At 68.2% G+C, this 57,671-nt stretch carries 45 protein-coding genes and 1 tRNA gene (1 of these 46 running past the window's edge); 29 read left to right on the forward strand and 17 right to left on the reverse strand.

Annotated elements, in window-relative coordinates:
* The 6 genes from BLV92_RS07145 to BLV92_RS07170 all read left to right on the forward strand — a co-directional run.
* Positions 1-1,258, forward strand: the 3' portion of a protein-coding gene (locus tag BLV92_RS07145) for a hydantoinase B/oxoprolinase family protein (RefSeq protein ID WP_244283756.1). Its footprint begins 470 nt before the window's first position; the window shows 1,258 of its 1,728 coding nt (coding positions 471-1,728); its start codon lies off the left edge, out of view; its stop codon occupies positions 1,256-1,258.
* Positions 1,255-3,336 (forward strand): hydantoinase/oxoprolinase family protein, encoded by a 2,082-nt coding sequence (locus BLV92_RS07150; RefSeq protein ID WP_090543535.1) that lies wholly within the window; start codon positions 1,255-1,257, stop codon positions 3,334-3,336. The genes BLV92_RS07145 and BLV92_RS07150 overlap by 4 nt, the downstream gene beginning before the upstream one ends.
* A complete protein-coding gene (locus tag BLV92_RS07155; protein ID WP_090543537.1) occupies positions 3,333-3,965 on the forward strand; it encodes a cysteine hydrolase family protein in 633 nt (210 codons plus the stop codon). The genes BLV92_RS07150 and BLV92_RS07155 overlap by 4 nt, the downstream gene beginning before the upstream one ends.
* A 34-nt stretch (positions 3,966-3,999) precedes the next feature.
* A complete protein-coding gene (locus BLV92_RS07160; protein ID WP_090543539.1) occupies positions 4,000-4,854 on the forward strand; it encodes an isocitrate lyase/PEP mutase family protein in 855 nt (284 codons plus the stop codon).
* Between the two features lie 70 nt (positions 4,855-4,924).
* Positions 4,925-5,260: a hypothetical protein gene (locus BLV92_RS07165; protein ID WP_243843840.1), complete on the forward strand. Its 336-nt coding sequence runs from the start codon at positions 4,925-4,927 to the stop codon at positions 5,258-5,260.
* A gap of 452 nt (positions 5,261-5,712) precedes the next feature.
* Positions 5,713-8,115, forward strand: a complete 2,403-nt coding sequence (locus tag BLV92_RS07170; protein WP_090543541.1) for a glucose/quinate/shikimate family membrane-bound PQQ-dependent dehydrogenase — start codon at positions 5,713-5,715, stop codon at positions 8,113-8,115.
* Positions 8,116-8,271: 156 nt separating this feature from the next.
* Here the strand turns inward: BLV92_RS07170 and cydB are convergent, their stop codons facing one another.
* Complete coding sequence (gene cydB / locus BLV92_RS07175; RefSeq protein WP_090543543.1) at positions 8,272-9,270, reverse strand: cytochrome d ubiquinol oxidase subunit II; 999 nt, start codon at positions 9,268-9,270, stop codon at positions 8,272-8,274.
* 61 nt (positions 9,271-9,331) lie between these two features.
* Complete coding sequence (locus BLV92_RS07180; protein WP_090543546.1) at positions 9,332-10,723, reverse strand: cytochrome ubiquinol oxidase subunit I; 1,392 nt, start codon at positions 10,721-10,723, stop codon at positions 9,332-9,334.
* Positions 10,724-10,998: 275 nt separating this feature from the next.
* Here BLV92_RS07180 and BLV92_RS07185 point away from each other — a divergent pair, with 275 nt between their 5' ends.
* Positions 10,999-12,258 carry a phosphatidylserine decarboxylase family protein gene (locus BLV92_RS07185; protein WP_090543548.1) on the forward strand — a complete coding sequence of 420 codons (1,260 nt, stop codon included), beginning with the start codon at positions 10,999-11,001 and terminating at the stop codon, positions 12,256-12,258.
* Between the two features lie 212 nt (positions 12,259-12,470).
* Here the strand turns inward: BLV92_RS07185 and BLV92_RS07190 are convergent, their stop codons facing one another.
* The 4 genes from BLV92_RS07190 to BLV92_RS07205 are packed head-to-tail and all read right to left on the reverse strand — an operon-like array spanning position 12,471 to position 17,112.
* Positions 12,471-13,112, reverse strand: a complete 642-nt coding sequence (locus BLV92_RS07190) for a DUF2894 domain-containing protein (protein ID WP_090543551.1) — start codon at positions 13,110-13,112, stop codon at positions 12,471-12,473.
* On the reverse strand, positions 13,105-13,752 hold the full coding sequence (locus BLV92_RS07195; RefSeq protein ID WP_090543553.1) for an OmpA family protein: 648 nt from the start codon (positions 13,750-13,752) through the stop codon (positions 13,105-13,107). Before BLV92_RS07195 ends, BLV92_RS07190 begins: the two co-directional genes overlap by 8 nt.
* A 5-nt stretch (positions 13,753-13,757) precedes the next feature.
* The gene (locus tag BLV92_RS07200) at positions 13,758-16,367 is read right to left on the reverse strand and encodes a DUF802 domain-containing protein (RefSeq protein ID WP_090543555.1); all 2,610 of its coding nucleotides are present in this window, start codon (positions 16,365-16,367) and stop codon (positions 13,758-13,760) included.
* Between the two features lie 10 nt (positions 16,368-16,377).
* On the reverse strand, positions 16,378-17,112 hold the full coding sequence (locus BLV92_RS07205; RefSeq protein WP_090543557.1) for a DUF3348 domain-containing protein: 735 nt from the start codon (positions 17,110-17,112) through the stop codon (positions 16,378-16,380).
* A 380-nt stretch (positions 17,113-17,492) separates the two neighbouring features.
* Between BLV92_RS07205 and BLV92_RS32875 the strand changes: the two genes are divergently transcribed.
* Positions 17,493-19,292: a methyl-accepting chemotaxis protein gene (locus tag BLV92_RS32875; RefSeq protein ID WP_280141393.1), complete on the forward strand. Its 1,800-nt coding sequence runs from the start codon at positions 17,493-17,495 to the stop codon at positions 19,290-19,292.
* Between the two features lie 279 nt (positions 19,293-19,571).
* Here the strand turns inward: BLV92_RS32875 and BLV92_RS07215 are convergent, their stop codons facing one another.
* Both BLV92_RS07215 and BLV92_RS07220 read right to left on the reverse strand, forming a co-directional pair.
* On the reverse strand, positions 19,572-21,029 hold the full coding sequence (locus BLV92_RS07215) for an ATP-binding protein (protein ID WP_090543561.1): 1,458 nt from the start codon (positions 21,027-21,029) through the stop codon (positions 19,572-19,574).
* The gene (locus BLV92_RS07220) at positions 21,026-21,739 is read right to left on the reverse strand and encodes a response regulator (protein ID WP_090543563.1); all 714 of its coding nucleotides are present in this window, start codon (positions 21,737-21,739) and stop codon (positions 21,026-21,028) included. Before BLV92_RS07220 ends, BLV92_RS07215 begins: the two co-directional genes overlap by 4 nt.
* Positions 21,740-21,876: 137 nt before the next feature.
* On the opposite strand from BLV92_RS07220, the gene BLV92_RS07225 reads away from it, so the two are divergent.
* The 4 genes from BLV92_RS07225 (at position 21,877) to BLV92_RS07240 (ending at position 26,308) form a co-directional block, all read left to right on the forward strand.
* Positions 21,877-23,091 carry an ABC transporter substrate-binding protein gene (locus tag BLV92_RS07225; RefSeq protein ID WP_090546905.1) on the forward strand — a complete coding sequence of 405 codons (1,215 nt, stop codon included), beginning with the start codon at positions 21,877-21,879 and terminating at the stop codon, positions 23,089-23,091.
* The gene (locus BLV92_RS07230) at positions 23,088-24,212 is read left to right on the forward strand and encodes a FecCD family ABC transporter permease (RefSeq protein ID WP_090543566.1); all 1,125 of its coding nucleotides are present in this window, start codon (positions 23,088-23,090) and stop codon (positions 24,210-24,212) included. The genes BLV92_RS07225 and BLV92_RS07230 overlap by 4 nt, the downstream gene beginning before the upstream one ends.
* On the forward strand, positions 24,209-25,036 hold the full coding sequence (locus BLV92_RS07235) for an ABC transporter ATP-binding protein (RefSeq protein ID WP_090543568.1): 828 nt from the start codon (positions 24,209-24,211) through the stop codon (positions 25,034-25,036). The genes BLV92_RS07230 and BLV92_RS07235 overlap by 4 nt, the downstream gene beginning before the upstream one ends.
* A 132-nt stretch (positions 25,037-25,168) precedes the next feature.
* Positions 25,169-26,308, forward strand: coding sequence for a porin (locus tag BLV92_RS07240; protein ID WP_090543570.1), 1,140 nt, complete (start codon positions 25,169-25,171; stop codon positions 26,306-26,308).
* A 607-nt stretch (positions 26,309-26,915) separates the two neighbouring features.
* Here BLV92_RS07240 and BLV92_RS07245 read toward each other — a convergent pair.
* The 3 genes from BLV92_RS07245 to BLV92_RS07255 form a co-directional block, all read right to left on the reverse strand.
* Positions 26,916-27,152 (reverse strand): hypothetical protein, encoded by a 237-nt coding sequence (locus tag BLV92_RS07245; RefSeq protein ID WP_243842528.1) that lies wholly within the window; start codon positions 27,150-27,152, stop codon positions 26,916-26,918.
* Positions 27,153-27,300: 148 nt separating this feature from the next.
* The gene (locus BLV92_RS07250) at positions 27,301-28,092 is read right to left on the reverse strand and encodes a class I SAM-dependent methyltransferase (RefSeq protein WP_090543573.1); all 792 of its coding nucleotides are present in this window, start codon (positions 28,090-28,092) and stop codon (positions 27,301-27,303) included.
* Between the two features lie 96 nt (positions 28,093-28,188).
* The gene (locus tag BLV92_RS07255) at positions 28,189-28,437 is read right to left on the reverse strand and encodes a hypothetical protein (RefSeq protein ID WP_090543575.1); all 249 of its coding nucleotides are present in this window, start codon (positions 28,435-28,437) and stop codon (positions 28,189-28,191) included.
* 629 nt (positions 28,438-29,066) lie between these two features.
* Between BLV92_RS07255 and BLV92_RS07260 the strand changes: the two genes are divergently transcribed.
* From BLV92_RS07260 to BLV92_RS07280, 5 genes are all read left to right on the forward strand, one after another.
* Complete coding sequence (locus BLV92_RS07260) at positions 29,067-29,684, forward strand: glutathione S-transferase family protein (protein WP_090543577.1); 618 nt, start codon at positions 29,067-29,069, stop codon at positions 29,682-29,684.
* Between the two features lie 200 nt (positions 29,685-29,884).
* Positions 29,885-30,079, forward strand: a complete 195-nt coding sequence (locus BLV92_RS07265) for a hypothetical protein (RefSeq protein WP_090543579.1) — start codon at positions 29,885-29,887, stop codon at positions 30,077-30,079.
* 251 nt (positions 30,080-30,330) lie between these two features.
* Positions 30,331-31,722: an FAD-containing oxidoreductase gene (locus BLV92_RS07270; RefSeq protein WP_090543580.1), complete on the forward strand. Its 1,392-nt coding sequence runs from the start codon at positions 30,331-30,333 to the stop codon at positions 31,720-31,722.
* Positions 31,719-32,063 (forward strand): cupin domain-containing protein, encoded by a 345-nt coding sequence (locus BLV92_RS07275; protein ID WP_090543582.1) that lies wholly within the window; start codon positions 31,719-31,721, stop codon positions 32,061-32,063. Before BLV92_RS07270 ends, BLV92_RS07275 begins: the two co-directional genes overlap by 4 nt.
* A 141-nt stretch (positions 32,064-32,204) precedes the next feature.
* On the forward strand, positions 32,205-32,693 hold the full coding sequence (locus tag BLV92_RS07280; RefSeq protein WP_090543584.1) for a metallophosphoesterase family protein: 489 nt from the start codon (positions 32,205-32,207) through the stop codon (positions 32,691-32,693).
* Between the two features lie 53 nt (positions 32,694-32,746).
* Here the strand turns inward: BLV92_RS07280 and proP are convergent, their stop codons facing one another.
* The 3 genes from proP to argA all read right to left on the reverse strand — a co-directional run bounded on the left by proP (position 32,747) and on the right by argA (position 36,507).
* Positions 32,747-34,198, reverse strand: a complete 1,452-nt coding sequence (gene proP, locus BLV92_RS07285) for a glycine betaine/L-proline transporter ProP (protein WP_244283757.1) — start codon at positions 34,196-34,198, stop codon at positions 32,747-32,749.
* Positions 34,199-34,783: 585 nt separating this feature from the next.
* On the reverse strand, positions 34,784-35,059 hold the full coding sequence (locus BLV92_RS07290; protein ID WP_090543587.1) for an oxidative damage protection protein: 276 nt from the start codon (positions 35,057-35,059) through the stop codon (positions 34,784-34,786).
* Positions 35,060-35,127: 68 nt separating this feature from the next.
* Positions 35,128-36,507 (reverse strand): amino-acid N-acetyltransferase, encoded by a 1,380-nt coding sequence (gene argA, locus BLV92_RS07295; protein WP_090543589.1) that lies wholly within the window; start codon positions 36,505-36,507, stop codon positions 35,128-35,130.
* A 23-nt stretch (positions 36,508-36,530) separates the two neighbouring features.
* Between argA and hrpA the strand changes: the two genes are divergently transcribed.
* From hrpA to BLV92_RS07320, 5 genes are all read left to right on the forward strand, one after another.
* On the forward strand, positions 36,531-40,913 hold the full coding sequence (gene hrpA, locus BLV92_RS07300) for an ATP-dependent RNA helicase HrpA (RefSeq protein ID WP_090543591.1): 4,383 nt from the start codon (positions 36,531-36,533) through the stop codon (positions 40,911-40,913).
* A gap of 130 nt (positions 40,914-41,043) precedes the next feature.
* Positions 41,044-42,069 carry a YVTN family beta-propeller repeat protein gene (locus BLV92_RS07305; protein WP_090543593.1) on the forward strand — a complete coding sequence of 342 codons (1,026 nt, stop codon included), beginning with the start codon at positions 41,044-41,046 and terminating at the stop codon, positions 42,067-42,069.
* Positions 42,070-42,088: 19 nt separating this feature from the next.
* On the forward strand, positions 42,089-43,132 hold the full coding sequence (locus BLV92_RS07310; RefSeq protein ID WP_373681832.1) for a sterol desaturase family protein: 1,044 nt from the start codon (positions 42,089-42,091) through the stop codon (positions 43,130-43,132).
* A 165-nt stretch (positions 43,133-43,297) separates the two neighbouring features.
* Positions 43,298-44,119 (forward strand): EI24 domain-containing protein, encoded by an 822-nt coding sequence (locus BLV92_RS07315; protein WP_090543595.1) that lies wholly within the window; start codon positions 43,298-43,300, stop codon positions 44,117-44,119.
* 34 nt (positions 44,120-44,153) lie between these two features.
* Complete coding sequence (locus BLV92_RS07320) at positions 44,154-45,011, forward strand: competence/damage-inducible protein A (protein WP_090543597.1); 858 nt, start codon at positions 44,154-44,156, stop codon at positions 45,009-45,011.
* A 114-nt stretch (positions 45,012-45,125) separates the two neighbouring features.
* Here the strand turns inward: BLV92_RS07320 and BLV92_RS07325 are convergent, their stop codons facing one another.
* Positions 45,126-45,590 carry a rhodanese-like domain-containing protein gene (locus tag BLV92_RS07325; protein WP_090543599.1) on the reverse strand — a complete coding sequence of 155 codons (465 nt, stop codon included), beginning with the start codon at positions 45,588-45,590 and terminating at the stop codon, positions 45,126-45,128.
* 470 nt (positions 45,591-46,060) lie between these two features.
* On the opposite strand from BLV92_RS07325, the gene glnA reads away from it, so the two are divergent.
* The 4 genes from glnA (at position 46,061) to BLV92_RS07345 (ending at position 52,608) form a co-directional block, all read left to right on the forward strand.
* A complete protein-coding gene (glnA, locus tag BLV92_RS07330; RefSeq protein ID WP_090543601.1) occupies positions 46,061-47,476 on the forward strand; it encodes a type I glutamate--ammonia ligase in 1,416 nt (471 codons plus the stop codon).
* Positions 47,477-47,675: 199 nt separating this feature from the next.
* Positions 47,676-48,818 carry a nitrogen regulation protein NR(II) gene (gene glnL / locus BLV92_RS07335; protein WP_090543603.1) on the forward strand — a complete coding sequence of 381 codons (1,143 nt, stop codon included), beginning with the start codon at positions 47,676-47,678 and terminating at the stop codon, positions 48,816-48,818.
* 33 nt (positions 48,819-48,851) lie between these two features.
* Complete coding sequence (gene ntrC, locus BLV92_RS07340) at positions 48,852-50,396, forward strand: nitrogen regulation protein NR(I) (protein WP_090543605.1); 1,545 nt, start codon at positions 48,852-48,854, stop codon at positions 50,394-50,396.
* 121 nt (positions 50,397-50,517) lie between these two features.
* A complete protein-coding gene (locus BLV92_RS07345; RefSeq protein ID WP_090543607.1) occupies positions 50,518-52,608 on the forward strand; it encodes a prolyl oligopeptidase family serine peptidase in 2,091 nt (696 codons plus the stop codon).
* A 34-nt stretch (positions 52,609-52,642) separates the two neighbouring features.
* Here the strand turns inward: BLV92_RS07345 and xth are convergent, their stop codons facing one another.
* On the reverse strand, positions 52,643-53,428 hold the full coding sequence (xth, locus tag BLV92_RS07350) for an exodeoxyribonuclease III (protein WP_090543609.1): 786 nt from the start codon (positions 53,426-53,428) through the stop codon (positions 52,643-52,645).
* A gap of 295 nt (positions 53,429-53,723) precedes the next feature.
* Positions 53,724-54,737 (reverse strand): NAD(P)H-dependent flavin oxidoreductase, encoded by a 1,014-nt coding sequence (locus BLV92_RS07355; RefSeq protein WP_090543611.1) that lies wholly within the window; start codon positions 54,735-54,737, stop codon positions 53,724-53,726.
* Between the two features lie 181 nt (positions 54,738-54,918).
* On the opposite strand from BLV92_RS07355, the gene BLV92_RS07360 reads away from it, so the two are divergent.
* The 3 genes from BLV92_RS07360 (at position 54,919) to BLV92_RS07370 (ending at position 57,363) form a co-directional block, all read left to right on the forward strand.
* Positions 54,919-55,503: a PadR family transcriptional regulator gene (locus tag BLV92_RS07360; RefSeq protein WP_090543613.1), complete on the forward strand. Its 585-nt coding sequence runs from the start codon at positions 54,919-54,921 to the stop codon at positions 55,501-55,503.
* Positions 55,504-55,631: 128 nt separating this feature from the next.
* Positions 55,632-55,708: transfer RNA gene (locus BLV92_RS07365), tRNA-Met, on the forward strand.
* A gap of 80 nt (positions 55,709-55,788) precedes the next feature.
* Complete coding sequence (locus BLV92_RS07370) at positions 55,789-57,363, forward strand: tyrosine-type recombinase/integrase (protein WP_143040656.1); 1,575 nt, start codon at positions 55,789-55,791, stop codon at positions 57,361-57,363.
* Positions 57,364-57,671: the final 308 nt, after the last annotated feature.

A 57,671-nucleotide genomic window follows, 5' to 3' on the forward strand; every position in this document is an offset into this window, starting at 1 on the left:
CGTGCGGCGCGGCGAACTCGACGCCGACGTGCTCGCGATCCTGAAGGCGAACACGCGGCTGCCGGACAGCCTGTGGGGCGACCTGAACGGCCAGCTCGCGGCGCTCGAACTCGGCGTGCGCCGGCTCGACGACCTGCTCGATTCGTACGGCGACGCGACGGTGCTCGACGCGCTGTCGCTGCTGCGCGAGCGCGCGGTGAAGCTGATGCGCGCGCACGTCGCCGCGCTGCCGGACGGCGACTATCCGTTCTCGGACATCCTCGACAATGACGGCGTGCGCGACGAGCCGCTGACCATCGCGCTGACGATGCGGGTGGCGGGCGACGCGCTGACGCTCGACTTCACCGGCACGTCGCCGGCGTGCGCGGGGCCGGTCAACATCTCGCGCGCGACCGCGATCGCCGCGTGTTACGTCGCGCTGAAGCACCTGTTCCCGGACGTCCCCGCGAACGCGGGCGTGCTCGATGCGGTGTCGTTCGTGCTGCCGGACGGCCTCGTGATCTCGGCGGACCGGCCGCGTCCGGTCGGCGGCTACACCGAGACGATCCTGCGGATGATCGACGTGATCTTCTGCGCGATGGCGCAGGCGGTGCCGGAGCGCGCGATGGCGCAGTCGTACGGCACGATCAACGCGCTGTCGATCGCCGGCCATCGCAGCAGCGGCGCGCGTCAGGGCCAGCGCTGGGTGATGTTCAGCTTCTTCGGTGGCGGCCACGGCGGCCACTCGGACGGCGACGGCCTGAGCCACGGCAACGCGCCGATCTCGACCGCGACGATCCCGCCGCTCGAAATCCTCGAAGCCGCGTATCCGGTGCGCTTCACGCAATGGGCGCTGCGCCCGGACTCGGGCGGCGACGGCGAACATCGCGGCGGCCTCGGCGCGATCTACGAGATCGAGTTGCTGGAGAACGAGGCCGAGGCGTTCATCTTCGGCGAGCGCGGCCGTTCCGCGCCGAAGGGGATCGCGGGCGGCAGCGAGTCGGTGCCGAACGTGTTCCGTTATCAGAACGGCGGCGAATGGCGCACGCCGCCGATGGCGTCGAAGATGCGCGGCATCCAGTTGAAACGCGGCGAACGCGTGCGGCTCGAAACGCCGGGCGGCGGCGGTTACGGCGCGCCGTCCGCGCGCGCCGCGGCCGCGCGCGAGCGCGATCTCGCGATGGGCTACGTGACGGACGATAAAACGAAGGACAAGGACAACGCCGCGAACGACCAGGCGCGGGCGGCGCACGCAGAACAAAAGGAGCAGCACGCATGAAGGCCGTACAAGGTTCGCTCGTCGTCGGCGTCGATGTCGGCGGCACGTTCACCGATCTGTTCGTGCTCGACGAGGCGTCCGGCAGCGCGCGCGTCGTCAAGGTGCCGTCCACGCGCGGCGAGGAGGCGAAAGGGTTCATGAACGGGATCGCGCGCATCGGCGACCCGGACGCTCGACAGCAAACGAGCGGCGGCGCGGGCGCGATCGCGACGATCGTGCACGGCACGACGGTCGGCACGAACGCGCTGCTCGAACGCAAGATGGCGCGCACCGGCATCATCACGACCGAGGGTTTCCGCGACGTGCTCGAAATGCGCCGCCGCGACCGGCCGCGCACGTGGGGGCTGCGCGGCAGCTTCGAGCCGGTCGTGCCGCGCGATCTGCGTGTCGAGGTCAGCGAGCGGGTGCTCGCGGACGGCACGCTGCACACGCCGGTCGATCTCGCGCAGGTCGAGGCGGCCGCGCGCGCGCTGCTCGAACGCGGCTGCGACGCGGTGTGCGTGTTCTTCGTGAACGCGTATGCGAATCCGTCGAACGAGGCGCAGGCGGTCGCCGCGGTGCGCGCGCTGTGGCCGAACGCGAACGTCACCGCCGCGACCGAGGTGCTGCCGGAGATCCGCGAGTTCGAACGCTGCTCGACCGCGACGCTGAACGCATCGTTGCAGCCGGTCGTCGGCAGTTATCTGACGCGGCTCGAAAACGATCTGAAGGCGCACGGCTTCGGCGGCGAACTGCTGGTCGTGCAAAGCAACGGCGGGATCATGTCGAGGCAGACCGCGTGCGACGTGCCGGTGCGGACCGCGCTGTCCGGCCCGGCCGCCGGCGTGATCGCGTGCGCCGCAATCGGGCGCGCGGCGGGTTTCCCGAACCTCGTGACCGGCGACATGGGCGGCACGTCGTTCGACGTGTCGCTGGTCGCGGACGGCGCGGCGTCGCTGTCCGCGCAGACGTCGCTCGACTTCGGGATGGTGGTGCGCGCGCCGATGATCCAGATCGAGACGATCGGCGCGGGCGGCGGCTCGATCGCGTCGGTGGACGCGGGCGGCCTGCTGCAGGTCGGCCCGGAATCGGCAGGCAGCGTGCCGGGGCCGGCCTGTTACGGACGCGGCAACCTGCGGCCGACCGTGACCGACGCGAACGTGCTGCTCGGCCGCATCAGCGCGGACCGGCCGCTCGGCGGCGGCCTGCTCGCGCGGCTCGACATCGACAAGTCGCGCGAGGCGATCGACACGCACGTCGCGCAACCGCTCGGCCTCGACGTGCACGCGGCGGCAGAGGCGATCCTGACCGTCGCGAACGCAAAGATGGCGGGCGCGATCCGGCTCGTGTCGATCGAGCGCGGCCACGATCCGCGCGAGTTCGCGTACATGCCGTTCGGCGGCGGCGGCGCGCTGCACGTGTGCGCGATGATGCGCGAGGTCGGCAGCACGACCGGCATCGTGCCGCGCTTTCCGGGCGTCACGTCGGCGATCGGCTGCGTGATCGCGGACATGCGGCACGACGCGGTGCAGACGATCAACCGCGCGCTCGACGACCTCGACCTCGACGAACTGCGCGAGCGCGTCGCGACGATGGCCGATGCGTGCCAGCAGCGGCTCGACTCGGCGGGCGTCGGGTTCGACGCGGTGCGCGAGCACGTCGAGCTGGACATGCTGTACGTCGGCCAGAGCCATACGGTCAGCGTCGAGGTGCAGCGCGACGGACTCGACCGCGACGCGATCCGCGCCGCCTTCGAGCACGCCTATCGCGCCGCGTTCGGCCGCACGCTCGACGGCATCGCGGTGCGCATCCTGAACCTGCGTTATGCGCGCATCGGCGTGCGGCCGAAGTTCGACCTGTCGGTGCTCGCGCCGACGGCGACGACGATGCCCGAACCGCTCGGCACGCAGCCGGTGTTCCATGCGGGCCGCTGGTGGGACGCGACGCGCTGGGCGCGTCTCGAACTGCCGGTCGATGCGACGGTGGACGGCCCGGCGATCCTCGAACAGGGCGATACGACGATCTGGCTGGAGCCGGGTTTCAGCGGCCGCGTCGATGCGCTCGGCAATCTGCTGATCGCGGCGCGGGAGGGCGCATGAGCGCGGCGACGCCGACCCCGGCGGCCCCGCTCGACGCGCGGCGCACCGCGCTCGTGATCGTCGATCTGCAGCACGACTTCATCGGCGACGGCGGCGCGTACGCGCGCGGCGGCGCGGCGTCCGACGCGGCGCGCCGGTTGCCCGCGCGCGTCGCGCCGGTTGCGCGCGCGTTGCGCGAGCGCGGCGGCTACGTGGTCGCGAGCCAGTTCACGCTATGGCCCGACGCGGAGGGTGAACCGATGATCTCGCCGCATCTGAAGCAGTTGCGGCCGTTCCTCGCGCGCGGCGATTTCGAAGCGGGTTCGGCGGGCCATGCGGTCGTCGCGGAACTGGATGGGCTCGTGAACGTGTCGGTGCTGAAGGTCGCGTACTCGGCGTTCTTCAACACGCAGCTCGACTGGCTGCTGCGGCGCGTCGGCATCGATACGGTCGCGATCTGCGGGATCGTGACGAACGGCGGCGTCGCGAGCACCGCGCGCGACGCGCACATGCGCGACTACCGCGTGCTGGTGCTCGGCGACGGCTGCGCGGCATCCACCGGCGCGGCGCACGACACCGCGCTCGCGGACCTGCGCACGGTCGGCGAAGTGACGACGTGCGACGCGTTCGTCGCGCGGCTGTCGGCGTGACCCTCAACGGACGGATAGCGGCAGGACCTGACGAATGAACAAACTGAAGACGAAACTCGCGGACGGCACGGTGCTCGCGCCGGGCGTATTCGATGCGTTGAGCGCGGTGATCGCGGAACAGGCGGGTTTCGACGCGCTGTATCTGTCCGGCGCGTCGATCGCGTACACGAAGCTCGGCCGCTCGGACGTGGGTCTCACGACGTACACCGAAGTCGAGGACACGCTCGCGCGGATCACCGAACGCGTCGCGCTGCCGGTGATCGTCGATGCCGATACCGGCTTCGGCAATGCGCTGAACGTGAAGCGCACGGTGCGCGGCTTCGAGCGCGCGGGCGCGGCGATGATCCAGCTGGAGGACCAGACGTTTCCGAAGCGGTGCGGCCATCTCGACGGCAAGTCGGTGATCCCGGTCGCGGAGATGTGCGGCAAGCTGCGCGCGGCCGTCGATGCGCGCGCGAATGCCGGCACGCTGATCCTCGCGCGCACCGACGCGGTCGCGGTCGAAGGGCTCGACGCGGCGCTGGAGCGCGCGGAACGGTATCTCGAAGCGGGCGTCGATGCGCTGTTCATCGAGGCGCTGCGCTCGGTCGAGCAGATGGAGGCCGCGTGTGCGCGTTTCGCCTCGCGCGTGCCGCTGCTCGCGAACATGGTCGAAGGCGGCAAGACGCCGGTGCAGCGCGCGGCGCTGCTCGCGCAGATCGGCTTCCGGATCGTGATCTTCCCGGGCGCGGCCGCGCGCGCGGTCTCGCATACGCTGAAGGGTTTTTACGGGAGCCTGCACGAGCACGGCACGACCGCGCCGTGGAGCGACCGGATGCTCGACTTCGACGGACTGAACCAGGTGATTGGCACACCGGATCTTATCGCCGAGTCGAAGCTGTACGAGTAGGCGGTTGCGCCCAGGTTGCCGCGCCGCTGTCACGATAAATTCATGTGGCCGGGGCCGCTGGCTTCACGTCATGCGCCAGTGTCTTGCGGTATCGTGGGGCTTCTTTCCCGCGATCGCCGCGACGCGAGCCACCACGATGCAGCGCACCTACGAATACAAGGGTTTCACCCTCGAAGTGTTCGTCGAGGCCGATTTCAAGGTGCCGAAGTCGGCGCATGCGCCCGCGTCGGTCGGTCATGTCGCGCTCGTGCGGATCTTTCGCGACGGCGTGCAGATTTCGACGTTCTCGCCGCTGCGCTTCGGCGACCTCGCGGGCCGCGCATTCGGATCGGACGTCGAAGCGTTGATGGGCGGCTACTCGGCCGCGCGCAAGGTCATCGACGACCTGTTCACGCGCGACGATTGACCCACGCGGGTCGTGCGCGAGCCCTCCCGGCTCAACGCCCTCCCACTTTGCCCGGCGCATCGCATGCGCCGGGCATGCTCATTCGATCATCCGCGCATCAACGGCCTGCCTGCGGGCATCGGCGCATCGTTGCAGAATGGCGAGGCGGTGTTTGCCGTCCGGCCACGCCGGCTTCGCGTCGCGCGGATTCGTAGTACGGTGACTGCGGCTGCGGAAATAAAAGCCAGCCGGGCGTGAAACGTGCTCCATTTGTGCGGCGGCCGTCTGCGGAAATTGAAAGGATGTGCCATGCGACTGCGGATCGTGCGCGAAAGATTCAGCGCCGCCTGAAGGTCTTGCGCAGGTCTTTCGCGGGTCTTTCGCGGGTCTTTCAAGCGGGGTTCCGCGTCGCGCGGCATGCCGGCCGCCTTGTCCTGTCTGTCAACCGAAACCTGAAACCAGAGGTCATAACCATGGCGACGGATTCTTCGTCAAACAGCGTCGTAAGGTGGATCACCCTTGTCTTCGCGGCGCTTTCGGGCCTGTATCTGCTGCTCGGCGGCATCTGGCTGTCCGCCATCGGCGGCTCCGTGTATTACGTGATCGCGGGCCTCGCGCTGCTCGTCACCGCATTCCTGATTCATCGCCGCAAGGGCGCCGCGCTCGTGCTGTACGCGGTGCTGCTGGTCGGCACCGTCGCCTGGGCGGTGTGGGAAGCGGGATTCGATTTCTGGGCGCTGACGCCGCGCACCGACGTGCTGGTGATCTTCGGCATCTGGCTCGTGCTGCCGTTCGTGTCGCGCACGTTCAACACGTCCGGCCGGGGCAGCGTGCTCGTGCTCGCGGCGGGGATCATCATCAGCGCGCTCGTGCTCGTGTACGCGGCGTTCAACGACCCGCAGCAGATCAACGGCACCGTGACGTCGAGCGCCGCCACGCCGGGCGCTTCGACGCCTGACATCGCGGCCGGCGACTGGCCCGCGTACGGCCGCACCCAGGCCGGCACGCGTTATTCGCCGCTCGCGCAGATCAACGGGCAGAACGTGAAAAATCTGCAGGTCGCGTGGACGTTCCGCACCGGCGACCTGAAAGGGCCGAACGATCCGGTCGAGATCACGAACGAGGTCACGCCGATCAAGGCCGGCGACATGCTGTACCTGTGCTCGCCGCACCAGATCCTGTTCGCGCTCGACGCGGCGAGCGGCGCGCTGAAGTGGAAGTTCGATCCGGGCCTGAAGGCCGACCCGAGCTTCCAGCACGTCACGTGTCGCGGCGTGTCGTATCACGAGACGGCGGCGGCGAAGGCGGCCGGCGCGGGCGCGGCCGCATCGGCGCTGCCGCAGTGCGCGCGCCGCGTGCTGCTGCCGGTGAACGACGGCCACCTGTTCGCGCTCGACGCGCAGACCGGCCAGCGTTGCGCGGACTTCGGCACCCACGGCGACCTCGACTTGCAGCACCTGCAACCGGTGACGACCGCCGGGCAATACGAGCCGACCTCGCCGCCGATCGTGACCGACAGCGTGATCGTCGTCGCGGGTTCGGTGACGGACAACTATTCGACGCGCGAGCCGTCCGGCGTGATCCGCGGCTTCGACGTCGAGACCGGCAAGCTGCTGTGGGCGTTCGACCCGGGCGCGGACGACCCGAACGCGATCCCCTCCGACCAGCACAGCTTCACGCTGAATTCGCCGAACTCGTGGGCGCCGGCCGCATACGACGCGAAGCTCGACATCGTCTATCTGCCGATGGGCGTCAGCACGCCGGACATCTGGGGCGGCAATCGCACGCCGCAGCAGGAGCGTTATGCGAGCGGACTGCTCGCGCTGCACGCGTCGACCGGCAAGCTCGCATGGTTCTATCAGACCGTGCACCACGACCTGTGGGACATGGACCTGCCGTCCCAGCCGACGCTCGCGGACATCACCGACAGCAGCGGCAACGTCGTGCCGGTCGTCTACGCGCCCGCGAAAACCGGCAACATTTTCGTGCTCGACCGGCGCACCGGCCAGCTCGTCGTGCCCGCGCCGGAGACGCCGGTGCCGCAGGGCGCGGCGACGGGCGATCACGTGTCGCCGACGCAGCCGTATTCGCAGTTGACGTTCCGGCCGGCGAAGAACCTGACCGGCGCGGACATGTGGGGCGCGACGATGTACGACCAGCTGATGTGCCGCGTGATGTTCCACCGGCTGCGCTACGAAGGGCCGTTCACGCCGCCGTCTACGCAGGGGACGCTGGTGTTCCCGGGCAACCTCGGGATGTTCGAATGGGGCGGTCTCGCGGTCGATACCGACCGGCAACTTGCGATCGCGAACCCGATCGCGCTGCCGTTCGTGTCGAAGCTGATTCCGCGCGGGCCGGGCAATCCGATCGAGCCGCCGGAAGGCGCGAGCGGCACCGGCACCGAGGTCGGCATCCAGCCGCAGTACGGCGTGCCGTTCGGCGTGACGATCAACCCGTTCCTGTCGCCGCTCGGGCTGCCATGCAAGGAGCCGGCGTGGGGTTACGTCGCCGCGCTCGACCTGAAGACGAACCAGGTCGTGTGGAAGAAGCGGATCGGCACCGTGCGCGACAGCTCGCCGATCCCGCTGCCGTTCCGGATGGGGATGCCGATGTTGGGCGGCCCGATGACGACGGCCGGCCACGTGTTCTTCATCGGCGCGACCGCCGACAACTACCTGCGCGCGTTCAGCACCGACACCGGCGAGCAGTTGTGGCGCGCGCGGCTGCCGGCCGGCGGCCAGGCGACGCCGATGACCTACGAGGCGAACGGCCGGCAGTACGTGGTGATCGCCGCCGGCGGGCATGGGTCGTTCGGCACGAAGCTCGGCGACTACGTGATCGCGTATGCGTTGCCGAATGGGCAGAGCGGGCAATGAGCGGGCAATGAGCGGGCGCGGCGGGCGGTGGGCGGTTCGCTGCGCGCCGGCTGCCTGCGCGGCGGCGACCGGCGCGGGCCGCGCGGCAGCGCGGCGGTCATCCCGCCGACGACGAGCGCCGCCCGCGGCGGCTATCGCAGCCGCCATCACCCCCGTTCAGTGATAGTTCGCGTCGGCCGGCGTCTTGTGGCGGAACACCCAGTAGCCGGCCGCCGTGTACACGAGAATGACCGGCACGATGATCGCCGCGCCGACCAGCGTGAACACCTGCGTGCTGAGCGGCGCGGCCGCGTCCCATAACGTGACCGCGTCCGGGATCGCATACGGCCATACGCTGACCAGCAGCCCGACGTAACCGAGCAGCACGAGCAGCAGCGCGAGCAGGAACGGCGTCGCGTCGTGACGCCGGCGCGTCGCGCGGAACATCAGCACGGCGACCGCCGCGACCGCGAACGGCACCGGCAGCAGCCGGTAGAACATCGGCGCGGAGAACCAGCGCCGCGCGATCTGCGCGTCGGACAGCGGCGTCCACACCGACACCGCGACCATGAACAGCAGCAGCACGATCGTCAGCGGTCCGATGAACTGGTGCAGCCGCAGTTGCAGGTCGCCGTCGGTTTTCATCGCGAGCCAGCACGCGCCGAGCAGCGCGTAGGTGGACATCAGCCCGAGGCCGGTCAACAGGCTGAACGGCGTGAGCCAGAAGAACGGCTCGCCGGCGAAGTTGCCGTTCGCGACCGGTATTCCTTGCAGATACGCGCCGAGCGCGATTCCCTGGAACAGCGCCGCGCCCGCCGAGCCGAGCGTGAACGCGAGGCTCCATGCGTTTTTCGTGCGGTTCGCCTTGCCGCGCACCTCGAACGACACGCCGCGCACGATCAGGCACACGAGCATCAGGATGATCGGCAGATACAGCGCCGGCAGCGCGATCGCATACGCGGCCGGGAACGTCGCGTACAGCGCCGCGCCGCCGAACACGAGCCACGTCTCGTTGCCGTCCCACACCGGCGCGAGCGTGTGCATCATGCGGTCGCGCTCGCGGTCGTCCGGAAAGAACGGGAAGACGATGCCGACGCCGAGGTCGAATCCGTCGAGCGCGACGTAGATGAACAACCCCAGCGCGATGATCGCTGCCCAGATGACCGTCAGATCCATGATGGCTTCTCCGCGAGTGCTGGCGAGTGCCTGCCAGCTGCTGGCAAATGGGGGGCGGCCGTCAATCGGCGGCCGACAGCGGACGGCGTCCCGCGCCGACCGCGTTTTGCGCGCGCGGCTCGGGTTCGTGCGGGGCGTCGTCGATCGGCGGCCCGCTGCGGATCAGCTTGAAGATGTACCACGCGCCGGTGCCGAACACGACGAAATAGACGATCACGAAGATCATCATCGACAGCCCGACGTTCTGCACGGTGACGGGCGACACCGCGTCGGCGGTGCGCATCAGCCCATAGACGACCCACGGCTGGCGGCCGACCTCGGTCGTCACCCAGCCCATCAGCAGCGCGACGTAGCCGGTCGGCCCCATCGCGAGCGCGAAAGACTGGAACAGGCGGTTCTCGAACAGCCGCCCGCCGCGCCGCAGCGCGACGCCGACGATCGCGAGCAGCAGCATCAGGAGGCCGAGCCCGACCATGATCCGGAAGCTCCAGAACACGATCGTCGAGTTCGGCCGGTCGTTCTTCGGGAACGTCTTCAGCCCGCGGATCTCGCCGTCCCACGTATGCGTGAGGATCAGGCTGCCCAGATGCGGGATCTGGATCGCGTCGCGCGTGACTTCCGCGTCCATGTCCGGAATCCCGAACAGGTTCAGCGCGGTGCCGCCGTGCTCGGTTTCCCACAGTCCCTCGATCGCGGCGATTTTCGCCGGCTGGTGTTCGAGCGTGTTCAGCCCGTGCTGGTCGCCCGCGAGAATCTGGACCGGCGCGAGCACCAGCAGCATCCACAGCGCCATCGAGAACATCGTGCGCACCGCCGGATCGCGCCGGCCGCGCAGCAGATGCCACGCGCCGGTCGCGGTGACGAGCAGCGCGACCACGAGGAACGCGGCGATCGTCATGTGCACGAGCCGGTACGGAAACGACGGGTTGAAGACGATCGCGAGCCAGTCCTGCGGCACGATGCGGCCGTTCTCGATCAGATAGCCGCGCGGCGTCTGCATCCAGCTGTTGGACGCGAGAATCCAGAACGTCGAGATCAGCGTGCCGAGCGCGACCAGCAGCGTCGCCGCGAAATGCGCGCGGCGGCCGACCTTGTCCCAGCCGAACAGCATGATGCCGAGGAAACCCGCTTCGAGGAAAAACGCGGTCATCACCTCGTAGGTGAGCAGCGGCCCGGTGATCGACCCGGCGAAGCGCGAGAAGCCCGCCCAGTTCGTGCCGAATTCGTAAGCCATCACGACGCCGGACACGACGCCCATCCCGAACGCCATCGCGAAGATTTTCGACCAGTACACGCACAGGCTGCGGTAATGCGGCTTGCCGGTTTTCAGCCACGCGCCTTCGAGCACGGCGATGAAGCTCGCGAGGCCGATGCTCGTCGCGGGAAAAACGATGTGAAACGCGATCGTGAATGCGAACTGGATTCTCGACAGATCGGCGGCGCTGGCACTCATGGTCTGACCTCCTGCTGTGGACGGCGATAAAAGCGGTTCGCGGCTGGACGGCAACAGCACTTTAACCGACATGGACGACGGATGCTTGAGCGATTGGGGCGCGCACGAAATTTGCCCAGTCATCCGGAATGATCGGCCGGCTGAAAGGCTGTGCGGCGGCGCAGCAAGCGCCAAACCCTGTCGGGCAGGGCGGCGATGGCTTGCGTCACAGACGCGGCATGCAAGCCGGGCGCATCCGATGAACGGCAATCCCATGAAGGGAATGGAGGCAGGCGATGAGCGATCGACAGCAGGCGCCGTTGAAAGAGAAGCGCCGTCTCGGCAACTGGATGCCGGCGCAGGAGCGGACGGCGGCCGCGTTTCGCCGCCGGATCGCGGCCGCGGCGGCGGCGGCCCACGATGCACGGCGCGCGCCGCTCGCGGGCGTCGTCCGGGATCTCGCGGACCTCGTGCACGGCGACGCGGTGTTGCGGATGAACCTGACGCGCGCGATCGACGAAGCCCGCGCGGCCGGTTACGACCTCGGTTATGCGTCGATCGACGAACTGATGCGGATCGTCGATTACCTGATGACGTACGCGCCGCCGTTCAGCGCGAGCGCGCCGGTCGCGACGCCGCTGAACGTCGTGCTCGACTGGCCGATGTGCATGCCGTCCGGCTACGCGGTGTTTCGCGACCCGGCGTTCAATGCGCAGTTGCGGCGCGTGCTCGATTACTGGTGCGGATTCCTGAGCGGCCCGCATTCGCGCGCGCATCTGAACGGACACGCGCCGGACGGCTGGTTCTGCGAAGAAGCGCGCGAGAAGATGGGGCTGGAGGAATTCGTCTGCGATCCGTCGCAGCCGCACTGGGGCTTCGAGTCGTGGAACGCGTTCTTCACGCGCCGGTTCCGGCCGGGCGCGCGGCCCGTTGCCGGGCCGGACGATCACCGGGTCATCGTCAGCGCGTGCGAGGCGTCGCCCTACGACGTGCGCGAGAACGTGAAGCTGCACGACCGCTTCTGGATCAAGTCGCAGCCTTATTCGCTGCGCGAGATCCTGACCGCGAGCCAGCAGGACCTGGCGGAGCGTTTCGTCGGCGGCTCGATCTTCCAGGGGTATCTGAGCGCGTTCAACTATCACCGCTGGCATGCGCCGGTCGCGGGGCGCATCCGCGCGGCCTATAACGTCGACGGCACCTGTTACTCGGACGTCGAGGCCGAAGGCGTCGATCCGCGCGGGCTGAACGATTCGCAGGGTTATATGACGGCCGTCGCCGCGCGGGCGGTCGTCGTGATCGACTGCGACGATCCGGGCATCGGCGAGGTCGCGTGCGTGTTCGTCGGGATGGCCGAGGTGTCGTCGTGCACGATCGTCGCGCTGCCGGGGCAGCGCGTCGCGAAGGGCGACGAACTCGGCTGTTTCCAGTACGGCGGCAGCACCTATTGCCTGATTTTCCGGCCGGGCGTGATCGAGCGGTTCGTGCCGCAGCCGCCGTATCGCGACGACGTGCCGCCGCTGCGGGTCAACTCGCATCTGGCTACGGCGCGGGGATAACCGCTGGAGGGGAGCGGGGCGTTCGCTGTTCGCCGTTCTTTTTCTCGCGCGGCTGGCGCGGACCCTGCGCCGCGCATGATGATGCGGGAACGCGTGCGCCGCTTGCGTGCGCGTCAGCGTGACCGACACAGGGCGACGCGGAGAGCTTCGCGCCGCAGCGTTGTTATCGCGAGCCGCCGATTCCGCGACGGGGTGTCAACGTCGTGCCCGCGTCAGCGCGACCTGCTTTTCGCGCTCTTTTTCGCGGCCACGGGCCTGCGCGTTTCCTTCTGCGCGACCGGCGCATCACCGCCGTTCAACTGCTCCATCCACGACAGCGCGTCGACGTACGACAGGAACTGCTCCAGATAACCGGGCGACAGCTCGCGCATCAGCGACAGCGACCGGTGCACGAGGCTGCTCGAATTCAGCGGCCCCGCGTTCGTCGGCACCTGGTCGCGCGACTGGCGCACCTGCCGTTCGGCGCTCACGCGCGACCAGGTTTTCCTGAAGTAATCGAGCATCTCCAGCTCGGGCCACGCGCCAGCGCGGGGCATCGCGCGAGCGGCGCGCGCCTGGTTCGCGATGTAGTCGTTCAGGTCTGCGAGACCGTTGGCCGTTTCGCGCTGCGTGTCCTTCTCGCCGGCCGCCGCCGTTGCGGACGATGCCCGCTCGACATCGTCCGCATACGCGGCGACCAGCGCATCGAGCCGTGCATCCAGCACGCGCCGCGCGTCGCCGCCGTGACGCGACGCACGCCGCTCCAGCGCGTCGATCAACCCGAAGCGCACCGGATCGAGACGATCCATGCCGCGCTCCCGCCACGCATCGAGCCGTGCGCGCGCGCGGGTCGTCGTCTGGGTTTCGTCAGTCATGGCGCGCGCCGTCGGCGACCGACGACTTCGGCACCGCCGCGATCTCGACGCGCCGGTTGCGCGCGCGGCCCGCGTCGTCCGCGTTCGAACTGACCGGCTGCTCGGACCCGAACGCGGCCGCGAACACCGACGACGCCGGCAGGCCTTCGTCGACGAACGCGCGCGTGACGGTCAGCGCGCGCTCGGCCGACAGTTCCCAGTTGTCCGCGAAGCGCCGGTTGCCCGAGCGGACCTGGCGGTCGTCCGCGAAGCCGCTGACCATCAGGATTTCGTCATGCGTCTTCAGATACGCGGCGAGCGGCCCCGCGAGGCTCTTCAGCAGCTCGCGGCCGGCCGGCTGCAACTGGTCCGAGTTCAGCGCGAACAGCACCGCGCCGTTGATGCCGATGCGTCCGTTCACGAGCGTCACGCGGCCGGCCGCGAGCGGGCCGGCCAGCGCCTGTTCGAGCGTCTTGCGGCGCTGCGTTTCGAGCTGCCGCTGCCGGACCTCGTGGTCGAGCCGCGACGACAGTTCGAGCTGCACGCCGATCACGCTGACGAGGATCAGCACGAACGCGCCGAGCAGCACCGACATCAGGTCGCCGAACGCGGCCCAGATCGGCGTCGTCGATTCGACGCCGCCGTCGATTTCGTCGTTCATGCCGGTCAGTCTCCGAGACTTGCGCGCGAATCGGCGAGCCGTTGCAGATCGTCGATGATCTGCTTCTGCGACAGCACGCTCAGATCGACGACCTCGCGCGCCTGCGCGACGTAATACGCGAGCTGTTCGTCGCTGCGCGCGAGCGATTTGTCGAGCGCGGCCTCGATGCGTTGCAGGTGCTCGACGAGCTTGTCGTTCGATGCGCCGAACCGTTGCACCGCCGCGCCAAACGTTTCGCCGAGGCTCGCGACTTCGACCGCGCTGCCGGTCATCTGCGCGGCGACCTCGTCCAGCCGGCGCGCGCCGTGGTCGACCTGCGCGCCGAAGCGGCCGCCGACGCGTTCGAGCAGATCGGCCGACGTCGACACGAGCGCGTCGATGGCCGTGCGCTGATCGGTGGACGCGTGGTTCACCGCGTCGAGCAGCGTGCCGAGCGTGTCGAGCAGGCGGTTGCGTTCGTCGAGCATCGCGGTGTCGCGCGCCATGCTGTCGGCCAGATTCGCGCGCAGTTCGGCGATCACGTCGGCGGCGGCCTTCGGCGCTTCGGAGGCGGCATCGACGAGGCGGGCGATTTCCGCGATCGTTTCGGCCGCGTGCTGGTGCGTCTGTTCGGTGATCTGCTGGGCGGTTTTTGCAAGCGTGTCGCAGATTTGCTGCTGCTGCGCTGCCGCCTGTTCGCCGGTCTGCTGCCAGTCGTTGCGCAACGTGGTGGCGGTCGCGGCGAGCGAGTCGGTCCACGCCGCAAGCCGTTGCTCGTCGCGCGAGGCCAGTTCCGTCATCAGATCGGCGGCGGCCTTCGGCGCTTCGGAGGCGGCATCGACGAGGCGGGATATCTCCGCGATCGTTTCGGCCGCGTGCTGGTGCGTTTGTTCGGTGATCTGCTGGGCGGTTTTGGCAAGCGTGTCGCAGATTTGCTGCTGTCGTGCTGCCGCCTGCTCGCCGGTCTGCTGCCAGTCGTTGCGCAACGTGGTGGCGATAGCGGCGAGCGAGTCGGTCCATGCGGCGAGCCGCTGCTCGTCGCGCGAGGCGAGTTCCGTCATCAGATCGGCGGCGGCCTTCGGCGCTTCGGATGCGGCATCGACGAGGCGGGCGATTTCCGCGATCGTTTCGGCCGCGTGCAGGTGCGTTTGTTCGGTGATCTGCTGGGCGGTTCTTGCAAGCGTGTCGCAGATTTGCTGCTGCTGCGCCGCCGCCTGCTCGCCGGTCTGCTGCCAGTCGTTGCGCAACATGGTGGCGGTCGCGGCGAGCGAGTCGGTCCATGCGGCGAGCCGCTGCTCGTCGCGCGAGGCGAGTTCGGCTTGCAGGTTCGCGTGCGACTGATCGATCGTCTGAAGCAGCGACGCCGCGTGCCGCTCGAACGTCGCGGCCGCCGCTTCGAGCGCGCGCCGATGGTCGTCCGCGAGTTTTTCACCGGACTGCTGCTGCTGCGACAGCGCCTCGCGCCACGCGGTCGATGCGCGATCGACGGCCGTTTCCGCGCGCGACGACACGCGGTCCACGAGGTCCGTCGAACGCTGGTCGAACGTCGCCGCGAACTGGTCGAGCGACGCGCGCAGTTGCTGAACCAGCGTCTCGCCCGACTGCCGTTGCTGCGCGAGCGCATCGGTCCACGTGCTCGCGACGGTCTTCGTCGTCGCTTCGAAGCCGCTCGACAATCCGTCCAGATGCCGCTCGACCGACTGCGAAACGGACGCGTGCAGCGCGGCCGTCTCGCGCGCGAGGCCAGCCATCGTCGCCTCGACGACCGGCGCGAGCGCGGCGCCCGCGATGCGCGCGCTGTCGGCGGCGCTGTCCTTCAGCGACTGCCCGACCGACGACGCAAGGCGCGCATACGCGGTCTGCGCATGATCGAGAAACGCCTGCTGGCTCGCGATCTGCCGTTCGTTCGACGCGGCGCCTTGCTGCTCCAGCGTCGCGATCATCGTTTGCAGGCGATCGACCAGCGCGGGCATCGCGTCGGCCTGCCGCTGCATCAGCCGGAACGTTTCGTCGCGCTGATGCGCGTGCGAGAAGACGCGCAGCGTGGTCGCGATCTTTGCGTCGAGCCGTTGCGTGACTTCGGCGCGCTCGCGCCGGTACAGCGCGGACAGCAGCCCGAGCATCGCGGACGTCGCGACGCCCGCGATCGACGTGCCGAACGCGAAGCCGAGCCCCTTGACCGGCGCGGCGAGCGACGCGCGGATCGCGTCGAGGTCGGCTGCGCTGTCGAGCGCGGTGCCGGTGCCGCGCAGCGTCGCGACCATGCCGAGCAGCGTGCCGAGCATCCCGAGCAGCACCAGCAGACCGACCAGATACGGCGTCAGCGCCGGCCCCGGCAGCGCGGCGCGCGCGCCTTCGATGCGCATCCGCACCGCGCCGCGCAGGCCCGGATGCAGCCGGTCGAGCCAGTCCGCGAGCCCGCCCGGCGGCGTATCGAGGCTCGCGAGCGCGTGGGCGAGCGTCGAGGTGGCCTGGCGGTAGCGATACAGTTCGACCGCGCCCGCGACGTAACACGCGCCGATCAGCAGCGTGACGGCGGATGCGAGCGGATTCGCGACGAGGTAGCCGCCGCCGATCCAGCACACGGCGGCCAATCCCGCGAGGAAAACAGGTATATCGATGCGAAATCTGGACATGTCGTCTGGGTTAGCGGGTGCGAAGGGCCGCGAGCAGCCCTTCGACCGGTTGAAACCGAACGTCGAGTTCGGCGAGCAATACGCTCTGCATATCGGTGCGAAACGCGCGCAGCCATGCGCCGGGCGCGGCGGCGCGCGTTTCGGTTGTGTCGGCATCGGCCGCCGGCGTCGGCTGTTGCGCGTCGCGCAGGCGTTCGAAGTGCGCGCCGAGCAGCGCCGGCACGGTCGCGAACAGGCCGCGCTCGCGCGCGCCGAGCGCGCGTTCCATCGCGGCGTCGACGGTCGCGAGCCGGGCCATCTCCGGTCCCATCGCGGCGACCATCACGCGCAGCCGCGCGCGCAGGTCGCCGAGGTCCGTCTCCATCGCCTGCTGGACCGCCAGGTAACGCTGCCGGAAGTCCGCGTAGTCGGCGGTCGTGTCCGCCGCGGCGGCGGCCTGCGCCGCCGATGCGCCGCGCATGGACGGCGCGCGCGTTGCCGCGGTGATTGCGCCCGTCAACGACCGGCGCGCGTGCGCGCACAGGCTCGATGCGTCGCCGCCGGCGGCCTGCGCGAAGCGCGCGGCCGCGGGCGGCGCGCCCGCGAGCGCCGTGGACAGCGTGATCGCGTCGGTCCAGCCGAGCCATTCGCTCAGCCGGTCCGACAGCGACTGCCGGGATTCGGAGACGTCGACGTCCGCGATGCGCGCAAGCAGGCGAACCAGCGTCGGGCCGCGGACCGCCGTGCGCTGAAGAGCTTGCACCATGCCAAAACAGCCAAAAAAGGCAGGAGTTTACACTCCCGCGGCCGATCGGCCGTCGTTCGGTGCGCCGATGCGGGTCGATACCGGCCGGACCCGGCCTTCGTCGGACGTCCTTCGATGATGCGTGCATACGCACTGCGAAAGCCGACGATCGGGGCTGCAGAAAGCCATGAGGCCTATCCGTCAACCTTCCGTTTAGCGCTTTTCCTCAGACCTGATGCGACTACGAATTTGCGCGACGACAGTTTTATGCATCGTCGCAAGGGTTCAGATTGGTCGACGGAGTCCGTTAAAGAGAGATGTCGGTTGCGGGTGCAACGCGGCCGACGACTCCGCCATCGATGGCCAACCTCTAATGTTCTGAATTCTGAAGAATGAAGCGAATGTCGTTGAACCGGAAAGCATGGAGCATCGTCGGTCTGCTATGGATCGCACTCATCGTGCTGGTGGTCATGAACGCAATCATGACGCGCTCGTCGATGCTCGACGAGCGCAGGAGCGAACTCGCGCAGCAGACGCAAATCGCGATGGGCGTGATCGGCTCGTATCAGAAGAAGGTCGGCACGAAGGAACTCACGGTGGACGACGCGAAGCGCGCGGCGATCGCGGCGCTGCGCGACGTGCGCTACGGTGCGGACCGCAGCGGCTATTTCGGCGTCTACGATTCGTCGCTGATCGCGCTGCTCGTGCCGCCGAAGCCCGAACTCGAATCGAAGGACCAGTCCGGCATGGTCGATGCGAACGGCACGCACATCGCGGTCGAGATCGTGAAGAGTTCGTCGCCGGGCGGCAATCATCTGAGCGCCTATGTGTGGCCGAAGCCGGGCCACGACGCGCCGGTCGCGAAGATCACCTATAGCGACGCGGTGCCCGAATGGGACTGGCACGTGTTCACCGGCGCGTACGTGGACGACATCGACGACATGTTCTACGGCGCGCTGGTGCGCAATCTCGTGCTGGTCGTGGTGATCGGCGCGTGCGTGACGCTCGGGATGCTGTGGCTGATCCGCAGCATCCGCACGAGCCTCGGCGGCGAGCCGGATCTCGCGGCGGACCTGTGCCGGCAGATCGCGGCGGGCGACCTGACGACGAAGGTCGAGCCGCGCAGCGGCGACAGCGGCAGCCTCCTGTACGCGATGGGCCAGATGCAGCGGCAACTGGTCGATACGGTGCGGCGCATCCAGGCGTCGGCCGAGTCGATCACGACCGGCACGAACGAGATCGCGGCGGGCAACATGGACCTGTCGTCGCGCACCGAGCAGCAGGCCGCGTCGCTCGAAGAGACGGCGGCCAGCATGGCCGAGCTGACGTCGACGGTGAAGCAGAACACCGAGAACGCGCGGCAGGGCACGACGCTCGCGCAGAGCGCGTCGGAGATCGCGGCGCGCGGCGGCGACGTGGTGCGCCGCGTGGTCGAGACGATGCACGACATCTCCGGCACGTCGGAGCGGGTCGAGCAGATCATCGGCGTGATTGACGGGATCGCCTTCCAGACCAACATCCTCGCGCTGAACGCGGCGGTCGAGGCCGCGCGCGCGGGCGAGCAGGGGCGCGGGTTCGCGGTGGTCGCGTCCGAGGTGCGCAGCCTCGCGCAGCGCAGCGCGAGCGCGGCGAAGGAGATCAAGGACCTGATCGGGCAGTCGGTCGCGCAGGTGAACGAAGGCTCGCGGCTCGTCGACGAGGCGGGCGCGACGATCGACGAAGTGGTGAAGTCCGCGCGACGCGTCGCCGACCTGATGGGCGAGATCGCGTCCGCGTCGGAAGAGCAGCACACCGGGATCGAGCAGGTGAACCAGGCGGTGTCGCAGATGGACGCGGTCACGCAGCAGAACGCGGCGCTCGTCGAGGAGGCGTCGGCGGCCGCGCAATCGATGGCCGCGCAGTCGAACGGGCTGCGCGAGGTCGTCGCGACGTTCAGGCTCGGAGCGGACGGGGCGCGGTCGGCGGCTGCGAATGCGGCGACCGCTGCCGGGCGCGGCGGTGCTTCGAGCGCGCCGCGTCCCGCCGTGCGGCGGACCGAGCCGACCATTGCGGCCGGGGCGTCGGCCGCATCCGCGAAGCCGGCCGCGCCGGCGAAACCCGTGAGGACGAAGCCGGTCGCGTCGGCTGCTGCCGCTGCGAAACCGGCGGCGTCCGCCGCGCCGGCACAGACCGCCAGTTCGGAGGACTGGGAGACGTTCTGATCCGTCGAGTCCGGGCGCCGCGTTTCGCGGCCGGATTAAAGCCGGCACGGAGCGCGGCGGCGTTTGCCGGGGCGGGAGGCGGTATGGATGGCAGGGCGGGCACCCGGCCGTGCGCCGCGTTTCGCCGGTCTGCACAACGGCATCCAGCGCGAATGCCGATTGCGGACTCGGAGCCGGCGATGTGACGAACTCAATCGATCCGCCGCATTTCGTCCGCGGTCATAGCCTTTGCGAAGCCCGTCCCGGCATCGCCGGAACGTCGGTCGCCCCCCATCCCGTTCAATCGTCGCGCGGCAGCGTCAATTCCGCGTCCAGCCCCGCGATCCGTCCCGCTTCGATCCGGTTGGTCAGCACCAGCGTTCCGCCATGCGCGGCCGCGATGCTGCGCGCGATCGTGAGCCCGAGGCCGGTGCCGCCCGGCGCTCCGTCGGCCTTCGGCGCGAGCCGGAAGTACGGCTCGAACACGCGCTCGCGCAGCGCGTCGTCCGCGATGCCGGGACCGCGATCGGCGATCACGATGCGCACGCGGCGGCCGTCGTCGTGCACGCCGATCGCCGCTTCGTTTCCATGGCGGATCGCGTTGTCGAGCAGGTTCTGAAGACAGCGTTTCAGGTTGCGCGGAAAACCCGCGACCGGCAGCCGCGCCGTACCTTCGACGCTCACGCGATGTCCCGCTTCGCGCGCATCGAGCGCGAGGCCTTCGAGCATCGAATCGACGTCGATCCGCTGCCGCGCCTCGGTGATTTCGATGCCCTGCACCGCGTCGAGCGTCGCGCGGACCATCGCTTCCATGTCGTCGAGATCGCCGCGCAGCCGTTCGCGCCACGCCGGGTCGGGCAGCATCTCGGTGCGCAGGCGCAGCCGCGTCAACGGCGAACGCAGGTCGTGCGACACCGCGCTCAGGAAACGCGTGCGCGCGGCGAAACTGTCGATCAGCTGCTGCTGCATCGCGTTGAACGAGCGCGCCGCGCGGCGCACCTCGCGCGGGCCGCCGACCGGCAGCGGCGCGCGATAGATGTTGCGGCCGAGCGATTCGGCCGCGACGGCGAAGCGGTGCAGCGGGTTCAGCGCGAGCCGCACCGCGATCAGCGCGAGCGCGCAGATCGCGACGAAGCGGATCAGATAGATGCGCAGCAGGTAGTCGAGCACGAGCGTCCCGCGCTCGGTGTGCATGCCGGCCTGGCCTTCGTTCGAGCGGATGTCGAGCCAGCCCTGGCCGGGCACCCGCAGTTGCACGTGGAAGTCGCCGGTCGGCATCCGCGAATCGAACAGGCTCAGGATGCCGCGGTGGCGGCCCGAGTCGTCGCGCACCTGCGCCTCGACGAGGCGCACGTCGATCGGCTCGCCGAGCCGCTTGCGGATCACGCCTTCGATCAGCTCGCCGGTCGCGTGCTGGGCGAGCGGCCGCGCGCCGGGGGCCGGCGGCGGCGCGGCGGCCAGCCATTGCAGTTGATAACGCGCGTCGCCGAGCCGCGCGACGACCGCGTCGCGCGCGGCCGCGTCGGGCGCGCGTTCGAGCAGGCGCACGGTGTCCGCGAGGCGGCTCGCGAACAGCCGCGCCGGGATTTCGAGCGTGCGGTTGTCGTGCGTGTCGAACCAGATCGTGCTGGTCAGCAACTGGCCGGCGAACATGCCGGCCGCGAGGATCGCGACGAGCCGGCCGAACAGCGTGTCCGGCCACGCGCGCAGTCTCGCGAGCGCGCGCAGCGCGCGATGGACGCGATGTGCGCGGCTCATGCTTCGTACGCGACGTCGGCGACCAGCATGTAACCCTCGTTGCGCACGGTGCGGATCAGCGACGCGTTGCGCGCCGAGTCCTTCAGGTGATGCCGCAGCCGGCTCACGCAGACGTCGATCGACCGGTCGAGCGGCGTCATGCCTTTGTCGAACACGCGGTCGAGCAGGAATTCGCGCGACAGCGGCCGGTTCGGATGGTCGAGCAGCGTGCGCAGCGTCCGGTAGTCCGAACCGCCGAGCGACACGACGATGCCGTCCGGCGAGCACATCTGCTTCATCCGCGTGTCGAGCCGCCAGCCGGCGAACTTCACGAACGCGCTCGCGTCGGCCGCGCGCGCGCCGGGCGCCGCGCGCGTGCGGCGCAGCACGACCTTGATCTTCGCGACCAGTTCGCGCGGGTCGAACGGCTTCGGCAGATAGTCGTCGGCGCCCATCTCCAGCCCGAGTATCCGGTCGAGCAGGCCGCCGCGCGCGGACAGGATGATGACCGGCACGCCGTGCTCGCGGCACAGGTCGCGGGTCAGGTCGAGACCATCCTCGCCGTCGAGCATCAGGTCGAGCACGACCAGATCGACCGGCGCGGTCTTCAGGATCTGCTTCATCTGCGCGCCGCCGGTCGCGGCGGCGGCGTCGTAGCCCATCTCGCGCAGGTAGTCGCGCAGCAGTTGGCGGATGTTGGGATCGTCGTCGACGACCAGGATGTGATCCATCGCGTTCTCTTGTTGTCGCGGACCTTCGGGCCAACACATTCCATTACAAAACGGCCGCGTTTCAACACATCGCCATTACAAAGCATCGCTAAAGTGACGCGTGCAAATAGCAATCGTTCTCATTCGTGAACTATATCATGTCGATGTCACGCATTTTTCGGGCGGCGCGCGGCGCGCTCGCCGTCACGGGTGCGATCAGCGCGCTCGCGGGCGCGCCGGCGGCGCGCGCGGCCGACGCGAACGCGCCTGGATCGAACGCCGCGCCGGCCACGCTGACCGACCTCGCCGGCCGCGTCGTGAAGGTGCCGGCCGAGCCGCACCGGATCCTGCTTGGCGAGAGCCGTCTGCTCGAAGCGGTCGCGCTGCTGGAAGGACCGAAGCCGCTCGCGCGGATCGTCGGCTGGCAGGGCGACCTGCCGACGATGGACCCGCAGACCTTCGACGCCTACGCGCGCAAGTTTCCGGAGATCCGCACGATCCCGCTGATCGGCAAAGCGACCGAGGACAGCATCAGCCCGGAGAAGGCGCTCGCGCTGAAGCCGGACGTCGCGATCTTCAGCATCGCGGGCCATGGGCCGAGCCGCTACAACGCGCTGGTCAGGCAACTGGAGGCGACCGGCACGACGGTGGTGTTCGTCGATTTCCGCGTGCATCCGATGCAGGACACGCTGCCGGGCATCCGTCTGCTCGGCGCGGTGCTGCACCGCGAACCGCAGGCCGACGCGTACATCCGGTTCTATCAGCAGCATCTCGCGCGCGTGCAGCGCGTCGTCAGTGCGATTGCCCCCGCGCAGCGGCCGAAGGTGTTCGTCGACATGCTGGCCGGCGTGTGGGACGCGGGCTGCTGCCACACGGCGGGCAACGGCAATTTCGGCGAGTTCGTCGATGCGGCCGGCGGCCGCAACATCGCGGCGGGCCTGCTGCCGGGCGTGCTCGGCGACATCAGCATGGAGCAGGTGATCGCCGCGCGGCCGGACGTCTATATCGCGACCGGCAGCCGCACGAAACCGGGTCTCGCGTCGCTGCGGGTCGGTCCGCTGACCGATGCGCACGACGCGCAGGCGAGCCTCGCGCAACTGGCCGCGCGGCCGGGCTTCGATGCGATCAAGGCGATCCACGACGGCCGCGTGCACGGGATCTCGCACAACTTCTACGACTCGCCGTACAACATCGTCGCGATCGAGGCATTCGCGAAGTGGTTCTATCCGCAGCAGTTCGCGTCGCTCGACGTGCAGGCGACCGAGGACGAACTGTATCGCCGTTTCCTCGCGATTCCGGACGGCGGCACCGAGTGGGTCGATGCGCCGCTGCCGGCCGCGCCGCTCGCTCAGGCCATGCAGGCCGCGCGATGAGCGACGCGCGCGTGCCGGCGTCGGCCGGCTACGACGGGCGGGCGGCGAGCCACGGACTCGACGTGTCCGACGTGTCCGACGCGCTCGCGCCGCTGCGTGCGTACGCGCGCGTCACGCGCCGCCGCGCGTTGAGTCTCGTCGCGGTCGTCGCGCTGATCGTCGCGTCGCTGCTGTTCGACCTGAGTTCGGGGCCGTCCGGGCTGCCGCTCGCGACGCTGCTGCACACGCTGTTCGAGCGCGCGTCGGCCGATCCGGCCAGCAGCGTGATCGTGTGGCAGATCCGCCTGCCGTACGCGGTGATGGCGCTCGCGGTTGGGGCGGCGCTCGGCCTGTCGGGCGCGGAGATGCAGACGATCCTGAACAATCCGCTCGCGAGCCCGTACACGCTCGGCGTATCGGCGGCGGCCGCGTTTGGCGCGTCGCTCGCGATCGTGCTCGACGTCGCGATTCCGGGCGTCGCACAGACGTGGATCGTATCGGCGAACGCGTTCGTGTTCGCGTTCGCGTCGGCGCTGCTGCTCGACGCGGTCGCGCGCTGGCGCGGGATGAGCACGGCCGGCGTCGTGCTGATGGGGATCGCGCTGGTGTTCTCGTTCCATGCGCTCGTCGAGCTGATGCAGTTCATCGCGTCCGCGGACGCATTGCAGGGCCTCGTGTTCTGGACGCTCGGCTCGCTGGCTCGCGCGGACTGGCCGAAGATCGGCGTGCTGGTCGCGGCGCTCGCGCTCGCGCTGCCGCTGTCGATGCGCAACGCGTGGACGCTGACGGCGCTGCGCCTCGGCGAGGACCGCGCGGCGAGCTTCGGCATCGACGTGCGGCGGCTGCGGCTCGTCACGCTGCTGCGCGTATCCGTGCTGTCGGCGCTAGCGGTGTCGTTCGTCGGCACGATCGGCTTCGTCGGACTGATCGCGCCGCACATCGCGCGCACGCTGTTCGGCGAGGATCACCGCTTTTATCTGCCGGGCAGTCTGCTGCTCGGCGCGCTGATGCTGTCGCTCGCGTCGATTGCGTCGAAGCTGCTGGTGCCGGGCGTGCTGATCCCGGTCGGCATCGTCACCGCGCTGGTCGGGATTCCGCTGTTCCTCGCGATCGTCGTGCGTTCGCAGGGGGCGTCGCAATGAGCGGGCTCGCGATCCGCGACCTGTCGGTGCGCTACGGCCGGCGCGACGTGCTCCGCGGCCTGACGGCCGGCCCGCTGCCGCGCGGGCGGATCACCGCGCTGCTCGGGCCGAACGGCAGCGGCAAGTCCACGCTGCTGCGCGCGCTCGCGGGGCTCGCGCCCGCCAGCGGCGGCGGGCTGACGCTCGACGGCGAGACGCTCGCGCTGTCGGCGGCGAGCGCGCGTTCGCACAGCGTCGTTTATCTGCCGCAGGCGCTGCCGGCCGGCGTGCGTCTGCAGGTGCTGGAGTCGGTGCTGGTCGCGAGCCGCGCGGGGCGCGGGTGGGCGGACGCTGCGGCGCTGCGCGGGCGCACGCCGGCGGCTGGTCTCGCGATGGCGCACGCGGCGCTCGCGCGGCTCGGCATCGACACGCTCGCGAACCGCACGCTCGACGAATTGTCCGGCGGCCAGCGGCAACTGGTGGGCATCGCGCAGGCGCTGGTCCGCGATCCGCAGGTGCTGCTGCTCGACGAGCCGCTGTCCGCGCTGGACCTGAACCATCAGTTCCACGTGATGCAGGTGCTGCGCGACGTGACGCGCGAACGCGGACTCGTGACCGTCGTCGTGCTGCACGACATCAACGCGGCGGTGCGCGGCTGCGATTACGCGATGCTGCTGCACCGCGGGCGCATCGAGCGTTTCGGGCCGCCGGCCGAGGTGGTCACGCCGGCGAGCCTTGCGGACGTTTTCGGGGTGGACGCGCGCATCGAGCCATGCTCGCGCGGCTATCCGCAGGTTCTGATCGACGGTCTCGCCGGTCAGGTGGGCATCGCCAGCCGTCTCTAGCACGGCCCAGCCAGCCCGTTCACTTCGTCGTGCGACGCACGCGGCCCGCCTTCGCGCCTTCGTTTCGCGTGAAGGCGCGGGCGGCGCGCGCCCGCGCGGCTTCGACACGACAACACGACATCACGGGAAACAATGAAAAAGACCATCGTCGCCGCCGCGTGCGCGGCAGCTTATGCGTGCGGGGCGCATGCGCAGAACAGCGTGACGCTGTACGGCCTGATCGACGCGGGCCTGTCCTGGACGAGCAACGCGAAGGGCTCGAAGCTGTGGCAGGCGGGCAGCGGCAACGTGACCGGCAGCCACTGGGGAATCCTCGGGCGCGAGAACCTGGGCGGCGGCACGTCGGCGCTGTTCGAACTGGAGAACGGCTTCAGCGTGACGAACGGCTCGCTGCGCCAGGGCGGGCGGCTGTTCGGTTATCAGGCGTACGTGGGGCTCGCGAACGATCGCTATGGCACGCTGACGCTCGGCCGGCAGTACGACCCGGTCGTCGATTACCTCGCGCCGCTCAGCTTCACGGGGCGTCATCCGGGCGGCAACAACCTGAGCATGCACCCGTACGACAACGACAATCTGAACAACTCGTTTCGCGTGAACAACGCGGTCAAGTACGCGAGCGTCGATTTCGCGGGGCTGAAGTTCGGCGGGCTGTATGGATTCTCGAACGAGGCGGGTGGTTTCGCGGACAACCGGCTGTACAGCGTCGGCGCGTCGTATGCGAACGGGCCGCTGCTGTTCGGCGCGGGCTACCTGCAGGCGAACAACGGCGGCAGCAGCAACACCGACGGCGCGCTCACGCTGACCGACCGCTCGTTCATCGCGGCGCGGCAGCGCACGTATGGCGCGGGCGTGAACTATCTGGCTGGCCGCGCGCGGTTCGGCGCGGTGTGGACGCGCACGCAGCTGGGCGGCCTCGACACGATCAACGGCGCGAACGGGCTCGGGCTCGTGCAGAACGGGCAGGGCGCGAGTTTCAGCAACTACGAGGTCAACGCGAGTTATGCGTTCACGCCGTTCTTCAGCCTGAACGGCGAATACACGTTCACGCAGGGGACGCTGTCGGGTGCGGACGGCGAGCATCGGCCGCGCTGGCACGAGGTGTCGGTGCAGGCGGACTACTTCCTGTCGAAGCGGACCGACGTGTATGCGCAGGTCAGTTATCAGCACATCGGCGCGGACGGGGCGGGGCTAGGCGCGGATATCGGCGGGCAGACGCCGTCGTCGTCGAACCAGCAGACGGTCGTCGGCGTCGGAATGCGGCACCGGTTCTAACGCGTGCGTGACGCGGAAGGTTTGGCGCGTGAAACGGGAACAGTGGCCCGGAGCCTCGGCGCGGGCAACCGGCCGTTGTTCGCGCTGGCCTTCCGCTGGTGGCGGCATGGCTTGCCGGCGTTCTGAGCGGAAGCGGTAGGGGGCAGGCTGGCGGGTCTTGTTCAGGGCCGGTATGGATGCCGAAACGAAAGCCGCTGCCGAAATGGCGATAACGTTTTGCCGGAATCGGGGATGGAACGAGGCGGGAGACGGAAAAAGCAGGAACGGGCGACGAACGTCGTCCGGTAGGGCAGTCGGGAAGGGCGGTTCGGTCCGTTATTCGGCGGCGGAACGGCCGCGGATCTTGCCGGTCACCGGGTGGACCAGCTTCGCGAATCCGAACAGCGCCGCGATCCCGAAGGGACAGATGATAAAAAAGGCAGTTAACATGATACAAACGTAACCAAATGTATCGCGAGTGTACTCCGGGAATGCGGATTGAATACCAGGGCAAACGTCAACAAACTGTTTTACATTTGACGAATATGGCGGTCACAAACGTCTGAGCAAAGAGCCGCCGCGCGGCGTGAAATACGGGCGGCGAAGGGAGGCGGAACGGGATGGGAACTTACAGGCAGTCGAACACGACTTCGACGGACTGGCGGGTCACCCCACGCAGTCCCTGGCTATGCACGGTGACCTCGTGCATCTGCTTGTTGTGCCGGGTGCAGTACGCCTGAGCCTGCTTGACGCCGGTTTTCCGGACGTGGTTCCACGAGACGAGATTCCAGCGGGAAAAACAGGTGACGGAGAGATGGCCGTCCTGCGTCGAGTTGATTCCCGATACCGATGTACAAGCAGTCAACGACCCGATTACGACCAACAGGATACGTCCTTTCATAACCCTCCCCGGTTCCCGGCATTGTCCCGACAACGCAGAACGCTGGCAACCGGAAAGAAAGTGCCGGTGCGCGCCCGAGGCGGGTCGCCGCGGAGCGGACTGCGCGGGTGGGTTAGCGCGCGAGCTTCACCGCGTCGAATGCGTCGGTCACGTAAGGCACGGTGACCGTCTGCCGTCCGTTCAGCGTGGGCTGTGCGGCGATCAGCGCGCGGACTTCCGCGTCGACCTGCGCCTGTTCGTCGGCGGGCAGCGCCGCGATGAAACTCGTCGAGCGCACGCGCGCGACGATCACGTCTTCCGGCGATCCGGTATGGCCGAACGAAAAATGTTGGGTGTGCAACGGACTGAAGCCGTCGAACGGAAACGCCGCGCGCCACGCGCCGGTGTAGTAGCGCGGCGCGTCGCCTTCGTGGCGGTTCACGATCGCGTCGAGTTGCGCGACCCAGCCGACGCGCGCATCGCGCAGATTCCAGATCAGCCCGAGCCGGCCGCCCGGCTTCAGCACGCGATGGATTTCCGCGAGCGCGGCCGCGTTGGCGAACCAGTGGAACGACTGTGCGCAGACGACCGCGTCGACCGAATCGTCCGCGAGCGGCAGCGCGGTGGCGGTGCCGTCGATCGCCTCGACCTGCGGCAGCGCGGCGGCCAGCTTGTCGCGCATCGCGGCGACCGGTTCGGCCGCGATCACGTGCGCGCCGGTGTCGACGAGCCGGCGGGTGAACTTCCCGGTGCCGGCGCCGAGATCGACGACGGTGCGGCCCGGCTGCAGGCCGAGCGTGCCGCACAGCCACGCGGCGACTTCGGGGGGATAGTCGGGACGGCCGCGCACGTAGTTGTCGGCGGTCGTCGTATAACCTTCGGCCGCGGCGCGATGCACGCCGGCGGCAGGCGAGGAGTCGGTCATCTGGGGCGCTCCGGGTATGGTCGGCGGGTGGACGCGAGCATACCATCCGGCCGCGCGCATCAGGCGCGGCCGCCGGGAACGGCGGAGCGCCGGCGCTCAGTCGTGGGCGACGATCTTGCCGATTTCTCCGTAGCCGGAAACGAGGCACGCGGACAGGAAATTCTCACCCTGACTGCGCGCGCCGATTTCGGTGAAGCCGCGGCCGAGTGCTTCGGCCTTCACGAGTTCCGATCCCTGCGCGCAGGTCACCTTGCCCGATTCGTGGGCCTGCACGCGCGTCATGGTCCGGTTCGCAACCACAAGGGCGAGGACGATGACAACGGCGATATTGAATGCTTGTCTCATGATTTCGTCTCCTTGTACATTGAGACTAGTCCACGCGCGCCGCTACCGATGCCAGGAGTTTCCCGGCGATGCGGTGCAGCAGATGCGGCGTCTAAAAACAGCGTTCGATGCGTACTGCCTGGCACTTTTCCGTCAGACGATTCGGGATGCAGACCGAAGCGCGTTCACCAGCGCGGGTTGCGGCGCATCCCGCGCATACGCGGCGCTGGCACTGCGTTGCAGCATTGCCGCGCCGCCGCACGCGGGACGTCAGCAAACGAATCTAGCGCCGCACAGGGAGTACAGCGCGTGGCACATCGACGCGTCGCGTTCGCGCGGCTGGTTTCGATGCAACGGACTTGCGTTGTGTCGAATGCGGAAGCGTTATTCGACTGATGAATGGGCGGTGCGTAGGGGTGTCGGTCGGTGTCGGTCGGTGTCGGTCGTTGCCGACATCATCGGAATCTGACAGACGAAGCCGGGTCCGCCGAACGCGATGGCGGTCGTGGTCAACGGCGGCTGCATAAACCGGTTCCGATGCGTTGCCCGTGGCGCAGTTTTACGACGGCGGCCAAGGTTGCTAACCGCTATCCAATGCGGCACCATCGACAATCCGTCCCCTGTTTTTGTTCTATTCGCGAGGTGAGGCAATGCAACTGATCGGCATGATGGATTCCCCGTATGTGCGCCGCGTGGCGATCTCGCTGCACGTGCTCGGGTTGCCGTTCGAGCACCGCAGCGTGTCGGTGTTCCGGCATTTCGACGAGTTCGCGAAGATCAACCCGGTCGTAAAGGCGCCGACGCTAGTCGACGACGGCGGCGCCGTGCTGGTCGATTCGACGCTGATCCTCGACTACCTCGACCGCAAGGTGCCGGCGGAACGGCGTCTGCTGCCGGAGGATCTGGCGACGCGCACGTTCGCGCTGCGCGTGGTCGGCTTCGGACTCGCGGCGGCCGAAAAGACCGTGCAGCAGGTGTACGAGCGCGAACTGCGTCCGGCGGAGCGGCAGCACGAGCCGTGGTTCGAGCGCGTGCGCGCGCAGATGCACGCGGCGTATGGCGTGCTCGAGCAACTGGTCGCCAGTCGCGGCGACGGCTGGCTGTGCGCGGACCGCATCACCCAGGCGGACATCACGGCGGCCGTCGCGTGGCGTTTCACGCAATACATGCTGCCCGGTGCGCTGGACGCCGTGCGGTATCCGGCGCTGACCGCGTTGTCCGCGCGGCTGGAGGCGCTGCCCGAGTTCGTCGCGACGCCGCTCGAATAACCTGTTTCGTAGCGCGCGCCCGTGGCGCGCCGCCGGCCCGGATCGTCCCGGGCGTCGGGATAACCCGGATTGTTCGCGGAATGTGACAACTGACTTCGTCCGCGGCCCATTTATCCGCGGCATCGGCCTCCGTAGAATCCCACCATCGAATTGCGACGACGGACGGCTTCTCCGCCCCCGCGCACGCGAAAGGGGCCGTCATGAAATCTTTTATCGAACGCCAGCTATATCAGCCCGCCGTGGTCCTGCCGATGGTGGACCTGATGCAACTGATGGTGTCGCACGACTTCAACATGAGCCAGGTGGGCTTCATGGTGGCGACGCGCGGCGCGCGCGCCGCCCTCCAGCGTTCGCGCAGGCTGCTGTGCGCCGCGCATTGCGGCGGCGCGCACTGAATTTCGCCGGCGAGGCCGCGTCAGCCCGCCGGTTTTACCTCTCCCCCGACGCATGACGGTGCCGCCCGTGTGCCGTTGTGTCGTCACCCTGTGAGCTGCCCTTCGGGGCGGCTCTTTTTTTGCCTTTTTTCCGTCGCACTGCCGCTTCCCGCCCGGTCGCCGACGGCGGACCGGGTGCGCTCCGTGCTGTGCGGTGCGGCGTAAGATGGCGCGAGGCGCTCCACCAGACGTTCATCCGAAGGAGATGCGGCATGGCACAGCAATTCGATGCAATCGTGATCGGCACCGGACAGAGCGGCCCGCCGCTCGCCGTGCGGCTCGGCGCAAGCGGCCGCAGGACCGCGGTGATCGAGCGGGCGGCGTTCGGCGGCACCTGCGTGAACGTCGGCTGCACGCCGACCAAGGCGTACGTCGCGTGCGCGCGTGCCGCGCACGTTGCGCGGCACGCGGCGGATTTCGGCGTGCGGCTCGGCGCGTCACCCGGCGACATCAGCGTCGATCTTGCCTACGTGAAAGCGCGCAAGGACAAGATCATCGGCGGGTCGCGGCAAAGCGTCGAGAAGTGGCTGCGCACCGCGGACAACGTGAGCGTGTTCACCGGGCACGCGCGGTTCACCGGCCCCCACGCGGTGCACATCGAATTGCACGACGGCGAGCCGCTCGACCTCGAAGCGCCGGAAATCTTCATCAATACCGGCACGCGCGCAGGGGTGCCGTCCGTTCCCGGGCTCGACCGCGTGCGCTACGAAACGAATTCGACGCTGCTCGACCTCGATACGCTGCCCGCGCATCTCGCGATCGTCGGCGGCAGTTACGTCGCGCTCGAATTTGCGCAGATGTTTCGCCGTTTCGGCAGCCGCGTGACGGTGCTCGTGCGCGGCGATCGCGTGCTCGCGCGCGAGGACGACGACGTTTCGCACGCGGTGCAGCAGGTGCTCGCGCGCGAGGGCGTCGTGTTCCGCTTCGGCGTCGAGCCGCGCCGCGTCGATCCGCATGACGGCGGCGTGCGGATCGCGCTCGACGGCGAGCCGCTCGACGCGTCGCATCTGCTGTTCGCGACCGGCCGGCTGCCGAACACCGACGACCTCGGCCTCGACGCAGCCGGCATCGAAACGGACCGCCACGGCCTCATTCCGGTGGACGGCCAGTTGCGCACGAACGTGACCGGCGTGTGGGCGCTCGGTGACGTGAACGGTCGCGGCGCGTTCACGCATACGTCGTACGACGACTATCAGGTCGTCGCGGCGAACCTGCTCGACGGCGCGAGCCGTAGCGTCGATACGCGGATTCCCGCGTATGCGGTGTTCGTCGATCCGCCGCTCGCGCGGGTCGGGCTCAGCGAACGCGACGTGCGCGCGAGCGGCCGCGACGCGCTGATCGCGACGATGCCGATGTCGCGCGTCGGCCGCGCGCGCGAGCGCGGCGAGACTGACGGCTTCATGAAGGCGCTCGTCGATGCACAGACGAAGCGGATTCTCGGCGCGGCGATCTTCGGGATCGAAGGCGACGAGGCGATCCATACGTTCATCGACACGATGACCGCCGACGCGCCGTACACGACGCTGCAATTCGCGATGCACGTGCATCCGACCGTCAGCGAGCTGGTGCCGACGCTGCTCGACGGACTGAAGCCGCTCGCATGAGGCCGACGGTCGGCAACCTGTACGCGGATCTCGCGCCGGACGCGGCGGCCGAACGTTTCGACGCGCTGCTCGCGCGCCGCGACGTGACGATCGAGCGGATCGTGTCGATGGGGCAGACGAGTCCGGACGGCTTCTGGTACGACGATCCGCGCGACGAATGGGTCGTGCTGCTCGCCGGCGCTGCGGCGTTGCAGTTCGACGGCGGCGCGGGCGAGCTTCGGCTTGCACCAGGCGATCACGTGCATATTCCCGCGCACTGCCGGCATCGCGTCGCGTGGACCGATGCGCGGGAGCCGACGGTGTGGCTCGCGGTGTATTTCCCGGCGGGCGAGGGACGCTAGAGGGCTGCCGGCGATGGAGCGCATCGGCGCCACGCGTGATGCGCCGCGGCCGGCTCGCCGATAATGAACGCCAACGCCAACGCCAACGCCAACGCCAACGCCAACGCCAACGCCAACGCCAACGCAACAACCCGAACCGCCATGCCCGCAAGTCTTTTCCCAGCCACGACCCGCGTCGCACTGATCTCCGACACGCACAACCTCATGCGTCCCGAGTTGCTGCGTTTCGTCGAAGGCTGCGATGCGATCGTCCATGCGGGCGACATCTGCGACGCGGCCGTGCTCGACACGCTCGCGCGCATCGCGCCGCTGACCGCGGTGCGCGGCAACAACGATCGCGGCGCATGGGCCGATGTGCTGCCAGTCCAGGCCAGATTCGACGTCGGCGGCGTGCGTATCGCGGTCGTGCACGAACTGCCGGACCTGAGCGGCGATCCGCGCAACGACGGTGTCGCGGTGGTCGTCAGCGGGCATTCGCACAAGCCGTCGCTCGACACCCGCGATGGTGTGATCTACGTGAATCCCGGCAGCGCCGGCCCGCGCCGCTTCCGTTTGCCGATCACCGCCGCGATGCTGACGATCGGCGCGAGCGGCGCGCTGTCGATCGAGCATATGCCGCTGGTCGAATGAAAAAGCCGGCGCGAAGCCGGCTTGCAGAGCAGAACGAATCGGCGCGTCGAACGTCAGACGCGCACCGCCGCGTTCGCGTAATCGTCGTCGAGTTCGCGCGCGACCCGCGCGCCGCGCAGCACCGCATGCGCTTCGGCCTTCGTGCCGACGCACGGCGCGGAGCCCGGCAGCGGCCGGCGCGCGGTCTCGCGCAGCGCGAGCACGGTGACGAGGCCGATCGCGGCCGCGCCCATCAGGTAATACGCGGGCATCATCAGGTCGTGCGTCGTTTCGACGAGCCACGCGGCGACGAGCGGCGTCGTGCCGCCGAACAGCGACACCGACACGTTGAAGCCGATCGCGAGCGCGCCGTAGCGGACCGGCGTCGGGAACAGCGCGGGCAGCGCGGACGGCATCGCGCCGGTGAAGCACGACAGCAGCGCGCCGAGCATCAGGATCCCGAAGAACACCGGCAGCAGCGAGCCGGTCTGGATCAGCAGCAGCGCGGGCGCCGACAGCGCGATCAGTCCGACGCAGCCCGCGAGCATCACCGGCTTGCGGCCGATCAGGTCCGACAGGTGGCCGAAGCCGAGCGTCATCGGCATCATCAGCACCATCACGAGCAGCACGAGGAAGAGGCCGTGCGTCTCGTTGAAGTGCAGCGTCGCGGACAGATAACCCGGCAGGTACGACAGCGCCATGTAGTCGGTCACGTTGAAGACCAGCACCAGCCCGACGCACAGCAGCAGCGGCCGTAGCTGCTCCGTGAACAGCGCGCGCAGCGTCGGCTTCGGCAGCGCGTGGTCGGCGGCTTCGCGCGCCTCGGCTTCGCGCCTGAACGCGGGCGTTTCTTCGAGCTTCATCCGGATGTACAGCCCGACGAGGCCGAGCGGACCGGCGATCAGGAACGGCACGCGCCAGCCCCAGTCGAGCAGCGCGGTTTCGGACAGCGTCGCGGTCAGCAGCGCGACGGTGCCCGCGCCGAGCACGTAGCCGATCAGCGTGCCGAATTCGAGGAAGCTGCCCATGAAGCCGCGGCGCTTGTCGGTCGCGAACTCGGCGATGAAGGTCGCCGCGCCGCCGTACTCGCCGCCGGTCGAGAAGCCCTGCACGAGCCGCGCCGCGAGCAGCAGCAGTGGGGCGGCGAAGCCGATCGACGCATACGACGGAATCAGCCCGATCGCGAAGGTGCCGCACGCCATCAGGATCATCGTCATCGCGAGCACGCGCTGGCGGCCGATGCGGTCGCCGAGCGGGCCGAACACCATGCCGCCGACCGGCCGCACGAGGAATGCGGCGGCGAACGTGCCGAACGTCGCGATCAGTTGCGCGGACGGGCTGCTGGACGGGAAGAACACTTTGCCGAGCGTGACGGCGATGTAGCTGTACACGCCGAAGTCGAACCATTCCATCGCGTTGCCGAGCGCCATCGCGCCGACGGCGCGTTTGAGCAGGCTGCGGTCGACGATCGTGATGTCGTCGAGGGTCAGGGGTTCGGGCTGGGAGCCGGTGCGGGATGCGGTCAAGGTCAGAGTCTCCAGTGACAGCGCGGAAACGCCGGGGCGATCCGCTTCGGTTGCCGGAGCGTGTTTTTTCGCGAAAAGCCGGGACCGCCGCGCCCGATGGAGCGCATGAAAGGCAAGCCGGTGCGTCGCGAAACGACACGCGGGATGAATGCTGAAGTTGCACCTGCGTGGCCGTGCAAGGGGGGCAGGATGCAGAAGGACGCTGCGCCGGCAGGGGCTGCCGGCTGCGCCGCTGAAAGGCCCGCAACGACCGGTTCGCGTCAGGCGGACGACCGGCAGGCCTCGTATGAAACGTTCAATCCGCCGCGCGAATTGAACGCAATTGATGGTTAATCACTGTTGAAAGTGGCGACATGTTAGCACGATGCGCGACGATCGTGCAAACCGCCCGTCGGGCGGGTCGCGCTGGCGGCCGCCGAAGCCCCGTGTGGCGGCGCTTGACGGGAAATCGCGGAAGCCGGGAACGAACCCGGGAAACGGGGGCGATGGAAAACCGCCAGGCGAAAAAAACCGCGCCGGGGCGCGGATTTTTCGAAGCGCGAGACGGCCGGCCAATGGGTTCGGTCCGGCCGTGCCGTTTTTTCGTCAGCCTTCGGTCGGCGGCACGAAGCCGGACGCCTGGTCCGCGCCGTCGCCGAAGAAGAACTTTTCGGTCTGCTTCATCAGATACTGGCGCGCGCGCGGGTCGGCCATGTTCAGCCGGTTCTCGTTGATCAACATCGTCTGCTGCTTCAGCCAGAGCTGCCATGCCTCCTTCGACACGCTTTCGTAGATGCGCTTGCCGAGTTCGCCCGGCAGCGGCGGAAAGTCGAGTCCTTCGGCTTCCTTGCCGAGCTTCGCGCATTGAATCATTCGGGCCATGCTGTGCTTCTCCTGTGGTCGTATGGGGGGCGGGCAGTCGCCGGTGCGAGTCGTCCGAACGGCGACGCTCACAACTGCTTCATCAGCACAAGCGACTTGCGTTGCCAGTTATAGAGGCGGCGGCGGTCTTCGGGCAGGTCGTCGACCGTCGCCTTCACGAAGCCGCGCTTCAGGAACCAGTGTTCGGTGCGGGTCGTCAGCACGAAGATCCGCGTGAGGCCGCGCGCCCGCGCGCGCTGCTCGATCCGGCGCAACAGGCGTTCCCCGTCGCCGGAACCCTGCGCTTCCGGCGCGACGGTCAGGCACGCCATCTCGCCGATGCGCTCCTGCGGATACGCGTAGAGCGCCGCGCAGCCGAACAGCACGCCATCGTGCTCGATCACCGAGAAGTGGTCGATGTCGCGCTCGATCTGGTGACGGCCGCGGCGCACCAGCGTGCCGTCCGTTTCCAGCGGCTCGATCAGCGTGAGGATGCCGCCGACGTCGTCCGGCGTCGCTTCGCGCAGGCTTTCGAGGTTCTCGTACGAGATCATCGTGCCGACGCCGTCGTGCAGGAACAGTTCGAGCAGCAGGCTGCCGTCGAGCGCGTACGGAATGATGTGCGCGCGCGCGACGCCGCCGCGGCACGCGCGGATCGAATGCTTCAGATAAAAACCCGCGTCGCCGAGCACGGTGCCGCTTTCTTGCAGCTTGTAAGCGTCGTCGAGCGACATTTCGCGGACCAGCTCGCCGTCCCCGGCGATGAGGCCGGCGGTTTCGGTCAGGAACACGATCTTGTCCGCGCGCAGCGCGATCGCGGCGGCCGACGCGACGTCTTCCATCGACAGGTTGAACGCCTCGCCGGTCGGCGAGAAGCCAAGCGGCGACAGCAGCACGAGCTTGCGGCTTGCGAGCGAATGGCGGATCGAGTCGGCGTCGATCTTGCGCACGACGCCGGTGTGCTGGAAGTCCACGCCGTCGAGAATCCCGACCGGCCGCGCGGTCACGAAGTTGCCGGACACGACGCTGATGTGCGCGTGCGCCATCGGCGTGTTCGGCAGCCCCTGGCTGATCGCCGCCTCGATGTCGAGACGGACTTCGCCGGCGGCTTCCTTCGCGGATTCCAGCGCGCGCGCGTTGGTGATCCGCATGCCGTGCGAGAACTCGGACTCGACGCCGTGCAGGCTCATCTGCTCCTCGACCTGCGGCCGCGAGCCATGCACCAGCACGATCTGGATGCCCATCGCCTGCAGCAGCGCGATGTCGGACGCGAGCGCGTTGAGCAGGTTCTGATGGACGACTTCGCCGCCGAATCCGACGACGAAAGTCTTGTTCTGGAACGCGTGGATGTAGGGCGCGACCGATCGCATCCAGTCGACGAACTGCGCGTGCTGCGATTCGGTATCCGCGGCGCCGGACGAGGCCGGCACCGCCGCGGGCGCGGGGACGAGGTCGGTTTGGGAATTCATGCCCGGGATTATAATGCGCCCCCATGTCGAATGTACCCAAAAGACCTGCGTCCGCGCAGGGCAGCAACACGCGCGGCGAAGGGCGTGACGACGCCGGCGCGCCGCGCGGGCAAACGCCGGTCGAAGCAGGCGTTCGCGCGCCGCGCGGGCACGCCGGAAGCGGGCGGCCGGAGCATGCGGGCGGCGCCGCGCAACCGCCGTCGAACGACGGACGCCGGCGCGAAGCTTCGCAGTCGCCGCAGCCGCAATCTCAGCCGCAATCCCGGCCTCAATCTCAGCCTCAAGCACAACCGCGCCGCGAGCGTAAGAACCACGAAGGAAACGAACGTCGCCCGCCACGCGACGACGCTCGCGCGCAACCGGCTGCTCCGCGCGTAGCGCAGGCGCCGGACGACGCCGGCCGCCCGCGCGGCGAGCGTCGTCCGCGCGCGCCGGTCGAGCCGAATCCCGTTCCGCCCGTCACGTTCCCGGAGGCGCTGCCGGTCTCCGGCCGCCGCGAGGAAATCGCACGCGCGATTGCGTCGAACCAGGTCGTGATCGTCAGCGGCGAGACCGGCTCCGGCAAGACGACCCAGCTGCCGAAAATCTGCCTGTCGCTCGGCCGCGGACGCGGCGCGGGCGGCGCCGGCCTGATCGGTCATACGCAGCCGCGCCGGATCGCGGCGTCCGCGACCGGGCGGCGGATCGCCGAAGAACTCGGCACGCCGTTCGGCGAGGTGGTCGGCTACAAGGTGCGCTTCACGGACAACCTCGCGCCCGGCGCGTCGGTGAAATTGATGACGGACGGCATCCTGCTCGCGGAGACGCAGACCGATCCGCTGCTGAAGGCGTACGACACGCTGATCATCGACGAGGCGCACGAGCGCAGCCTGAACATCGACTTCCTGCTCGGCTACTTGAAGGAGATCCTGCCGAAGCGCCCGGACCTGAAGCTGATCGTCACGTCCGCGACGATCGACGCGGACCGCTTCGCGCGCCACTTCGGCCGCGACGACAAACCCGCGCCGGTGATCGAGGTGAGCGGGCGGCTGTATCCGGTCGAGGTCCGCTACCGGCCGGTGATGGAGGACAGCCCCGCGGTGAAGGCCGCGCAGGGCACGACCGGGCGCGAGCGCAGTGAGCGCGCGAAATCGCAGCGCGACGCCGACCGCGACCTGATGGACGCGATCGTCGACGCGGTCGACGAACTGTGCCGCGAAGGCTCGGGCGACGTGCTCGTGTTCCTGCCCGGCGAGCGCGAGATTCGCGACGCGGCCGAGGCGCTGCGCAAGCATCACCCGCCGCACACCGAGATCCTGCCGCTGTTCGCGCGGCTGTCCGCGCAGGAGCAGGAGCGCGTGTTCCGGTCGTCGAACGCCCGGCGCATCGTGCTCGCGACGAACGTCGCGGAAACGTCGCTGACCGTGCCCGGCATCCGCTACGTCGTCGATACCGGGCTCGCGCGCGTGAAGCGCTACTCGTACCGCAACAAGGTCGAGCAGTTGCAGATCGAGCCGATCTCGCAGGCCGCCGCGAACCAGCGCGCGGGCCGCTGCGGCCGTGTCGCGGACGGCATCTGCATCCGGCTCTACGAAGAGGCGGATTTCGTCGCGCGGCCGCGCTTCTCCGATCCGGAGATCCTGCGCTCGTCGCTCGCGGCGGTGATCCTGCGGATGAAGTCGCTGCACCTGACCGGGATCGAGACGTTCCCGTTCATCGAGCCGCCGCCCGGCCGCGCGATCGCGGACGGTTATCAACTGCTGAACGAACTCGGCGCGGTCGACGACGACAACGCGCTGACGCCGCTCGGCCGCGAACTGGCGCGGCTGCCGCTCGATCCGCGCGTCGGCCGGATGATCCTCGGCGCGCGCGACGAACACGCGTTGCGCGAGGTGCTGGTGATCGCGAGCGCGCTGTCGGTGCAGGACCCGCGCGACCGGCCGATCGAAGCGCAGGAGCAGGCGGACCAGGCGCACCGGCGTTTCGCGGACGAGCGCTCCGAGTTCCTGCAATGGCTGAAGATCTGGACGTGGTTCGAGGAAGCGGTCGCGCACAAGAAATCGAACCGGCAACTGGTCGACGCGTGCCGCGCGAATTTCCTGTCGCATCTGCGGCTGCGCGAATGGCGCGACGTGCATTCGCAACTGCTGACGGTCGTGCGCGAGCACGGCTGGCGGCTCAACGAAGCGGACGCGACCTACGAGCAGATCCATCACGCGCTGCTGACCGGCCTGCTCGGCAACATCGGGCTGAAGGCCGACGACGATCCGCATTATCTCGGCGCGCGCGGGATCAAGTTCCATCTGTGGCCCGGCTCCGCGCTCGTGAAGAAGGCGGGGCGCTGGGTGGTCGCCGCGGAACTGGTCGAGACGAGCCGGCTGTACGCGCGCTGCATCGCGAAGATCGAGCCGGAGTGGCTGGAAAAGGTCGGCGCGCATCTGCTGCGCAAGTCGTTGTCCGAGCCGCATTGGGAAAAGCGCGCGGCACAGGTGTCCGCGTACGAGCGCGCGGTGCTGTACGGGTTGACCGTCTATCAGCGGCGGCGCGTGAGCTTCGGCCGCCAGGACCCGGCGCGCGCGCGGGAACTGTTCATTCGCGGCGCGCTGGTCGAAGGCGAGTTCGACACGAAACTCGCGTTTTTCGCGCACAACCGGCGGCTGCTCGCGGACATCGAGCAACTGGAGCACAAGTCGCGCCGCCAGGACGTGCTGGTCGACGACGAACTGATCTTCGCGTTTTACGACCAGGCGGTGCCGCAAGGCATCCATACGGGCGCCGCGTTCGAGCGCTGGTATCGCGACGAGGTGAAGCAGAGCGGCCAGCCGGAGGACAAGCTGCGCCTCTTGTACCTGTCGCGCGACGACCTGATGCGCCACGAGGCGGCCGGCGTGACGACCGACCTGTTCCCGAAGCGCGCGACGATGGCCGGCGTCGCGATGGCGCTGTCGTATCACTTCGAGCCGGGTTCGCCGCGCGACGGCGTGACGCTCGCGGTGCCGCTCTATGCGCTGAACCAGGTCGATGCGCGCCGCTCCGAATGGCTCGTGCCGGGGATGCTGAAGGAGAAGGCGCAACTGCTGCTGAAGTCGCTGCCGCAGAAGCTGCGCCGCCATTGCGTGCCGCTGCCGGAATACGCGGCCGGTTTCGTCGAGCGGCACGCGGGCGAGCGTTTCGGCGCGGGTGCGCTGCTCGACGTGCTGATCGCGGACGTGCGCGAGCAGAAGCAGGTCGCGCTGAAGCAGGCGGACTTCAAGCTGGAGACGCTGCCCGCACATCTGTTCATGAATTTCAAGGTCGTGGACGAGCATGGGCGGCAACTGGCGATGGGCCGCAACCTCGCGCAGTTGCGCGCCGAACTCGGCGCGCAGGCGCAGCAGCAGTTCCAGAAGCTCGCGGCGAGTGCCGGTCTGACGGCGACGGCCCAGCCGCGCCCGCCGGCGACGGACGCCGCCGTGTCGCCACCGGTGGCGGCCGCAAAGCAGGGCGTTCGCGCGAGCGTGCCGCAGACCGGCGGCGCGCGGCCGGCGTCGTTGGCGCCGTCTACGCCGGCTGCGGATGCGGCGCCGGCCACCGCGCTGTACGAAAACCTGACCACGTGGAATTTCGGCAAGCTGCCCGAGCTGCTCGAAATCCGTCGCGGGGGACAGACGCTGTTCGGTTATCCGGCGCTCGTTGATCGCGGCACGCATTGCGACGTCGAGGTGTTCGACTCGCCGGAGGAAGCCGCGCGGATTCACCGGGTCGGACTGCGCCGGTTGTTCGCGCTGCAACTGCGCGAGCCGATCCGCTATCTGGAGAAGAACCTGCCGGGCTTGCGCGAGATGGCGATGCAGTTCATGTCGCGCGCGACGCAGGAAGAACTGCGCGATCAGTTGATCGAACTGGCGCTCGACCGCGCGTGCCTGCAAGACCCGCTGCCGGCCGACGACGCGGCGTTCCACGCGCGCCGTGACGAAGGCCGCGCGCGGCTGTCGCTGCTCGCGCAGGAGATCGCGCGGCTCGTCGGCCAGGTGCTGGCCGAATACGCGTCGCTCGCGAAAAAACTCGTGCAGGCGAAGGGTTTCGCGCCGGCCGCCGCCGACATCCACGCGCAACTCGACGCGCTGATCGGCAAGCGTTTCATCGTCGATACGCCGTATGCGCAGCTCACGCATTTCCCGCGTTATCTGAAGGCGATCGCGCTGCGCATCGACAAGCTGCGCGCGGACCCGGCCCGCGACGCGCGGCAGTTCGCGGAGCTTCAGCCGCTGTTGCAGCAGTATCAGCGCGCGCTGTCGCAGCGCGGCGGCGTGTTCGATTCGCGCCTCGGCGAATTCCGCTGGCTGCTCGAAGAACTGCGCGTGTCGCTGTTCGCGCAGGAGTTGCGCACGCCGGTGCCGGTGTCGGTGAAGCGGCTCCACAAGGTCTGGGAATCGATGCAGCGGTAGCGCGTGGCGTACCAAAAGCGGGGTAGAGGTGTTGGTTTTACGCCTCTGCCCCGTTTTTCAAGATGTTTGCGTCAACCTTGCTGAACGGCGGGCGTTCTACAATCACGCATCTCTCCGTAAGCGAGTCTTCATGCGTAGATCCCCCATTCGCCGGACGGCCGCGCGCATCACGCATATCGCGCTGTCCGCGACGCTGGCCCTCGCGGCCACCCTGCCGTTTGCGCGTAGCGCATCCGCCAACAACATCATCGTGCTGAATTCCGGCGAGGCGACGCTCTCGCTGATCGACGAGGCCACCCAGCAGGTCGTCGGCACCGTGCCGACCGGCAAGGAGCCGCACCACCTGTTCCCGACGCCGGACAACGCGTCGCTGATCGTCGCGAACTCGGTGTCGAACAGCCTGCTGTTCGTCGATCCGAAGACCGGCAAGCCGCAGCGCTGGCTCGACAACATCGAGGACCCGTATCAGCTCGGCTTTTCGCCGGACCGCAAGTGGTTCGTGACGACCGGCCTGCGGCTCGACCGCCTCGACATCTATCACTACGACGGCGCGAACATGACGCTCGCGAAGCGCCTGCCGCTGTCCGCGATGCCGAGCCACATGGCGTTCACGAACGACAGCCGCACGGTGATCGTGTCGTTGCAGGTCTCGGGCGAACTCGCGGCGATCGACCTGCCGACGCAGACGGTCAAGTGGAAGATGCCGGTCGGCAGCGCGCCAGCGGGCCTGTGGATGACGCCCGGCGACAAGTACCTGCTCGTCGGGATGACCGGCGCGGACTACGTCGCGGTCGTCGACTGGCGCAACCAGAAGGTCGTGAAGCAGATACCGGCCGGCAAGGGCACGCACAACTTCCGTTCGCTCGTCGACGGCCGGCACGTGCTGGTGTCGAACCGCGTCGCGAGCACGATCAGCATCATCGACGAGGAAACGCTGACGAACGTCGGCGACATCACCGGGCTGCTGCCGGGGCCGGACGACATGGAGCTGTCCGCCGACCGGCGCTACCTGTGGGTGACGTTCCGCTTCGCGCGGCACATCGGCGTGATCGACATGACGACGCGCAAGCTGGTCAAGACGATCCCGGTCGGCCGTTCGCCGCACGGCATCTATTTCTACAACCGCGCGCCGGTGACGGCGCCGAACGGCGCGTGAGCCCCGTCGCGCAAGCGGGATGACCGGGACCATGCTTTCGCTGTGGCATCTGCTCGTTTCGTCCGCCGACGACTTCGTCGCGTCGCTGCAAACCGCGCTGTACGTGCACGTCGTGCAGCCGCTGCTGTTTCGCGCCGGCCTGATGGACGTCGACGAGGATGCGTATGACGCGCTGTACTGGGTGATCGTCGGCGCGCTCGAAGTGCTCGCGATGTACGCGCTGCTGCGTCCGCTCGAAGCGCTGCTGCCGGCCGAGAAGTGGCGCGACCGCAAGGGCGTCGGCGTCGATGCGATCTACACGTGGATCACGAAGCTCGGCATCGTGAACCTGCTGTTCTTCTTCACGCTGCAGCCGATGTTCGACCGCGCGCAAGGGTGGCTGCGGCTGCACGGCGTGCGCAGCCTCGACATCGACAATCTGTGGCCCGGCGTCACGACGCGGCCGCTCGTTGCGTTCGTCGTTTATCTGGTCGTGCTCGACTTCGCCGGCTACTGGTATCACCGGCTCGAACACCGGTTCGGCATCTGGTGGGAACTGCACGCGGTGCATCACAGCCAGCGCCGGATGTCGCTGTGGTGCGACGATCGCAATCATCTGCTCGACGTGCTGCTGCAGGCGTGCGTGTTCTCGTCGATCGCGCTCGTGATCGGCGTGCCGCCCGCGCAGTTCGTCGTGCTCGTCGCGCTGACCAACTTCGTGCAGAGCGTGCAGCACGCGAACATCCGCGTGCATTTCGGCCGGATCGGCGAACGGCTCGTCGTGAGCCCGGCGTTCCATCGCCGCCATCATGCGATCGGGTTCGGCCGTGACGGGCTCTCGGGCGGACTCTCCTACGGCTGCAACTTCGGCGTGCTGTTTCCGTGGTGGGACATGCTGTTCGGCAGCGCGTCGTGGAACCGTGCGGCCGAGCCGACCGGCATTCCGGACCAACTCGACGGCGTGCGCTACGGCGACGGCTTCTGGGCGCAGCACGCGCTCGCGTTCGTGCGGATCGCGCGCCGCCTTTCGGCGCGCGCCCGCGCCGCCGAACTGCGCGAGCGCGACGACGCGACCGTCGCGTAATCCGCGCCGTCTTTCTTTCGATTCCGTTCCCCGCGCGGTCGGGTTTCGGCTCGCGCGGCCGTTTTACCAGGCGGCCGCGCGCTGGTTTATGCTGTCGGCTATGCTGGATCCAGTCCCCACCGTCCCCGCGTCTTGCGACGCCTTTTTTGCCGCCATCCCGCCCGCATGAATGACCTGTTGCGTTCGTTTGGACGCGCGCTGTCGAGCGTGTTCCATCCGGTCATGCTGTTCCTGACCTTCGTGCCGTTCGCGGTCGCGGCGGTCGCCTGGGGCGCGCTGCTCTACGTGTTCTGGCAGCCGCTGCTCGACACGACGCGCCTGTGGCTCGACACGTGGTCGTTCACGTCGACGCTGTATCACCTGTTCGACTGGCTCGGTTTCGCATCGCTGCGCGCGGTCGTGGCGCCGTTCGTCGTGATCTCGATGGCGATTCCGCTGATCGTCGTGACGGTGTTGCTGCTGATCGTCACGATGTCGATGCCGCGCGTGATCCGCCATCTGTCGAACCGGCAGTTCGCGTCGCTCGAAATGCGGCGCGGCGGCAGCTGGTACGGCAGCCTCTGGTATTCGCTGTGGACCACGCTGCTGTGCATCGCGCTCCTCGTCATCACGCTGCCGCTGTGGCTCGTGCCGCCGTTCTTCGCGCTGATTCCGCCGCTGCTGTGGGGCTGGCTCACCTATCGCGTGATGACCTACGATGCGCTCGCGCTGCACGCGAGCGCGGACGAGCGGCGCGCGCTGGTGCGCCGCCACCGTCTGCCGCTCTTGACGATCGGCGTGGTGAGCGGCCTGTTCGGCTCGCTGCCGACGATGATCTGGGCGTCGTCCGCGTGGCTGGTGCTGTTCTTTCCGGTGATCACCGCGGTGACCATCTGGATCTATGCGTTCATTCTGGTGTTCACGGCGCTGTGGTTCGGCAACTACTGTCTGCGCGCGCTGCAGCGCATGCGCGCGCAGGAGCCGCACAGCGTCGCGACGCTGTCCTGAGTCCTTATCTTCGAGTTTTCGACGAGGCGAAAAAATGGCATTTGGCGTCATCATCATCGGCGACGAGATCCTGTCCGGCCGCCGCAGCGACAAGCATCTGCCGAAGGTCATCGAACTGCTCGGCGCGCGCGGTCTTTCGCTCGACTGGGCCGAATACATCGGCGACGATCCCGACCGGATCACCGACACGCTGCGCCGCTCGTTCGCATCCGGCGACATCGTGTTCTCGACGGGCGGCATCGGCGCGACGCCGGACGACCACACGCGGCAGTGCGCGGCGAAGGCGCTCGGCGTGCCGCTCGCGCTGCATCCGGAGGCGGAGGTGCTGATCCGCGAGCGGATTCGCGACATGCACACCGGCGCGGACCCGGTCGATTACGCGTCGCCGGAAAACCAGCACCGTTTCCAGATGGGCACGTTCCCGCAGGGCGCGGACATCATCCCGAACGGCTACAACAAGATTCCGGGTTTCTCGGTGCGCGACCATCATTTCGTGCCGGGTTTTCCGGTGATGGCGTGGCCGATGATCGAGTGGGTGCTGGACACGAAATACGCGCATCTGCATCACAGCACGCCGCACGCGGAGAAATCGCTGCTGGTGTTCGAACTGCCGGAATCGACGCTGACGCCGCTGATGGTGAGCATCGAGCAGGACTTTCCGGGCGTGCGCGTGTTCAGCCTGCCGAGCGTCGGCGACACCGAGCGCGGCGGCATCTATGCGCGCCGCCATATCGACCTCGGCGTGAAGGGCGAGCCGGAAGCGGTCGCGGCCGCGTTCGTGAAGCTGCGCGAAGGGGTGCACCTGCTCGGCGGCGACGTCGTCGAGCCACCGGAGGAACAGCCGGCGCCCAGCGATCGCGAACGGCGCAGTCCGGGGCGGGCCGGTTTCTGAAGCGGGAAGGGCGCGGCTGATGGGGCGTTTGCCCCATCATCGCCGTGTCATATCGGACGGCGACGATGGGTTATCGCGCCGGCGGGTATTGCGGCGAATGGTGGTGTGACGGAATCAGGCGCCGATCCACGGCAGGCCGCGAAAGCACCAGCCGGATACCGTCTTGCGATGGCCCTGGCTGTCCTTGTCGCCTTCGAAGCCTTCCAGTAGGTCGTACGCGTGCGTGAAGCCGGCTTTCGCCGCTTCGATCGCGGCGAGCTTCGAGCGCGCCGCGCTGCGGCACAGGAACAGCACCGGCGTGTCCGGCGTCGCGACCGCGCGCAACTGGTCGAGGAATTCGGCGTTCGGCACCGCGCCCGGGTAGCGGGTCCATTCGACGTGCGCGTACTGGCCGTCACCGATCACCGGGCGGCCGACCCAGTCGAGTTCCGCGCGCGTGCGGACGTCGATCAGGCGCGTGCGGGGATCGAGCTGCAGCAGCTCGAACGCTTCCGCAGGCGACACCGCGCCCGCATAGGGCAGCTGATTCTCGTTGCGGCGCTTTTCGGCCTGGGCGTACAACTGTTCGAGCGAGCTCATGGCAGCGGATCTCCTTCATGCGTTGGACCAAAAGGGCATTCTAGCGCCGGGGCCGACGGCGAGCGAAGGGCCGGGGGTCACGAAGGCGCGGGCGAGCGGGAATGCGGACGAGGTGGCTAAAAGCTTCGCACTGGTGCAAAATCGGCGTTTCGCACCATAATGGATAAAAAATTGCGCGCCAACTTCGTGATTGCACGATATTGGTGCGAATGAGTCGGTCGGAGCGGGGTCAGGGCGGCGGCGAACAGGGTGGGTTTCCCCTTAAACGCGCGCCGGAAACGGGTTTGTAACGGTTTCGCGGGATTTTGCGCCACGCTGGCGCACGTATGGCACGGAAGCTGCTTATAAGGACGCGATCGATTCGCAGCCGGCGCTTCGGGGCCAGCGAAGGCAGGAAGCCGGCGGACCGAATACAAAGAATTGGGACGGCGGGCAGCGTTCGCCGAATTCGTTAATCAGGAGAATAGGTTATGAGTAAATCCGTGGCCGACGTCATGCAACTCGTCAAGGACGAAGACGTCAAGTTTGTCGATTTCCGTTTCACGGATACGCGCGGCAAGGAGCAGCACGTGTCGGTGCCGGTGTCGGCATTCGACGAGGACAAATTCGAAAGCGGCCATGCGTTTGACGGTTCGTCGATTGCCGGCTGGAAGGGCATCGAAGCTTCGGACATGCTGCTCGTTCCGGATTCGAACACCGCGTTCATCGACCCGTTCTACGAAGAATCGACGCTCGTGCTGACCTGCGACGTCGTCGAACCGGCTGACGGCAAGGGCTACGAGCGCGACCCGCGCTCGCTCGCGAAGCGCGCGGAAGCGTACCTGAAAAGCTCGGGCCTCGGCGACACCGCGTTCTTCGGTCCGGAGCCGGAATTCTTCATTTTCGACTCGGTCCAGTGGAACACGGACATGTCGGGCTGCTTCGTGAAGATCGGCTCGGATGAAGCGCCGTGGTCGTCGGGCAAGGAAATCGAAGGCGGCAATCCGGGCCACCGTCCGGGCGTGAAGGGCGGCTACTTCCCGGTTCCGCCGGTCGATTCGTTCCAGGACATCCGCTCGGAAATGTGCCTGCTGCTCGAACAGATCGGCATTCCGGTCGAAGTGCACCACCACGAAGTGGCGGGCCAGGGCCAGAACGAAATCGGCACGAAGTTCTCGACGCTGGTGCAGCGCGCGGACTGGACGCAGCAACTGAAGTACATCGTCCATAACGTCGCGCACTCGTACGGCAAGACGGCGACGTTCATGCCGAAGCCGGTCGTCGGCGACAACGGTTCGGGCATGCACGTTCACCAGTCGATCTGGAAGGACGGCCAGAACCTGTTCGCGGGCAACGGCTACGCGGGCCTGTCGGAATTCGCGCTGTTCTACATCGGCGGCATCATCAAGCACGCACGCGCGCTGAACGCGATCACGAACCCGACGACGAACTCGTACAAGCGTCTCGTGCCGCACTTCGAAGCGCCGGTCAAGCTCGCGTACTCCGCGCGCAACCGTTCGGCGTCGATCCGCATTCCGCACGTGAGCAACCCGAAGGGCCGCCGCATCGAAACGCGCTTCCCGGACCCGATGGCGAATCCGTATCTGTGCTTCTCGGCGCTGATGATGGCGGGTCTCGACGGCGTGCAGAACAAGATCCATCCGGGCGAAGCCGCCGACAAGAACCTGTACGACCTGCCGCCGGAAGAGGATGCAAAGATCCCGACCGTGTGTGCCGGCCTCGACCAGGCGCTCGAAGCGCTCGACAAGGATCGCGAGTTCCTGACGCGCGGCGGCGTGTTCACGGACGGCATGATCGACTCGTACCTCGCGCTGAAGGAAGGCGAGCTGCAACGCGTGCGCATGACCACGCATCCGGTCGAGTTCGAACTGTACTATTCGCTGTAAAGACGGCGATGGCGCTTCGCTCACGCAGGTGCGGCGAAGCGCATACCCGACGTTCGCGATCGGTCACGAAGGGACGGCGGTGCCGTCCCTTTTTCGTTGCGCGATCCGTCATGCAGCACGGCGGGACTTCGCGCACGGCCGCGCGGCAACCTGTGGAATTCGACACTACCGGCATGCCTCGCGGCGGCCGGTCCGCGACATGGTGCTCAAGAATCTGATCAAGGCAAGAAAGGGCCACGCAGACGCGCTGTCCGACGATGCTCCGCTCGTCGGCTCCGGCCTGCTGCCCGGCTTCGAGGCGCTGCCGACCGTCGTGCTCGTGCTCGAAAAGCGCACGCTGCGGGTCGCGTTCGCGAACCCGTCGGCGGAAGCGATGCTCGAACTGTCGCGCCGCCAGCTCGCGCAGATGGCGTGGTCCGATCTGTTCTCGAACGCGGACGAACTGATCGCGACGATCGCGTCGATCGCCGAGCACCGCTTTCACGCGACGCGGCTCGACGCGACGCTCGAACGCATGGGCCGCGAGCCGCTGCACGTGCATGCGATCGTCGGCTTTCTCGAAAGCGCGCCGGACTACGTGCTGCTCGAACTGTTCGAGAACGAGCGGCATCTGCGCAGCGACCGCGAGGAGCGCATCCAGGACCTCACCGCGGTCAACAAGCAGTTGATCCGCAATCTCGCGCACGAGATCAAGAACCCGCTCGGCGGCATCCGCGGCGCGGCGCAGCTGCTCGAATTCGAACTCGGCGCGCTTCAGCGCGACGAGCTGCGCGAATACACGCAGGTGGTCATCAAGGAATCCGACCGGCTGCAGACGCTGGTGGACCGCCTGCTCGAACCGCACCGCCATCCGCACATCGTCGGCGACGTGAACATTCACGAGGTGTGCGAACGGGTGCGCGCGGTGATTCTCGCGGAGTTTCCGCGCGGGCTCACGGTCGAGCGCGACTACGACGTCAGCGTGCCGGACCTGCGCGGCGACAAGGAACAACTGATCCAGGCGGTACTGAACATCGTGCGCAACGCGGCGCAGGCGCTGCGCGAACGCATCTCGCAGGGCGATGCGCGAATCGAATTGCGCACGCGGATCGCACGCAAGATCACGATCTCGAAGCGTCTGTGCAAGCTGGCATTGGACTTGCATATCGTGGACAACGGACCTGGCATTCCCGAAGAGATCCGCGACCGCATCTTCTATCCGCTCGTGTCGGGGCGCGAGGACGGCAGCGGTCTCGGTCTCACGCTCGCGCAGACCTTCATTCAGCAGCACGATGGTTTGATCGAGGTGGAAAGCCGGCCAGGACATACCGAATTCCAGATTCTGCTGCCGCTCGACTGCTGATATCTGCCTGCCTTCAAGACTTCTGACGACCTTATGAAGCCGATCTGGATAGTAGACGACGACCAGTCGATCCGCTGGGTGCTGGAAAAGGCCCTTGCCCGCGAGAATTTCGCGACCCGCAGCTTTTCGAACGTGCGCGAAGCCGTAAGCGCGCTCGATCACGACAATCCGCAGGTGCTCGTATCCGACATCCGGATGCCCGGCGGCTCCGGGCTTGAACTGTTGCAGACCGTGCGCGAGCGCGTGCCCGGCCTGCCGGTCATCATCATGACCGCGTTCTCCGACCTCGACAGCGCGGTGGCCGCGTTCCAGGGCGGCGCGTTCGAATATCTCGCGAAGCCGTTCGACGTCGACAAGGCGGTCGAACTGATTCGCCGCGCGGTCGACGAAAGCATGCGCGGCGAGCATCAATGGGACGAGCGTCCGGCCGAGACGCCGGAGATGCTCGGCCAGGCGCCGGCGATGCAGGACATGTTCCGCGCGATCGGGCGGCTGTCGCATTCGGCGGCGACCGTGCTGATCACCGGCGAGTCCGGCACCGGCAAGGAACTGGTCGCGCGCGCGTTGCACCGGCACAGCCCGCGCGCGAACGGACCGTTCATCGCGCTGAACACCGCCGCGATCCCGAAGGACCTGCTGGAATCCGAACTGTTCGGCCACGAGCGCGGCGCGTTCACCGGCGCGCAGGCGATGCGGCAGGGCCGCTTCGAGCAGGCCGAGAACGGCACGCTGTTCCTCGACGAAATCGGCGACATGCCGTTCGATTTGCAGACGCGTCTGCTGCGCGTGCTGTCCGACGGGCAGTTCTATCGCGTCGGCGGCCACAATCCGCTGCGCGCGAACGTGCGCGTGATCGCGGCCACGCACCAGAACCTCGAAACGCGCGTGCGCCAGGGGCTGTTCCGCGAGGATCTGTATCACCGGCTCAACGTGATCCGGCTGCGCCTGCCGCCGCTGCGCGAGCGCAGCGAGGACATTCCGCTGCTCACGCGCCACTTCCTGCAAAAGAGCGCGCGCGAACTCGGCGTCGAGCCGAAGCGCGTATCCGACGAGGCGCTGGTGTACATGTCGTCGCTGCCGTTCCCGGGCAACGTGCGGCAACTCGAAAATCTCGCGAACTGGCTGACCGTGATGGCGCCCGCGCAGACCATCGAGATCAAGGACCTGCCGCCGGACCTCGTGCCAGCGCAAGGCAGCAGCGCGCCGACCGACACGACGGCGGCCGCGCTCGGCGCCGACGTCGGCGCGGCGACGGCTGCGGGGCCGCTCGGCGGCGCGTCGGCGGCCGGTACGCCGGGGGCGTTGCCGGGCCTCGGCACGGCCGGGGCGGCGGGCGCATCGGGCGTCGCGGTCGCGACGCCGGTCAGCGTGTGGGAAAGCGGGCTTCGCACCGAGGTCGCGCGGCTCCTGCGCGAGAACAGCGCCGACGTGATGGACGAACTCTCGCGCCGCTTCGAGGCGGCCGTGATCCGCGAGGCGCTCGACTTCACGCGCGGCCGCAAGGTCGAGGCGGCCGAACGGCTCGGCATCGGCCGCAACACGATCACGCGCAAGATCCAGGAACTGAACCTGGAGTGATCGACGCGCGGCGGCCCGTTTGCGCTCCCACGCGCGAACGGGTCGCGCGCTTCGCAGACGCCGGACCGCTCCGGCGCGCGGGCAGGGCATAATCGACGCTGTCTTCCAGCCGATACTCACCATGCCCGTCAAATCCCCGTGGCCCCGCGAGGCCGATCCGTTCCTTTCTCTCGAATCGCTCGACGATCCCGTCGTGCGCGAATGGGTCGACGCGCAGAACGCGCGAACCCGCGCCGCGTGGCACGGCGGCGAGCGTTTCGACGCGCTCGCGAAGCGGTTTGCGCAAGCGTATTTGCCGCGCGAGCGGCCGGTGATCCCGAGCCGCTGGCAACAGTGGGCGTACGACTTCTGGGAGGACGAGGACAACCCGAAGGGGCTGTGGCGGCGCGCGCCGTGGGCCGACTGGCGCGCGCGCCGCGCGCAGTGGCAGCCGCTGATCGACTTCGACGCGCTCGGCGCGGCCGAGAACATGCCGTGGGTGTGCGCGGGCATCGACATCCTGTATCCGGACGGCGACCGCGCGCTGATCCAGCTATCGGACGGCGGCGCGGACGCGACGGTGGTGCGTGAGTTCGACATCGAGCGCCGTGAGTTCGTGACCGGCGGTTTCGAGATCGCGACCGAAGGCAAGCATGGAATCTCGTGGATCGATCGCGATACCGTTTATGTCGGTTGGGACAACGGCCCGAAGACGCTGACGCGCTCCGGTTATCCGCGCGAAGTGCGGCGCTGGACGCGCGGCACGCGGCTCGCCGATGCGCCGGTCGTGTTTCGCGGCGAATACGACGACATCAGCGTCGAGGCCGACTACGATCCGGTCGAGCAGCGTCACGACGTCGTGCGCAGCGTGGACTTCTTCGATTCGCATACGTACCGGCTCGATGCGAACGGCGCGTGGGTGCGCTACGACGTGCCTTCGCACGTCGAGGTCGGCGCATGGCACGGCTGGCTGCTGCTCGAACCGCGTCTTGACTGGGCGGTCAATGGCGTCACGCATCCGGGCGGTTCGCTGCTCGCCATCCGCGAGGATGCGTTCGTCGCCGGCGCGCGGGCGTTCGCGACGCTGTTCACGCCGACGCCGGTCACGTCCGCATGCGACTGGACGCATACGCGCCACTGCGTGCTCGTGTCGTGGCTCGACGACGTGCAGAGCCGCACGATGCTGTGGGAACCGGCGCAGGACGGCGACGCGTGGACATGGCGCTCGCGCGCGTTTCCGGCGCGCGCGAGTTCGCAGGTGGATGTGTCGCCGGTCGACGACACGGTCGACGACGAGGTGTTCGTCGACGTCGACGACTATCTGCAACCGCCCGAATACTGGCTCGCGGATCTCGCGAAGCCGGACTTGCAGGACTGGGAGTTGATCGACCGCTGGCCGACGCAGTTCGACGCGTCGTCGCTGACCGTGATCCGCTCGCACGCGCGCTCGGCAGACGGCACCCAGGTGCCGTTCACGGTGATCGGCCCGCGAGCCGCGCTGGAAGGCAACGCGCGCGAGCCGCGCCCGTGTCTGCTGACCGGCTACGGCGGATTCGCGATTGCGTTGACGCCGCAGTATCTGGTCAGTTCCGGCATCGGCTGGCTCGCGCAGGGCGGCGTGGTCGCGATCGCGCATATCCGCGGCGGCGGCGAATACGGCACCGCGTGGCACGTGAACGCGCAGCGCGAGCATCGGCAGCGTTCGTTCGACGACTTCATCGCGGTCGCGGAGCAACTCGTCGCCGATCGCGTGACGACGTCCGCGCAACTCGGCATCAAGGGCGGCAGCAACGGCGGGCTGCTGGTCGCCGCGTGCATGGTGCAGCGGCCCGAACTGTTCGGCGCGGTCGTCTGCGAAGTGCCGCTGCTCGACATGCAGCGGTATCCGCTGCTGCACGCGGGCGCGTCGTGGCTCGACGAATACGGCGACCCCGACGACCCCGAACAGCCGCAGGAGGCGCGCGCGCTGGCTGCGTATTCGCCGTATCACCGCGTCGCGGCCGGTGTTGCGTATCCGCCGGTGCTGTTCACGACGTCGACCAGCGACGACCGCGTGCATCCGGGCCACGCGCGCAAGATGGTCGCGTTGATGCAGCGCCAGGGCCACGCGAACGTCTGGTATCTGGAGAACACCGACGGCGGCCACGGGCCGGGCAGCGACGCGCTGGAGCGCGCGCAGTACGATGCGCTCGTCGACCGGTTCCTGTGGACGACGCTCGCGGGCGCGTGGTGACGCGCGCCGTTTGAATGATGCGGCAGTCGCGGGACTACGCGCTGAGCGCGAGTTCCGCGACGACCGGCGCGTGGTCGGACGGCTGCTCCCACTTGCGCGGCGCCTTGTCCACCGTGCACGACGTGCAGTGCGGCGCGAGCGCCGGCGACAGCAGGATGTGGTCGATCCGCAGCCCCGCGTTGCGGCGGAACGCGAACATCCGGTAGTCCCACCACGTGAAGGTCTTTTCCGGTTGCTCGAACTGGCGGAACGCATCGACGAAGCCGAGCCCGATCAGCCGCTCGAACTGCGCGCGCTCTTCCGGCGACACGAGGTTCTGGCCTTCCCACGCCTTCGGGTCGTGCACGTCGCGGTCGTCGGGCGCGATGTTGTAGTCGCCGAGCAGCGCGAGCTTCGGATAACGCGTCAGCTCGTCCGCGAGCCAGTCGTGCAGCGCGTTTAGCCATGCGAGCTTGTACGCGAACTTGTCGGTGCCGGGCGCCTGGCCGTTCGGGAAATACGCGCTGACGATCCGCACGCCGTCGATGGTCAGCGCGATCACGCGCTGCTGCGGGTCGTCGAACGCAGGGATGTTGCGCACGACCGTCGCTTCGTCGACGAACAGGTTCCCGCGCACGAGAATGCCGACGCCGTTATAGGTTTTCTGGCCCGCGAACCAGCTGCGATAACCGTGCGCTTCGAGTTCCGCGCGCGGGAATTTTTCGTCGGGGAGCTTCAGTTCCTGCAGGCACAGCACGTCGACATGGCTTTCCGCGAGCCAGTCGATCACGTGTTGCTGGCGGACCTTCAGGGAGTTGACGTTCCAGGTGGCGATTTTCATGTGAGGCTCGATCGGCTGACGGCGAAGGGTGATGGTGCTCGCGCGCGGACCTCGAAGGGGCCGGTCGCGCGTCGCGCAACATTATGAACTGCTTCGCGGGGGCGGCGTAGGGGGAGCGGTGCGGCGTGCGCCGTGATGAAGCGCTCGATGCCGCATCACGGCGCCGGCACGGAAGAGGGTAGGCTCCCTCGTCGGTCAAGGCCGCGTCACTGCGCGCGCTGATAGCGGGAGAGTACGCGCGCGTCGCGCCGCATGAGCGGTGCGGCGGCGCGTGCGCGTTCGCAGGACGAGAAGATTAAAGCGCGGGTTGCGGCTCGCCGCGTCCGTCGCGTGCGGCGTCGGCCGAGGCGAGACCGAGCCGTTGGCGCGCGTCGTCGTATTCGCGCTTCAGCCGCGCGATCAGTTCCGCCGCCGGCACCACGGACTTCACCGCGCCGATGCCCTGGCCCGAACCCCAGATATCCTTCCACGCCTTCGCGCGCGAGCCGCCGCCGGAGCCGAAGTTCATCTTCGACGGATCGGACTCCGGCAGCGCATCCGGATCGAGCCCGCTCGCGACGATGCTCTGCCGCAGATAGTTGCCGTGCACGCCGGTGAACAGGTTCGAGTAGACGATGTCGGCCGCGTTGCCTTCGACGATCATCTGCTTGTACGCATCGGCCGCGTTCGCTTCGTTCGTCGCGATGAACGCGGAGCCGACATATGCGAGGTCCGCGCCCGCGGCCTGCGCCGCAAGGATCGCATTGCCGTTGCCGATCGCGCCGGACAGCAGCAGCGGGCCGTCGAACCATTCGCGGATCTCGTGGACCAGCGCGAACGGCGACAGCGTGCCCGCATGGCCGCCGGCGCCGGCCGCGACCGCGATCAGGCCGTCGGCGCCTTTCTCGATCGCCTTTTTCGCGAATGTGTTGTTGATCACGTCGTGCAGCACGATGCCGCCCCACGCGTGAACGGCTGCGTTCACTTCCTCGCGCGCGCCGAGCGACGTGATCACGATCGGCACCTTGTAGCGCGCGCAGACTTCGAGGTCGTGCTGAAGGCGGTCGTTCGACTTGTGGACGATCTGGTTCACCGCGAACGGTGCGGCCGGACGGTCCGGATGCTTCGCGTCGTGCCCGGCCAGTTCGGTCGTGATGCGGTCGAGCCATTCGCCGAGCACGTGCTCGGGGCGCGCGTTCAGCGCCGGGAACGAGCCGATCACGCCGGCCTTGCACTGCGCGATCACGAGATCGGGATTCGAGATGATGAAGAGCGGCGAGCCGACGACCGGAATCGACAGGCCGCGTCGCAGCACGGCGGGCACGGACATGGAATCTCCTTGATCGGGCGGCCGCGCGTCCCGGCGGCCGTCCTGTTTATGGGCGGGCGAGACCGCGGCGGCGCATGCTGGCCGTCGCGGTTCGGTAACGGCAACCATAACAAACGGCTTTGTACTATGCAACCAGTTGCATAGTGACGGCGTTCGAGTCGCCGTGGTTTAGAATCGCCGCATGTCCACCCCCCATGCGATCCTGATTGCGCTGCTCGAAAAGCCGTCGTCCGGCTACGACCTTGCGCGGCGCTTCGACCGCGCGATCGGCTACTTCTGGCGCGCGACCCATCAACAGATCTATCGCGAACTGGGCCGCATGGTCGAGGCCGGCTGGGTGGCCGTGATGGACGGCGACGCGTTGGCTCAGGCGAGCCAGGAGGCTCTGCCGGCCGCGACGCGCAGGAAGGTGTATCGCGTGCTGCCGGTCGGCCGCGACGAGGTCGCGCGCTGGGTGCGCGAGACGCGACTCGGCGTCGATGACCGCAATGCGTTTCTGCTGAAGCTGCGCGCGGATGCGGCGATCGGGCCGCTTGGCCTCGGCGACGAACTGTTGCGATTGATCGACGAACATCGCGCGCGTCTCGACACGTATCGCGAGATCGAGCAACGCGACTTCGCGGGCCACGCGCTGACGAACGCGCAGCAACTGCAATATGCGATTCTGCGGGCCGGGCTGTTGCAGCAGCAGACGTGGCTCGAATGGGCCGACGGCGTGCGTCCGCTGCTCGGCTTGCCGGCGAGCGAACGGGGCGTTGCGAATTAGTTCGCCATCCGTATCAATTCGGTTTGGGATGACTTCGGCTGCGAGCGTTGCCGCATTCTTTATCCGCCTCGTGTGAAAACGATTTGACGTAGCTGCTTAATCCACGTAGAATGCTTTTCTCAGACGGACGCGGGGTGGAGCAGTCTGGCAGCTCGTCGGGCTCATAACCCGAAGGTCACAGGTTCAAATCCTGTCCCCGCAACCAAGCTTTCCGAAAAGCCTTGATTTCACGATGAAATCAAGGCTTTTTTGTTTTCGGGCGGTGCTACACATGGAGCTACACCTGTGGCCCGTCAGCATCTGCAACCAAACCCGCAATCCTGCGGCGCGTCTTATACTCGGACCGGGTTCCCCCGGCTCTACGTCTCCCGGCACGGTGTCTATTACTGGCGCGAGCGCAACCGCTGGCGGAGCCTCCATACCAAAGACCCGCGCGCGGCTCACCTGTTTGCGATGGAACGGAACCTGTACCTCGCGCGGCAACGACAGAACCGGGACCGCATGAGCATCGTTGATCCGAACTACCCGAAGTTCCCCCGCCCGAACCCGGACGATCACCAGCGCTTTGAGATCGACCTGCGCCGTGGCATCTACAAGACCAACGGCACGCCCGAGGACGCCCAGGCGCTACGCGAAACGCTGGAAATCATCCAGCAGATGCCGCCGCCTGCGCCGGAACCGGCTGCTCCGCTGCCGCCTGGAATCGCGGCCGACGAGGAAGCGATTTTGCGCGCCGCAATCGATGAGGCCATGAACGAGAGCCAGCGCTCTGAGGAAGTCGCTCAGGGTGGGCCGATGCTGTCGGACGTGGTGGACATGTGGCTGACCGAGCGGGCGCTGAAGAACAAGCCGCGCACGGTCAACGCGAAACGCTTGCACCTGGAAGATTTCCGCCGCCGGATCGGGGCGGCCGAGCCGAACGACGTCGGCATCAACACGCTGCGCAAGTCGGTCCTGGTCAGCTACAAGGCTGCGCTGCTGGCCGAAGGCCAGACCGGCAAGACGGCGGACAACAAGCTGCTGACGCTGCACGACTTCTTCAAATACGCGATCAACAACGGGCACTACACCGCCTCGGACGTGAACCCGGTGGCGGGCCTGTTCGTGCTGACCAAGCGCGAGCGGCTGGCCAAGGCGGAATCCTACGAGCCGTTCACGCCCGACGACCTGCGCGCCGTGTTCGAGCCGGCTGGGTTCAAGACCTGGGCGAGCGCGCCCGATCTGTGGTTTCCGCCGCTGGTGGCGTTGTTCTCCGGGATGCGGATCAGCGAGGCGACGGCCATCGCCACGGCGGACGTGAAGCTGGCCGAGAACGGCGTGCATTACATCAGCATCCCGGACAGCAAGACGGCGGCCGGGATCCGCAACGTGCCGGTTTGCGATGCCTTGATCAGCCTGGGCTTCCTGCGCTACGTCGAAGAGGTACGGTCCGCCGGGCACGATCGGCTCTACCCGCACCGGCCGTTCGTGAACGGCACCTACTCGAAGCGGTTGAGTGAGAAGTTTCGGGAGCGGCTGGACGCCTTGACGATCACCGATCCGCGCAAGTCGTTCCACTCGTTCCGGGTGAACGTGATCACGGCGCTGGCGAACCTGGGGGCCAACACGGCGCAGACCTTCAAGATCACGGGCCACAAGGACCGGGACGACGCCGGCACGCACCTGGGTTACGTGCGCGATCTGCCGGACCTGAAAGCGGTGGTGGACGGGCTGGCCTGGCCGATCAACCTCGATGCGCTGGCCTACGATGGGCGCTTTGCGGGCTTCCTGACTGCGCGGCGGTGGGAGCGTGAGCGTCGGGGCGGATCGCGCACGCCGAAGGCCGGGGCGGGCCGAAAAACGGCCGGCAAAGCGCAGTAGATCGGCGCACGCCCGTTTTTCCGCTCTGGGTCTTGCCGCGCGCTGTCGCGCGCCTGCGGGGAGCGCTTCGGGGTGGTACGTGCCTTAGCATGGTGGCCGGGTGCCCCTTCGGGGCGCCTTCGACCTGTAACCCTGCGGGTGGCTTACGCCTGTGCCCTATAAAGGTGGCCCATGCGTCGGAATGGTACGCCTTTGCCTTGCTTCGCTCCCCTGGTCCCGGCAAAGCCCGGGGCTGCGCCCCGGCCTAAGCCGGGAAAGCCTCTCCCCTGCGCGCCGCAAGATATGCGACATGCATGGAATGACTTTCC

It is taken from the genome of Paraburkholderia caballeronis (assembly GCF_900104845.1).
GTDB lineage: Bacteria > Pseudomonadota > Gammaproteobacteria > Burkholderiales > Burkholderiaceae > Paraburkholderia > Paraburkholderia caballeronis.

What these genes read in the sequence shown, in the direction of transcription:
- glnL (WP_090543603.1), top strand. Translation starts at nt 47,676, where the DNA reads ATGGTGCTCAAGAATCTGATCAAGGCAAGAAAGGGCCACGCAGACGCG.
- argA (WP_090543589.1), bottom strand. Translation starts at nt 36,507, where the DNA reads ATGAATTCCCAAACCGACCTCGTCCCCGCGCCCGCGGCGGTGCCGGCC.
- BLV92_RS07255 (WP_090543575.1), bottom strand. Translation starts at nt 28,437, where the DNA reads ATGAGACAAGCATTCAATATCGCCGTTGTCATCGTCCTCGCCCTTGTG.
- BLV92_RS07220 (WP_090543563.1), bottom strand. Translation starts at nt 21,739, where the DNA reads ATGGATCACATCCTGGTCGTCGACGACGATCCCAACATCCGCCAACTG.
- BLV92_RS07250 (WP_090543573.1), bottom strand. Translation starts at nt 28,092, where the DNA reads ATGACCGACTCCTCGCCTGCCGCCGGCGTGCATCGCGCCGCGGCCGAA.
- BLV92_RS07150 (WP_090543535.1), top strand. Translation starts at nt 1,255, where the DNA reads ATGAAGGCCGTACAAGGTTCGCTCGTCGTCGGCGTCGATGTCGGCGGC.
- BLV92_RS07160 (WP_090543539.1), top strand. Translation starts at nt 4,000, where the DNA reads ATGAACAAACTGAAGACGAAACTCGCGGACGGCACGGTGCTCGCGCCG.
- BLV92_RS07310 (WP_373681832.1), top strand. Translation starts at nt 42,089, where the DNA reads ATGACCGGGACCATGCTTTCGCTGTGGCATCTGCTCGTTTCGTCCGCC.
- BLV92_RS07315 (WP_090543595.1), top strand. Translation starts at nt 43,298, where the DNA reads ATGAATGACCTGTTGCGTTCGTTTGGACGCGCGCTGTCGAGCGTGTTC.
- BLV92_RS07280 (WP_090543584.1), top strand. Translation starts at nt 32,205, where the DNA reads ATGCCCGCAAGTCTTTTCCCAGCCACGACCCGCGTCGCACTGATCTCC.
- BLV92_RS07235 (WP_090543568.1), top strand. Translation starts at nt 24,209, where the DNA reads ATGAGCGGGCTCGCGATCCGCGACCTGTCGGTGCGCTACGGCCGGCGC.
- BLV92_RS07180 (WP_090543546.1), bottom strand. Translation starts at nt 10,723, where the DNA reads ATGAGTGCCAGCGCCGCCGATCTGTCGAGAATCCAGTTCGCATTCACG.
- BLV92_RS07190 (WP_090543551.1), bottom strand. Translation starts at nt 13,112, where the DNA reads ATGACTGACGAAACCCAGACGACGACCCGCGCGCGCGCACGGCTCGAT.
- BLV92_RS07345 (WP_090543607.1), top strand. Translation starts at nt 50,518, where the DNA reads ATGCCCGTCAAATCCCCGTGGCCCCGCGAGGCCGATCCGTTCCTTTCT.
- BLV92_RS32875 (WP_280141393.1), top strand. Translation starts at nt 17,493, where the DNA reads ATGTCGTTGAACCGGAAAGCATGGAGCATCGTCGGTCTGCTATGGATC.
- BLV92_RS07260 (WP_090543577.1), top strand. Translation starts at nt 29,067, where the DNA reads ATGCAACTGATCGGCATGATGGATTCCCCGTATGTGCGCCGCGTGGCG.
- BLV92_RS07195 (WP_090543553.1), bottom strand. Translation starts at nt 13,752, where the DNA reads ATGAACGACGAAATCGACGGCGGCGTCGAATCGACGACGCCGATCTGG.
- BLV92_RS07305 (WP_090543593.1), top strand. Translation starts at nt 41,044, where the DNA reads ATGCGTAGATCCCCCATTCGCCGGACGGCCGCGCGCATCACGCATATC.
- ntrC (WP_090543605.1), top strand. Translation starts at nt 48,852, where the DNA reads ATGAAGCCGATCTGGATAGTAGACGACGACCAGTCGATCCGCTGGGTG.
- BLV92_RS07200 (WP_090543555.1), bottom strand. Translation starts at nt 16,367, where the DNA reads ATGTCCAGATTTCGCATCGATATACCTGTTTTCCTCGCGGGATTGGCC.
- xth (WP_090543609.1), bottom strand. Translation starts at nt 53,428, where the DNA reads ATGAAAATCGCCACCTGGAACGTCAACTCCCTGAAGGTCCGCCAGCAA.
- BLV92_RS07290 (WP_090543587.1), bottom strand. Translation starts at nt 35,059, where the DNA reads ATGGCCCGAATGATTCAATGCGCGAAGCTCGGCAAGGAAGCCGAAGGA.
- BLV92_RS07325 (WP_090543599.1), bottom strand. Translation starts at nt 45,590, where the DNA reads ATGAGCTCGCTCGAACAGTTGTACGCCCAGGCCGAAAAGCGCCGCAAC.
- BLV92_RS07270 (WP_090543580.1), top strand. Translation starts at nt 30,331, where the DNA reads ATGGCACAGCAATTCGATGCAATCGTGATCGGCACCGGACAGAGCGGC.
- BLV92_RS07165 (WP_243843840.1), top strand. Translation starts at nt 4,925, where the DNA reads ATGCGCCAGTGTCTTGCGGTATCGTGGGGCTTCTTTCCCGCGATCGCC.
- BLV92_RS07205 (WP_090543557.1), bottom strand. Translation starts at nt 17,112, where the DNA reads ATGGTGCAAGCTCTTCAGCGCACGGCGGTCCGCGGCCCGACGCTGGTT.
- BLV92_RS07355 (WP_090543611.1), bottom strand. Translation starts at nt 54,737, where the DNA reads ATGTCCGTGCCCGCCGTGCTGCGACGCGGCCTGTCGATTCCGGTCGTC.
- BLV92_RS07230 (WP_090543566.1), top strand. Translation starts at nt 23,088, where the DNA reads ATGAGCGACGCGCGCGTGCCGGCGTCGGCCGGCTACGACGGGCGGGCG.
- BLV92_RS07265 (WP_090543579.1), top strand. Translation starts at nt 29,885, where the DNA reads ATGAAATCTTTTATCGAACGCCAGCTATATCAGCCCGCCGTGGTCCTG.
- BLV92_RS07215 (WP_090543561.1), bottom strand. Translation starts at nt 21,029, where the DNA reads ATGAGCCGCGCACATCGCGTCCATCGCGCGCTGCGCGCGCTCGCGAGA.
- BLV92_RS07275 (WP_090543582.1), top strand. Translation starts at nt 31,719, where the DNA reads ATGAGGCCGACGGTCGGCAACCTGTACGCGGATCTCGCGCCGGACGCG.
- cydB (WP_090543543.1), bottom strand. Translation starts at nt 9,270, where the DNA reads ATGGATCTGACGGTCATCTGGGCAGCGATCATCGCGCTGGGGTTGTTC.
- BLV92_RS07240 (WP_090543570.1), top strand. Translation starts at nt 25,169, where the DNA reads ATGAAAAAGACCATCGTCGCCGCCGCGTGCGCGGCAGCTTATGCGTGC.
- BLV92_RS07225 (WP_090546905.1), top strand. Translation starts at nt 21,877, where the DNA reads ATGTCGATGTCACGCATTTTTCGGGCGGCGCGCGGCGCGCTCGCCGTC.
- BLV92_RS07360 (WP_090543613.1), top strand. Translation starts at nt 54,919, where the DNA reads ATGTCCACCCCCCATGCGATCCTGATTGCGCTGCTCGAAAAGCCGTCG.
- BLV92_RS07185 (WP_090543548.1), top strand. Translation starts at nt 10,999, where the DNA reads ATGAGCGATCGACAGCAGGCGCCGTTGAAAGAGAAGCGCCGTCTCGGC.
- BLV92_RS07170 (WP_090543541.1), top strand. Translation starts at nt 5,713, where the DNA reads ATGGCGACGGATTCTTCGTCAAACAGCGTCGTAAGGTGGATCACCCTT.
- hrpA (WP_090543591.1), top strand. Translation starts at nt 36,531, where the DNA reads ATGTCGAATGTACCCAAAAGACCTGCGTCCGCGCAGGGCAGCAACACG.
- BLV92_RS07320 (WP_090543597.1), top strand. Translation starts at nt 44,154, where the DNA reads ATGGCATTTGGCGTCATCATCATCGGCGACGAGATCCTGTCCGGCCGC.
- BLV92_RS07155 (WP_090543537.1), top strand. Translation starts at nt 3,333, where the DNA reads ATGAGCGCGGCGACGCCGACCCCGGCGGCCCCGCTCGACGCGCGGCGC.
- glnA (WP_090543601.1), top strand. Translation starts at nt 46,061, where the DNA reads ATGAGTAAATCCGTGGCCGACGTCATGCAACTCGTCAAGGACGAAGAC.